General features: G+C 58.8%; 61 protein-coding genes (2 of these 61 cut by a window edge). 25 read left to right on the forward strand and 36 right to left on the reverse strand.

The genetic code is table 11. The annotated features are described in order from the left end of the window. On the forward strand, positions 1–671 hold the 3' portion of the coding sequence (holA, locus tag ACR0LN_RS13315) for a DNA polymerase III subunit delta (RefSeq protein ID WP_480430240.1). The gene continues 358 nt to the left of window position 1, outside the view; the window shows 671 of its 1,029 coding nt (coding positions 359–1,029); its start codon lies off the left edge, out of view; it ends in the stop codon at positions 669–671. Here the strand turns inward: holA and ACR0LN_RS13320 are convergent. After that, the gene (locus tag ACR0LN_RS13320) at positions 668–1,849 is read right to left on the reverse strand and encodes a TIGR03862 family flavoprotein (protein WP_480430241.1); all 1,182 of its coding nucleotides are present in this window, start codon (positions 1,847–1,849) and stop codon (positions 668–670) included. The two genes, holA and ACR0LN_RS13320, sit on opposite strands and share 4 nt — an antisense overlap. Before the next feature lie 48 nt (positions 1,850–1,897). On the opposite strand from ACR0LN_RS13320, the gene ACR0LN_RS13325 reads away from it, so the two are divergent. Continuing rightward, positions 1,898–2,194 carry an HNH endonuclease gene (locus ACR0LN_RS13325; protein ID WP_480430242.1) on the forward strand — a complete coding sequence of 99 codons (297 nt, stop codon included), beginning with the start codon at positions 1,898–1,900 and terminating at the stop codon, positions 2,192–2,194. Here the strand turns inward: ACR0LN_RS13325 and ACR0LN_RS13330 are convergent, their stop codons facing one another. The 3 genes from ACR0LN_RS13330 to ACR0LN_RS13340 are packed head-to-tail and all read right to left on the reverse strand — an operon-like array spanning position 2,195 to position 4,277. Continuing rightward, the gene (locus ACR0LN_RS13330; RefSeq protein WP_480430243.1) at positions 2,195–2,932 is read right to left on the reverse strand and encodes a VOC family protein; all 738 of its coding nucleotides are present in this window, start codon (positions 2,930–2,932) and stop codon (positions 2,195–2,197) included. Beyond that, a complete protein-coding gene (locus tag ACR0LN_RS13335; RefSeq protein ID WP_480430245.1) occupies positions 2,929–3,537 on the reverse strand; it encodes an enoyl-CoA hydratase/isomerase family protein in 609 nt (202 codons plus the stop codon). The genes ACR0LN_RS13330 and ACR0LN_RS13335 overlap by 4 nt, the downstream gene beginning before the upstream one ends. Then, entirely contained in the window at positions 3,534–4,277 is a 744-nt protein-coding gene (locus ACR0LN_RS13340; protein WP_480430366.1) for an SDR family oxidoreductase, read from the reverse strand. The genes ACR0LN_RS13335 and ACR0LN_RS13340 overlap by 4 nt, the downstream gene beginning before the upstream one ends. Before the next feature lie 139 nt (positions 4,278–4,416). Between ACR0LN_RS13340 and ACR0LN_RS13345 the strand changes: the two genes are divergently transcribed. After that, entirely contained in the window at positions 4,417–5,940 is a 1,524-nt protein-coding gene (locus ACR0LN_RS13345; protein ID WP_480430246.1) for a DUF2125 domain-containing protein, read from the forward strand. A gap of 44 nt (positions 5,941–5,984) precedes the next feature. On the opposite strand, the gene ACR0LN_RS13350 is transcribed toward ACR0LN_RS13345, so the two are convergent. Beyond that, positions 5,985–6,911 carry a hypothetical protein gene (locus ACR0LN_RS13350; RefSeq protein WP_480430247.1) on the reverse strand — a complete coding sequence of 309 codons (927 nt, stop codon included), beginning with the start codon at positions 6,909–6,911 and terminating at the stop codon, positions 5,985–5,987. A gap of 239 nt (positions 6,912–7,150) precedes the next feature. Between ACR0LN_RS13350 and ACR0LN_RS13355 the strand changes: the two genes are divergently transcribed. Genes ACR0LN_RS13355 through lpxK form a run of 4 tightly spaced genes read left to right on the forward strand, consistent with a single transcriptional unit; the run spans position 7,151 to position 11,502 of the window. After that, on the forward strand, positions 7,151–8,497 hold the full coding sequence (locus ACR0LN_RS13355) for a TldD/PmbA family protein (protein ID WP_480430248.1): 1,347 nt from the start codon (positions 7,151–7,153) through the stop codon (positions 8,495–8,497). Then, positions 8,484–9,284, forward strand: a complete 801-nt coding sequence (locus ACR0LN_RS13360; protein ID WP_480430249.1) for an inositol monophosphatase family protein — start codon at positions 8,484–8,486, stop codon at positions 9,282–9,284. Before ACR0LN_RS13355 ends, ACR0LN_RS13360 begins: the two co-directional genes overlap by 14 nt. Next, a complete protein-coding gene (locus ACR0LN_RS13365; RefSeq protein WP_480430250.1) occupies positions 9,281–10,504 on the forward strand; it encodes a 3-deoxy-D-manno-octulosonic acid transferase in 1,224 nt (407 codons plus the stop codon). Before ACR0LN_RS13360 ends, ACR0LN_RS13365 begins: the two co-directional genes overlap by 4 nt. Next, positions 10,504–11,502 carry a tetraacyldisaccharide 4'-kinase gene (gene lpxK, locus ACR0LN_RS13370; protein ID WP_480430251.1) on the forward strand — a complete coding sequence of 333 codons (999 nt, stop codon included), beginning with the start codon at positions 10,504–10,506 and terminating at the stop codon, positions 11,500–11,502. The genes ACR0LN_RS13365 and lpxK overlap by 1 nt, the downstream gene beginning before the upstream one ends. Before the next feature lie 36 nt (positions 11,503–11,538). On the opposite strand, the gene ACR0LN_RS13375 is transcribed toward lpxK, so the two are convergent. Both ACR0LN_RS13375 and ACR0LN_RS13380 read right to left on the reverse strand, forming a co-directional pair. Next, entirely contained in the window at positions 11,539–12,201 is a 663-nt protein-coding gene (locus ACR0LN_RS13375; protein WP_480430252.1) for a DsbA family protein, read from the reverse strand. A 14-nt stretch (positions 12,202–12,215) separates the two neighbouring features. Further along, a complete protein-coding gene (locus ACR0LN_RS13380; protein WP_480430253.1) occupies positions 12,216–12,722 on the reverse strand; it encodes a DUF721 domain-containing protein in 507 nt (168 codons plus the stop codon). Positions 12,723–12,803: 81 nt separating this feature from the next. Here ACR0LN_RS13380 and mutY point away from each other — a divergent pair, with 81 nt between their 5' ends. After that, positions 12,804–13,859: an A/G-specific adenine glycosylase gene (gene mutY, locus ACR0LN_RS13385; RefSeq protein ID WP_480430255.1), complete on the forward strand. Its 1,056-nt coding sequence runs from the start codon at positions 12,804–12,806 to the stop codon at positions 13,857–13,859. A gap of 68 nt (positions 13,860–13,927) precedes the next feature. Further along, positions 13,928–15,064, forward strand: coding sequence for an alkane 1-monooxygenase (locus ACR0LN_RS13390; RefSeq protein ID WP_480430256.1), 1,137 nt, complete (start codon positions 13,928–13,930; stop codon positions 15,062–15,064). A 77-nt stretch (positions 15,065–15,141) separates the two neighbouring features. Here ACR0LN_RS13390 and ACR0LN_RS13395 read toward each other — a convergent pair whose 3' ends face one another. From ACR0LN_RS13395 to ACR0LN_RS13410, 4 genes are all read right to left on the reverse strand, one after another. Further along, entirely contained in the window at positions 15,142–16,530 is a 1,389-nt protein-coding gene (locus ACR0LN_RS13395) for an adenylate/guanylate cyclase domain-containing protein (RefSeq protein WP_480430258.1), read from the reverse strand. 145 nt (positions 16,531–16,675) lie between these two features. Beyond that, positions 16,676–17,776 carry a DNA methyltransferase gene (locus ACR0LN_RS13400; RefSeq protein ID WP_480430259.1) on the reverse strand — a complete coding sequence of 367 codons (1,101 nt, stop codon included), beginning with the start codon at positions 17,774–17,776 and terminating at the stop codon, positions 16,676–16,678. A gap of 108 nt (positions 17,777–17,884) precedes the next feature. After that, entirely contained in the window at positions 17,885–18,502 is a 618-nt protein-coding gene (locus ACR0LN_RS13405; RefSeq protein WP_480430260.1) for a ribonuclease HII, read from the reverse strand. Positions 18,503–18,610: 108 nt separating this feature from the next. Continuing rightward, positions 18,611–19,099 (reverse strand): hypothetical protein, encoded by a 489-nt coding sequence (locus ACR0LN_RS13410; protein WP_480430262.1) that lies wholly within the window; start codon positions 19,097–19,099, stop codon positions 18,611–18,613. Between the two features lie 177 nt (positions 19,100–19,276). Between ACR0LN_RS13410 and ACR0LN_RS13415 the strand changes: the two genes are divergently transcribed. The 3 genes from ACR0LN_RS13415 to ACR0LN_RS13425 all read left to right on the forward strand — a co-directional run bounded on the left by ACR0LN_RS13415 (position 19,277) and on the right by ACR0LN_RS13425 (position 21,915). Continuing rightward, a complete protein-coding gene (locus ACR0LN_RS13415) occupies positions 19,277–19,564 on the forward strand; it encodes a hypothetical protein (protein WP_480430264.1) in 288 nt (95 codons plus the stop codon). Then, complete coding sequence (locus ACR0LN_RS13420) at positions 19,536–20,237, forward strand: winged helix-turn-helix domain-containing protein (protein ID WP_480430266.1); 702 nt, start codon at positions 19,536–19,538, stop codon at positions 20,235–20,237. The genes ACR0LN_RS13415 and ACR0LN_RS13420 overlap by 29 nt, the downstream gene beginning before the upstream one ends. A gap of 106 nt (positions 20,238–20,343) precedes the next feature. After that, on the forward strand, positions 20,344–21,915 hold the full coding sequence (locus ACR0LN_RS13425) for a DUF427 domain-containing protein (RefSeq protein WP_480430268.1): 1,572 nt from the start codon (positions 20,344–20,346) through the stop codon (positions 21,913–21,915). Between the two features lie 17 nt (positions 21,916–21,932). Here the strand turns inward: ACR0LN_RS13425 and ACR0LN_RS13430 are convergent, their stop codons facing one another. The 6 genes from ACR0LN_RS13430 to ACR0LN_RS13455 form a co-directional block, all read right to left on the reverse strand. Next, positions 21,933–22,784, reverse strand: a complete 852-nt coding sequence (locus ACR0LN_RS13430; RefSeq protein ID WP_480430269.1) for a DUF1217 domain-containing protein — start codon at positions 22,782–22,784, stop codon at positions 21,933–21,935. Continuing rightward, positions 22,721–23,122 (reverse strand): flagellar biosynthesis repressor FlbT, encoded by a 402-nt coding sequence (flbT, locus tag ACR0LN_RS13435; RefSeq protein ID WP_480430271.1) that lies wholly within the window; start codon positions 23,120–23,122, stop codon positions 22,721–22,723. Before flbT ends, ACR0LN_RS13430 begins: the two co-directional genes overlap by 64 nt. Then, positions 23,122–23,496 (reverse strand): flagellar biosynthesis regulator FlaF, encoded by a 375-nt coding sequence (gene flaF / locus ACR0LN_RS13440; protein WP_420585931.1) that lies wholly within the window; start codon positions 23,494–23,496, stop codon positions 23,122–23,124. Before flaF ends, flbT begins: the two co-directional genes overlap by 1 nt. Before the next feature lie 77 nt (positions 23,497–23,573). Further along, entirely contained in the window at positions 23,574–24,785 is a 1,212-nt protein-coding gene (locus ACR0LN_RS13445) for a flagellin N-terminal helical domain-containing protein (protein WP_480430273.1), read from the reverse strand. Between the two features lie 209 nt (positions 24,786–24,994). After that, positions 24,995–25,354 (reverse strand): flagellar biosynthesis protein FlgN, encoded by a 360-nt coding sequence (locus tag ACR0LN_RS13450; protein ID WP_480430275.1) that lies wholly within the window; start codon positions 25,352–25,354, stop codon positions 24,995–24,997. Beyond that, the gene (locus tag ACR0LN_RS13455) at positions 25,338–25,619 is read right to left on the reverse strand and encodes a rod-binding protein (protein ID WP_480430276.1); all 282 of its coding nucleotides are present in this window, start codon (positions 25,617–25,619) and stop codon (positions 25,338–25,340) included. Before ACR0LN_RS13455 ends, ACR0LN_RS13450 begins: the two co-directional genes overlap by 17 nt. A gap of 111 nt (positions 25,620–25,730) precedes the next feature. On the opposite strand from ACR0LN_RS13455, the gene ACR0LN_RS13460 reads away from it, so the two are divergent. The 3 genes from ACR0LN_RS13460 (at position 25,731) to ACR0LN_RS13470 (ending at position 28,541) form a co-directional block, all read left to right on the forward strand. Next, positions 25,731–26,951 (forward strand): flagellar hook-length control protein FliK, encoded by a 1,221-nt coding sequence (locus ACR0LN_RS13460; protein WP_480430278.1) that lies wholly within the window; start codon positions 25,731–25,733, stop codon positions 26,949–26,951. 2 nt (positions 26,952–26,953) lie between these two features. Then, positions 26,954–27,619, forward strand: coding sequence for a flagellar hook capping FlgD N-terminal domain-containing protein (locus ACR0LN_RS13465; protein WP_480430280.1), 666 nt, complete (start codon positions 26,954–26,956; stop codon positions 27,617–27,619). A 121-nt stretch (positions 27,620–27,740) separates the two neighbouring features. Then, complete coding sequence (locus tag ACR0LN_RS13470) at positions 27,741–28,541, forward strand: phosphotransferase family protein (RefSeq protein ID WP_480430282.1); 801 nt, start codon at positions 27,741–27,743, stop codon at positions 28,539–28,541. A 3-nt stretch (positions 28,542–28,544) separates the two neighbouring features. Here ACR0LN_RS13470 and ACR0LN_RS13475 read toward each other — a convergent pair whose 3' ends face one another. The 5 genes from ACR0LN_RS13475 to ACR0LN_RS13495 all read right to left on the reverse strand — a co-directional run bounded on the left by ACR0LN_RS13475 (position 28,545) and on the right by ACR0LN_RS13495 (position 33,829). Next, a complete protein-coding gene (locus tag ACR0LN_RS13475; RefSeq protein WP_480430283.1) occupies positions 28,545–29,846 on the reverse strand; it encodes an NAD(P)/FAD-dependent oxidoreductase in 1,302 nt (433 codons plus the stop codon). Next, the gene (locus tag ACR0LN_RS13480) at positions 29,843–30,661 is read right to left on the reverse strand and encodes an ABC transporter permease (protein ID WP_480430285.1); all 819 of its coding nucleotides are present in this window, start codon (positions 30,659–30,661) and stop codon (positions 29,843–29,845) included. Before ACR0LN_RS13480 ends, ACR0LN_RS13475 begins: the two co-directional genes overlap by 4 nt. Further along, a complete protein-coding gene (locus ACR0LN_RS13485; protein ID WP_480430286.1) occupies positions 30,658–31,548 on the reverse strand; it encodes an ABC transporter permease subunit in 891 nt (296 codons plus the stop codon). Before ACR0LN_RS13485 ends, ACR0LN_RS13480 begins: the two co-directional genes overlap by 4 nt. Further along, complete coding sequence (locus ACR0LN_RS13490; RefSeq protein WP_480430288.1) at positions 31,548–32,675, reverse strand: ABC transporter ATP-binding protein; 1,128 nt, start codon at positions 32,673–32,675, stop codon at positions 31,548–31,550. The genes ACR0LN_RS13485 and ACR0LN_RS13490 overlap by 1 nt, the downstream gene beginning before the upstream one ends. Positions 32,676–32,743: 68 nt before the next feature. Beyond that, the gene (locus ACR0LN_RS13495; protein ID WP_480430290.1) at positions 32,744–33,829 is read right to left on the reverse strand and encodes a polyamine ABC transporter substrate-binding protein; all 1,086 of its coding nucleotides are present in this window, start codon (positions 33,827–33,829) and stop codon (positions 32,744–32,746) included. Between the two features lie 140 nt (positions 33,830–33,969). On the opposite strand from ACR0LN_RS13495, the gene ACR0LN_RS13500 reads away from it, so the two are divergent. Next, positions 33,970–34,653, forward strand: coding sequence for a GntR family transcriptional regulator (locus ACR0LN_RS13500; protein WP_480430291.1), 684 nt, complete (start codon positions 33,970–33,972; stop codon positions 34,651–34,653). Positions 34,654–34,728: 75 nt separating this feature from the next. Further along, positions 34,729–36,126, forward strand: coding sequence for an aspartate aminotransferase family protein (locus tag ACR0LN_RS13505; RefSeq protein ID WP_480430293.1), 1,398 nt, complete (start codon positions 34,729–34,731; stop codon positions 36,124–36,126). Positions 36,127–36,222: 96 nt separating this feature from the next. On the opposite strand, the gene ACR0LN_RS13510 is transcribed toward ACR0LN_RS13505, so the two are convergent. Together ACR0LN_RS13510 and ACR0LN_RS13515 are read right to left on the reverse strand one after the other, a co-directional pair. After that, positions 36,223–36,486, reverse strand: a complete 264-nt coding sequence (locus ACR0LN_RS13510; protein ID WP_480430295.1) for a hypothetical protein — start codon at positions 36,484–36,486, stop codon at positions 36,223–36,225. A gap of 151 nt (positions 36,487–36,637) precedes the next feature. Then, the gene (locus ACR0LN_RS13515) at positions 36,638–37,936 is read right to left on the reverse strand and encodes a lytic murein transglycosylase (protein WP_480430296.1); all 1,299 of its coding nucleotides are present in this window, start codon (positions 37,934–37,936) and stop codon (positions 36,638–36,640) included. A gap of 111 nt (positions 37,937–38,047) precedes the next feature. Between ACR0LN_RS13515 and ACR0LN_RS13520 the strand changes: the two genes are divergently transcribed. Continuing rightward, the gene (locus tag ACR0LN_RS13520) at positions 38,048–38,434 is read left to right on the forward strand and encodes a DUF1801 domain-containing protein (RefSeq protein ID WP_480430298.1); all 387 of its coding nucleotides are present in this window, start codon (positions 38,048–38,050) and stop codon (positions 38,432–38,434) included. Here the strand turns inward: ACR0LN_RS13520 and rnr are convergent. The 3 genes from rnr to dapE are packed head-to-tail and all read right to left on the reverse strand — an operon-like array spanning position 38,425 to position 42,449. Beyond that, positions 38,425–40,683 (reverse strand): ribonuclease R, encoded by a 2,259-nt coding sequence (rnr, locus tag ACR0LN_RS13525; protein WP_480430299.1) that lies wholly within the window; start codon positions 40,681–40,683, stop codon positions 38,425–38,427. The two genes, ACR0LN_RS13520 and rnr, sit on opposite strands and share 10 nt — an antisense overlap. A gap of 47 nt (positions 40,684–40,730) precedes the next feature. After that, complete coding sequence (locus ACR0LN_RS13530; RefSeq protein WP_480430301.1) at positions 40,731–41,306, reverse strand: TIGR04282 family arsenosugar biosynthesis glycosyltransferase; 576 nt, start codon at positions 41,304–41,306, stop codon at positions 40,731–40,733. 3 nt (positions 41,307–41,309) lie between these two features. After that, positions 41,310–42,449 (reverse strand): succinyl-diaminopimelate desuccinylase, encoded by a 1,140-nt coding sequence (dapE, locus tag ACR0LN_RS13535; RefSeq protein ID WP_480430303.1) that lies wholly within the window; start codon positions 42,447–42,449, stop codon positions 41,310–41,312. A 208-nt stretch (positions 42,450–42,657) separates the two neighbouring features. Here dapE and ACR0LN_RS13540 point away from each other — a divergent pair, with 208 nt between their 5' ends. Then, positions 42,658–43,716: a transporter substrate-binding domain-containing protein gene (locus ACR0LN_RS13540; RefSeq protein ID WP_480430304.1), complete on the forward strand. Its 1,059-nt coding sequence runs from the start codon at positions 42,658–42,660 to the stop codon at positions 43,714–43,716. Here the strand turns inward: ACR0LN_RS13540 and ACR0LN_RS13545 are convergent. Then, positions 43,713–44,057 carry a hypothetical protein gene (locus ACR0LN_RS13545; RefSeq protein WP_170388822.1) on the reverse strand — a complete coding sequence of 115 codons (345 nt, stop codon included), beginning with the start codon at positions 44,055–44,057 and terminating at the stop codon, positions 43,713–43,715. The genes ACR0LN_RS13540 and ACR0LN_RS13545 overlap by 4 nt on opposite strands. Positions 44,058–44,163: 106 nt before the next feature. On the opposite strand from ACR0LN_RS13545, the gene ACR0LN_RS13550 reads away from it, so the two are divergent. Further along, a complete protein-coding gene (locus tag ACR0LN_RS13550) occupies positions 44,164–44,499 on the forward strand; it encodes a cupin domain-containing protein (RefSeq protein WP_480430306.1) in 336 nt (111 codons plus the stop codon). Positions 44,500–44,556: 57 nt separating this feature from the next. On the opposite strand, the gene dapD is transcribed toward ACR0LN_RS13550, so the two are convergent. Beyond that, the gene (gene dapD, locus ACR0LN_RS13555; protein ID WP_480430307.1) at positions 44,557–45,384 is read right to left on the reverse strand and encodes a 2,3,4,5-tetrahydropyridine-2,6-dicarboxylate N-succinyltransferase; all 828 of its coding nucleotides are present in this window, start codon (positions 45,382–45,384) and stop codon (positions 44,557–44,559) included. Positions 45,385–45,491: 107 nt separating this feature from the next. Then, positions 45,492–46,403 carry a threonine/serine dehydratase gene (locus ACR0LN_RS13560; protein ID WP_480430309.1) on the reverse strand — a complete coding sequence of 304 codons (912 nt, stop codon included), beginning with the start codon at positions 46,401–46,403 and terminating at the stop codon, positions 45,492–45,494. Between the two features lie 79 nt (positions 46,404–46,482). Here ACR0LN_RS13560 and ACR0LN_RS13565 point away from each other — a divergent pair, with 79 nt between their 5' ends. Both ACR0LN_RS13565 and ACR0LN_RS13570 read left to right on the forward strand, forming a co-directional pair. Beyond that, a complete protein-coding gene (locus ACR0LN_RS13565) occupies positions 46,483–47,325 on the forward strand; it encodes an LOG family protein (RefSeq protein WP_480430311.1) in 843 nt (280 codons plus the stop codon). 3 nt (positions 47,326–47,328) lie between these two features. After that, complete coding sequence (locus ACR0LN_RS13570) at positions 47,329–48,426, forward strand: cystathionine gamma-lyase (RefSeq protein ID WP_480430312.1); 1,098 nt, start codon at positions 47,329–47,331, stop codon at positions 48,424–48,426. On the opposite strand, the gene ACR0LN_RS13575 is transcribed toward ACR0LN_RS13570, so the two are convergent. Further along, positions 48,427–48,810 (reverse strand): hypothetical protein, encoded by a 384-nt coding sequence (locus ACR0LN_RS13575; protein ID WP_480430314.1) that lies wholly within the window; start codon positions 48,808–48,810, stop codon positions 48,427–48,429. A gap of 145 nt (positions 48,811–48,955) precedes the next feature. On the opposite strand from ACR0LN_RS13575, the gene ACR0LN_RS13580 reads away from it, so the two are divergent. Together ACR0LN_RS13580 and ACR0LN_RS13585 are read left to right on the forward strand one after the other, a co-directional pair. Further along, a complete protein-coding gene (locus tag ACR0LN_RS13580) occupies positions 48,956–49,873 on the forward strand; it encodes a DnaJ C-terminal domain-containing protein (RefSeq protein ID WP_480430316.1) in 918 nt (305 codons plus the stop codon). Further along, the gene (locus ACR0LN_RS13585; RefSeq protein ID WP_480430317.1) at positions 49,870–50,214 is read left to right on the forward strand and encodes a hypothetical protein; all 345 of its coding nucleotides are present in this window, start codon (positions 49,870–49,872) and stop codon (positions 50,212–50,214) included. Before ACR0LN_RS13580 ends, ACR0LN_RS13585 begins: the two co-directional genes overlap by 4 nt. Here ACR0LN_RS13585 and ACR0LN_RS13590 read toward each other — a convergent pair whose 3' ends face one another. The 5 genes from ACR0LN_RS13590 to ACR0LN_RS13610 form a co-directional block, all read right to left on the reverse strand. Further along, positions 50,215–50,841, reverse strand: a complete 627-nt coding sequence (locus ACR0LN_RS13590; protein WP_480430319.1) for a cytochrome P460 family protein — start codon at positions 50,839–50,841, stop codon at positions 50,215–50,217. It lies immediately after the preceding gene. 232 nt (positions 50,842–51,073) lie between these two features. Further along, on the reverse strand, positions 51,074–52,261 hold the full coding sequence (rlmN, locus tag ACR0LN_RS13595) for a dual-specificity RNA methyltransferase RlmN (protein WP_480430321.1): 1,188 nt from the start codon (positions 52,259–52,261) through the stop codon (positions 51,074–51,076). A 79-nt stretch (positions 52,262–52,340) separates the two neighbouring features. After that, the gene (locus tag ACR0LN_RS13600; RefSeq protein WP_480430323.1) at positions 52,341–52,718 is read right to left on the reverse strand and encodes a lysozyme inhibitor LprI family protein; all 378 of its coding nucleotides are present in this window, start codon (positions 52,716–52,718) and stop codon (positions 52,341–52,343) included. 134 nt (positions 52,719–52,852) lie between these two features. Beyond that, entirely contained in the window at positions 52,853–53,020 is a 168-nt protein-coding gene (locus ACR0LN_RS13605; RefSeq protein WP_480430325.1) for a hypothetical protein, read from the reverse strand. A gap of 160 nt (positions 53,021–53,180) precedes the next feature. Next, positions 53,181–53,714, reverse strand: a complete 534-nt coding sequence (locus ACR0LN_RS13610) for an invasion associated locus B family protein (RefSeq protein ID WP_480430326.1) — start codon at positions 53,712–53,714, stop codon at positions 53,181–53,183. Positions 53,715–53,892: 178 nt separating this feature from the next. Here ACR0LN_RS13610 and ACR0LN_RS13615 point away from each other — a divergent pair, with 178 nt between their 5' ends. Next, a protein-coding gene (locus tag ACR0LN_RS13615; RefSeq protein WP_480430328.1) for an asparaginase crosses the window boundary here: on the forward strand, positions 53,893–54,371 show its 5' portion. It continues 520 nt past the right edge of the window; only the first 479 of its 999 coding nucleotides appear in the window; its start codon is at positions 53,893–53,895; the stop codon falls past the right edge of the window.

Consider the following 54,371-nt stretch of genomic DNA (forward strand, 5'->3'; position numbering starts at 1 on the left):
AACCCAGCTCAAAAATCCGCAAGGCGTTCGAGGCGCACCCGGCTGCCTATGCGGTTGGCATCTATGACGATCCGCCTTCGCGTGGCGAGATCGAGCGGATTCTGACTGAGGCCGGTTTGCAGAACATCCCGCGCGACTCGATGTCCGCGCTTGCGGAACTCGCCACCGGGATTAGCCCAGGCGATTTCACGCAATCCATTGAAAAACTGTCCCTTTACAAACGCGGCGACAATTCCGAACTGACCATCGAGGATATCGAAGCCTGCGCGCCGCGCTCGACCGAGGCCGCGCTGGACGATGTTCTGAATGTCGTCGCCGAAGGCCGCGCCGGAGAGATTGGTCCGCTGATCCGTCGCTTGCAGTCACAAGGCACCAACGCGGTCAGCCTGTGTATTGGCGCGACCCGGCATTTCCGAACTTTGTATGCCTGCGCCTCCGATCCCGGCGGGGCGGCACAGGGAATCGGCAAGCTGCGCCCGCCAGTTTACGGCAAGCGTCGCGACCGGATTTTGCGGCAGGCACAAGGATGGGGCGCGCCCAAATTGCAGACCGCGTTGACCGTTCTCACCGATACCGACTTATCACTGCGTTCGGCCGGTCAAACAGCGCCAGCAATGGCACTGGTCGAACGCGCGATGATCCGTCTGGCGATGCTGGCGCGGTCTCGTTAACGCGTACTCAACCAGTTCGCCGCCGCGCGTCCAGCCCACCGCCCCGTCGCCAAGCAGGCCGTCAACAGGTAGCCACCTGTCGGCGCTTCCCAATCCAGCATCTCACCGGCGCAGAACACGCCGGGCATCGCCGTCAGCATCAACTCGTCATTTAGAGCAGCACGCTGAACGCCACCCGCCGTCGAAATCGCTTCGTCCATTGGGCGCAAACTGGCGTACCGGATCGGCAGGTGTTTCAGCGCGCCTGCCCATTGCGCTTGTGGCAACCCGTTGCTTTTGACCATCTCATGAAACAGCGCCACTTTCTGCGGTGGCAAGTGCAGTGACTTCTTCAGCCATTGTGACAAGGTGGTCTTGGGTTTCTTTGCCTCTAGCCGAGACTGCAGCGTCGCTGATTCCAGATCAGGCACCAGATCAACGTGTAGGGATGCGTCTTCTCGCAGGGCTGGCGTCAAAGAATACAGCCCCCCACCTTCCAGCCCGGTTGCCGAAATCGTTGCCTCACCGCGGCTTTGCGACGCTCCGGCCGTCCAGCGCACCGATTTCAAGGCTGCGCCGAAATGCGGCTGCATGTGGGGGCTCCAATCGACGGACAGCGCCGAATTCGCCGGGGCAAAGGGCGCAACCTCGACCCCCTGTTCCCGCAGAGACCCGACCCACTGGCCGTCTGATCCCAATCGAGCCCAGCTTGCTCCGCCCAGTGCCAATATGGTGACGCCCGGCGTGACCCGATGCGTGCCATCCGGTGTGTCGAACAGCAACGCATCACCGTCCCACCCCAACCAACGCCAGCGGGTTTTGATCTGAACACCCGCAGCACCCAGCCGCCCAAGCCAAGCGCGCAACAAGGGTGAGGCTTTCATCACCGTTGGAAACACCCGACCGGTCGAGCCGGTGAACATCTCCTGCCCTAACTTCTGCGCCCAGCCCTGTATCGCGGCGGCATCGAATTCAGCTATCATCGGGCGCAGCCAATCCGCCGCTTCGCCGTAGGCCGGCATGAATGCCTCGAATGGTTCGTCCTTGGTTAGATTCAAACCCGATTTACCCGCCATCAGGAACTTGCGCGCGACCGAGGGCTTGGCCTCAGCCACCAAAACGTCATGACCGGCAGCAGCCAATTCCTCGGCCGCCATCAGGCCCGCAGGACCCGCCCCGATTACAACTGCCAGCGCCATTGCCGCCCTCTTGCCTTCCGCGCCATCGGGCGCAAGTTTGTCCCTGTCATGTCAAACAACGATCCGATCTGCCCACTGTGCGACCGCCCCATCCCGGATGGGGGCGGCAGCCTGCACCATCTGATCCCAAAACTCAAAGGGGGCAAGGGCGGTCCTACGGTATTGCTGCACATCATCTGCCACAAAGAGGTTCACGCCACCCTGACTGAGGGTGAGTTGGCGCGAGAGTTCAACACAGTCGAAGCCCTGCGCGCCCATCCCCGGCTGGAGAAATTCCTGAACTGGGTTCGCAAGCGCCCACCCGGATTTCGATCAAAAGTGCCGGGGACACGCCGTGGGCGCTGATCAATCGGGGCGTACCGGGTCGCCGAACGCATCGCGAGTCGTCTCAGTTAGCCCCTCAAACGCCAGCCCCCGGTAATCCGGTGCGGGCGCAAATTGCGCCCCGGCAAGGTGCTGAAATTCAAGCGTGGTATAGGGGCGTTTCCACAGCCATTCGCGGTTTTCGACCGACCATGGGTCAGGGTTCGGCGGCACGTCATCTGTGAAGGCATAAAAATGCAGATCGAACCCGTACTGCGCCACGTCCTGTACCGAAAGCAGGCGCATACCCTGCGCGCGACAGAACGCGTCTTCGGTGGCAATGTCCCCTGTGCGCAGGGTGATCTGGCCGATACAGGCCTTGGCGAAAGGATCGGCGGGGTCGGCGGCATTCTCGGGGCGATTGCCTTCGAAATCATGCTGCAGCAGCTCAATCACAAAGCCTTCGGGGTCTTTCAGGTGGCACATATAACCGATGTCGAGGAATTGTTTTGGGTTCGAAACCTCAACTCCTTTTTGACGCAGATACGCGGCGGCAAGGTCGACGTCCGGCACGGTGACCCCGATTTTCCAATACCGCTGCCCGCCATCGTGAATATAACCGCCCCCACCCGGCATCAGCAGCAAATCGGCATCCTGCCCGGCATATCCGATCCGCCGGTTTGGCCCGTGTGCGCGGGCGATCATGCCCAAGGTATCCGTGTAAAACCCGGCCAAGCGGTCCGGGTCGGCGACACGTAGCAGCACAGCGGACAAAGTCATCGGCACATCCTTGCAATTCCGGCTGCAATGTCGGGATCGGCGGACAGGCTGTCTGCCACAAGCGCATGCGCCGTTGGAATCAACTGGTCAGGTTCCACCACGCGGTCGATCAGCCCGAATTCATAGGCCTCGGCCGCTGTAACCTTTTGACCGGCCATCAATATCATCTTGGTGCGCGCAGGACCGATCAGGGCAGCCATGCGCACCGGGTCAGAGGGCTGCGGCAGAAAGCCCAGCTTCATCACCGGGTAAAAGACCTTGGCCTGTGGCACCGCGATGCGAAGATCACAGGCCAATACCATACCGTTTGCACCGCCAGCCAGCGTTCCGTTCAACGCGGCCACCGTCAGACATGGCAAGGCGGCGATGGCTCCCGACAACTTCTCCCACAAGTCCGAGGTCGCCAGCCCGGCCCGCGCCTCATCCAGGTCGGCCCCGGCGCTGAACACCTTGCCAGCACCGGTCAGGATCAAGGCGCGGGCGTCGCTCGCGGCCTGTGCGATTTCGATCAGTTCGGTCAGCATCGTGCCGGTTAGCGCGTTGGCCTTTTGCGGGTTGTTGAGCGTGACCGTCCACAACCCATCCACTTTGGTCAGGTCAATCACGTCAGGCCAACCCTTTTGCGGATATCCTCGCGCCGCAACGAGATTTCGGTACCCAGAAACTCATCCGCATCCGCCGAGCACATCCACAACAGCGCCCGCGCGGGCCAATCGGCGGGGATGTGATCGCTCCAGTCCAGTTGGCTGACGGCGTTGATGCCGCTGGCCTTGATGACCCGTTGCATATCCGTGGCCACAGTGCCCGGAGACAGACCCATGGCGCGGATGCCGTGAATCGACTCTTCAAGATGCAGGCATTCAGTCAGCATCTTGGCCCCTGCCTTCGAGGCGCAATAGTGACTCCACGCTTCTATCGGGTTTGAAGCCGCGCCAGACGAAACCGTGATCACCGTGCCCCCACCTGCGGCGCGCATGACCGGCAGCGCCGCGCGCATTCCGTAGAAAACCCCTTTGAGGTTGATGTCGATGGCCGCACTCCATGCCGCGACATCAGCGTTGGACAGGTGAAAGATCGGATCTATGACGCCTGCATTGCCAATCAGCACGTCCAGCCCCCCGAACCGCGCGACGCAATCGGCGACAGCCTGTTCAACCTGCGCAAAATCGCTGACATCGCATTGCAGCGCGATCGCGTTGTCGCCCAAAGCCTCAGCCAGCGCCTCTATCTGATCACGATTGCGTGCAACCAGCGCGACGTTCGCCCCCGCTGCGGCAAATACGCGCCCTGCCTCGGCTCCGATGCCGCGGCTGGCCCCTGTGATAAGTACGGTTTTCCCCTGCATATGAACCCTGTACCTCCGTTGTTTTGAGATTGTGTGAATCTCTACCGCGCGAACGGGGAAAGGGTCCAGCCCTTGCCCCTTGACGCCCGCCGCCGCAAGCACGACGATGCCCGCAAAATTGATCACGAAGGGTTCTATAATGTCCGTTTTCCTTCGCCGCAGCAGCGGCGCAGTTTTGGCCTATGCCATTGTCACCCAGGGCGCATTTGCCGATGTCACCGCGCAGCAGGTCTGGGACGACTGGCAGGCGTATCTGACTCAGATGGGCTATACGGTAACGGCCGAACAAACCACGTCCGGCGATGTGACCACGATCACCGAAATGACCGTTGACGCACCTGTGCCGGATACGGGCGGATCGTTCACGATGAGCATGCCGCAGATGACGCTGACCGAAAACGGCGATGGAACCGTCAGCGTCGGTTTGCCCGAAAGCTTCCCCATGACCCTGTCCGGCGAGGAAGAGGGAGAGGAATTCACTGTCGATATCGAATACTACCACACCGGGCTAGAGATGGTTGTTTCGGGCGACCCCGACGACATGACCTATGATTATTCCGCATCCACGCTTGGCATGAAGTTGGGCGAACTGCAGGTCAATGACGAGACCGTGCCGGATGACATTATGGCCATGGACCTGGCAATGACCGACCTGACCGGCACTTCGCAGATGAAAATCGGCGAGACACGCTCGGTCGACCAGAACATGACCGCCGCCGGGCTGTCCTATGATCTGGCATTCAACGATCCCGAAGGGTCCGATGACGGCAAGATCAACGGAAATCTGGGCCAGCTGAACTTTGAAGGCACCAGCGTGATCCCGGCCGATTTCGACGGTACCGATCCGCAGGCCTTCTTTGAGGGCGGTTTCTCGTTCTCGGGTCTGTTCACCTATGCTTCGGGCCAGACCTCGATTGCGGGGACTAGCGAAGGTCAGGCTTTCTCGATGGGCAGCGAATCCGACGGCGGACGGTTCGGCATCAGCATCGACGAACAACGTCTGGCCTATGATGTTGAACAAAACAGCGCCAAACTGGCGGTGACCACCGCTGAACTGCCATTCCCGATTGAGATTGCGATGGCCAATGCCGGGATAAAATTCGAATTCCCGATTCAGGAATCCGAGGAAATTCAGCCTTTTGGCTTTGCCATGAACCTGACGGATTTCACCATGTCGGACGTTCTGTGGAGCATCTTCGACCCGGCCGGCGCACTGCCGCGTGATCCTGCAACAATTGCGCTGGATGCCACCGGGACTGCCAAGATCCTGACGAATTTCTTCGACCCCGCCTCAATCGAAGCACTCGAGACATCGGGCGAAGCGCCCGGTGAGCTGCATTCGCTGAAAATCAATGAACTTCTGGTATCGCTGGTGGGTGCCAAACTGACTGGCAACGGCGATTTCACGTTCGACAACTCGGGCGCGACCGAGATTGACAGCCTACCGACTCCGTCGGGCGTTGCGAACCTGCAGCTGGTGGGCGCCAACGCACTGATCGACAAGCTAATCAGCATGGGTCTGGTGCAAGAAAACCAAGCCATTGGCGCGCGCATGATGATGGGCATGATGGCAGTCCCAGGCGAAGAACCCGACACGCTGAATTCGAAAATCGAATTCACCGAAGACGGGCAAATTCTGGCCAACGGTCAGCGCATCAAATGATGTCGGGCGGGCGGAGCTGGAACAGAGCTTCGCCCTCGACTGATTTAAGGATGCAGGTCCAGCTCTTGTGTTAACGCCCGGGCGATACGTCGACCGACTTTTTTGCCATTGAACAATGCCGGTACCGGGTGCTGATCTGCGATCGGCACCATGTGAAACCGATGGTTTCCGTCATAAAACTTGAAATTGGTTTCACACAGGAAAAAACGCCCTGTATTCGCGCATGGCAATATGTCGTGCGCATAGAGCCCAACGCCGAGCGCCTTTTTTATGCCTTTGGCAATTGACTGTATTTGGTCCAGATTTGGCTGTATGAGTGTACGGTGAAAATGTTGGATCAAGCCCGGGTCGACAGGTGTGTCCCGCGTATGAACGCTGGGTTCTATTCCAGCGCGTATCCAGGAAAACAGCACTTGCTCACCAATAGCTTGTGCCCGAATGCAAACATTCCAGAGCTCACCACCATACTCATACCGGCAATCCACATATTCCGTGTTGTAACGCGCGGGATTCAGCTCGTCCGCCTCGCTGATCAATTGCACTGGAACATGCGCATTCGATATTTGGTTTGAAAAAACGGTATCGAAACGGTCGCCCGCCTCGATTAGTTTGGGCATTGGCACACCTGCAGCCGAGAGAACTTTGTTCTGGCGGATCTTGTGGCCAACGACACGACCATGTTCGACAGAATGAAGGATTTTGTACCCCATCGCAGCCAACTCGACTTCGCGAGCGCGCAACCAATCGACTTTTTGGTGCTGCACGACAAAAAGTTCGTTGTAGTGCAACAAGACATAGCTTTTTGGGTCGCTTGTCGGGCCGCGCTCAATCAACTCGCGGAACGTAAGAACTTCTGCGGAAACCTGCAGCTTCCTCAGGATCATGGTAAAGCGTTTTATGACAGAGGCTGACCCTTTGCCCTTGGCGACGACATGAGGCTCATCAAAGTCAACAACGAAAAACTGAGCCAAACCACACTCTCCTATGTGTCATCATTTGCAGGGGTAAAATTTCAACCCGCAATAAAGACGGACCTGCAAGTTTGTAATTCGCCTCATCTAATGGAAGTTCGGACAGAAATGTAAAGTCTTTGGCTACCCGATATGTGTTTGTCCAATTTTTCAGGGTTTGGCGCAGCATCTGTCGGTCCTGGGGCCTTGCGGGACGGGCAGTCCAAGGCTAGGTCCAATGCATTACAACCGGAGGCCGCATGACCCGCACACCTGAAGAAATCAGCCATTCCCTGCTGGACGCGGCACGCAAAGCCGGGGCCGATACGGCGGATGCTATTGTGATTGAAGGCTCTTCGGTGTCAGTCGAAGTGCGCGGTGAGGCACTGGAACACGCCGAACGATCCGAGGGCACCGATCTTGGATTGCGCGTATTTCTGGGCAAGCGCCAAGCCATCGTGTCCAGCTCGGACAGCCGGCCCGAAACTCTGACCGCGATGGCCGAACGGGCCGTTGCCATGGCTTGCGAAGCCCCCGAAGACCCATTCACCGGGCTGGCCGACGAAAATCAACTGGTCAAGGGCTGGGATCTGTCTGCGCTGGAACTGTTCGACCCATCGCCGGAGCCTGCCGCCGAGGATTTGTTGCGCGACGCGTTGACCGCTGAGTCCGCAGCACTGTCGGTCGAAGGGGTCTCGCAAGTATCCGATGCGGCAGCGGCTTATGGCACACACCGGGTGCATCTGGCAGCGACCAACGGCTTTTCCGGTGGTTATGTGCGCAGTAGCCGGTCAACCTCTTGCGTGGCGATCTCGGGCGAAGGCACGGGAATGGAACGTGACTATGACGGCGACAGCCGCACGTTCCAAATTGACCTGCGCAATCCCGAAGACATTGGCCGCAGCGCGGGTGAGCGTGCCGTGGCCTTGGTTGGCGCGCAAAAACCCGCGACGGGCACCTTTCCGGTCCTGTTTGACGAACGTATCTCATCCTCGCTGATCGGTCATCTGCTGGCGGCCAGCAACGGTGCCGCCATCGCCCGCGGGGCATCGTGGCTTAAGGACTGTTTGGGCGAACAGGTAATGCCAGAACATCTGTCACTGATCGAAGACCCGCACCGTCCGCGCATCGCGGGTTCGCGCCCATTCGATGCCGAGGGGCTGGCAACGCAACGGCGCGCAATCGTCGAAAACGGCGTTCTGACGGGTTGGACGCTGGATCTGTCCAGCGCGCGCAAGCTGGACATGACCTCAACCGGGAATGCCGCACGCGGCGTGTCCGGCCCGCCCTCGCCCAGCAACTGGAACCTGAGCCTGACGCAGGGCGAGCACAGCCGTGAAGACCTGCTGCGCGACATGGGCACCGGGCTTCTGGTAACGTCGATGATTGGATCGACCATCAACCCGAATACAGGCGACTATTCGCGCGGCGCCTCGGGTTTTTGGGTCGAGAACGGGGAAATCACTCACCCTGTCAACGAATGTACCATCGCGGGCAACTTGCGCGATATGCTGAAACGGATCATCCCGGCCAACGATGCGCGACCTTACCTGTCGCGGGTGGTTCCGTCGGTGCTGATCGAAGGAATGACACTTGCCGGCAGCTGACCTGCACCTTCTGATTGACGCCGCGCACGAAGCCGGAAAGATCGCCACCCGCTACTCGGGCGAAACTGCGCAACGCTGGGACAAACCCGACGGCGCGGGACCCGTGACCGAGGCTGATCTGGCCGTCAACGCCATGCTGGAACAGCGCTTGCCAGCCGCCCGCCCCGGCTATGGCTGGCTGAGCGAAGAGACCGAGGATTCCGACGACCGCCTGACAAAAGATCGGGTGTTCATCATCGACCCGATCGACGGAACACGCAGCTTTGCCGAAGGATCGCGCACATGGGCGCATTCCTTTGCCGTTGCGGATCAGGGTGAGGTGGTTGCGGCCGTGGTCTACCTACCACAGCGCGATCTGCTCTATGCTGCCGCCAAGGGGCTAGGGGCGACGTTGAACGGGAAGGCGATCCAAATCTCCAAGGTTTCAGACCTAAAAACCGCCCAGATTCTGGCGGCCAAACCCAATTTGGACCCGCGCCATTGGCGGCAAGGACAGGTTCCCGTGTTCAACCGGGTCTACCGGCCGTCTCTGGCCTACCGGATGGCCGTGGTTGGACAAGGTCGGTTTGACGGAATGCTGACGCTGCGCCCCAGCTGGGAATGGGATATCGCCGCCGGAGACCTGATCATTCGCGAGGCAGGAGGCATCTGTTCCGACCGGCTGGGCCATCCCTTGCGCTTCAACAATGCGCATCCACGTCTGAACGGCGTGATTGCAGCGGGTGCACCCGTTCACCACGCTTTGCACGCGAAACTTGACCCGAACAGCGCTGGTATCAGCCCATGAGCAAACCGCGCTCCCTTAGCTTGGCTGCCTATCGGGTTCTGTCCTGGGGCGTACCAGGTTCGGCCAACCAACCCCACATCCCGCGCCCCGAAGGCGAGGTGATTTGGGTGCACATCAACTCACAGAACCGCCAACGAGCTGTTGTCGATTTCTGCCGCAGACTGCGGCAGGCCCGACCAACGTTGAACGTGCTGCTGACGGCCCCTCCGGAAGCCGATTTGCGGAGCTGGGAACAGGTGGACTATCCCCTGATCAACCTGCCCCAAGATCAGAGCGGCGCAGCACGCGCGTTTCTGGATTACTGGCATCCGGATATTGGTCTGTGGGTCGGTGGTGGGCTGATGCCCAACGTGATCACGCGCGCCGATGAGCACGACATCCCCCTCATTCTGATCGAAGCTCAGATCGACATCAAAGTCTCGCGCGGAGCCAAGTGGCTGCCAGATATCACCCGGTTCACGCTTGACTGTTTCAAGTCCATTCTCACCACGAAAACCGAGACAGCTCGGTCGATCCGGCGCCTTGGTATCTTTTCGGAAAAGGTCTTGGAAGCCCCGCCCTTGCAGGTCAGCGCAAACCCTGGTCCCTGGCCCGAGGATGAGCTGATCGAAACCAACCACGCTTTGGCTGGCCGTCCGGTTTGGCTGGCGGCATATGTGCAGGACACAGAGTTCATATCGGTCCTCAGCGCCCACCGTCAGGCTATGCGAATACTGCCACGGCTGACACTGGTGCTGCACGTGGCAGACATGGCCGAGGCCGAGCCATTGCACCGGCGGTTAGAAGCCATGGATTTACGCTGCACCAACTGGGACAGCGTTGGGCAGATCGAAGACACAACACAGGTCGTTCTGACATCCGAGCCGGAAGACCTTGGCTTGTGGCACCGGGTGTCACCTGCGACATTCATGGGCAACTCGCTTGAACGTGGCGCAGGGGGGCACGATCCACTTATCGCCGTGGCGCTTGGTTCGGCCTTGGTTCATGGTCCGTTTGTACACCAGCACCAGCACATATACGATCAGCTGGATCGGGCTGGGGCAGCGCGCTCTGTCCGGTCAGCGACCGAACTGGGCGACGCCGTGGTCGAGCTGCTGTCGCCTGACCGAGCCGCAGATATGGCGCTGGCCGGGTGGGAAATCGTGTCCGAGGGTGCACCACAGGCGGATCAACTGATCGACATGGTGCAAGACTGTCTGGACCAACGGAGTGCAGATTGATGCGAGCACCTGATTTCTGGAACACCGCACCTGACCAGTTGGATTTGCGCGCACGCCTTCTGGCACCATTGGGACGCGCCTATGCCGCTGCGACTGCGCGGCGGATTGCATCAGACACCGGTTTCAAACCGGGCGTCCCCGTTATCTGCATCGGCAACCTGAATGCGGGCGGCACCGGCAAGACCCCGACCGTGATTTGGATGATCGAGCAACTGCGCGATGCCTGGCATGAAACGCATGTGGTGACACGCGGTCATGGCGGCTCGTTAGAAGGGCCGGTGCGGGTTGACCCAAGCAAGCATACGGCTGCGCAGGTCGGGGACGAACCGCTCTTGCTGGCCGCTTTTGCCGAAGTTTGGGTCGCCAAGGACCGCGCCGCCGGGGCCCGCGCCGCAGCCGAGGCTGGCGCGACGGTGATTGTCTTGGATGACGGGTTTCAGAACCCTTCGGTCGCCAAGGATTTCTCTGTCATCGTTGTGGACGCGGCGCGCGGGTTCGGCAATGGCCTGTGCCTTCCCGCCGGGCCTTTGCGGGAACCCGTCGACATCGGGCTGAAGCGCGCTGATCTGGTGCTGTCTCTGGGTGATGCGGATGCACAGACTCAATTTACCGACCGTTGGGGCCAAAGTCTGACTGTCCCCCATGCCACAGGCGCGGTGCAACCGCTGCAAACCGGCATGGATTGGAGCGACACGCCCGTTTTGGCCTTTGCCGGCATCGGCCACCCCGAGAAATTCTTCGCCACGCTCCGCCAGCAAGGTGCAGCCCTGCTACGGGCCGAAGCGCTGGACGATCACCAGCCGCTGACCCCAGCCCTGATGACACGACTGGAAAACGAAGCCCGCATGCTGGGCGCGCAAATGGTAACAACGGAGAAAGACGCTGTGCGACTGCCCACTGCATTTCGCAGCAAGGTCGTCACTCTGCCTGTGCGTCTGAACATGGATGAGGTCGACAAGGTGCGCCAGATGCTGCTGCAGGTTGCCCCGTCGCCCTGAAGGGCGACCGGCCCGAAAGCCGGTCGCACAAGGCAGTTAGCTGCCCAATTCGTCCTCGATCAGCTTTTTGAAGTCGGCGTAAGACTGGTTGTCGACCTTCTTGCCGTTCACGACGAAGGACGGGGTCGACTGAATGCCATCACGTTCGGCGTTTTCCTGGTACCAAGCCACCAGAGTCTGGGCTTGGGTGCCATCCTGCAGACAGGCTTCTAGCTGATCATTGTCGATACCGGCCAAACGTCCGATTTTGCGCAGCTCGTCCACGATCTCGGCCGGGCCACCGGCTTTGGTCCATTCGGACTGGCCTTCATAGATCAGGTCGGAAATGCCAAAGAACTTCTCGGGCCCACCACAGCGCGCAACCATTGAAGCCCACAGGCCATAACGGTCGAAATACACTTCGCGGTAGATGAACTTGACCTTACCAGTGTCGATGAAGTCTTTTTTCAGCTGCTTATACGCGCCATTGTGGAAATTCGCACAGTGCGGGCACGTATAAGATGCGTATTCGATGATCTCGACCGGCGCGTCCTCAGCGCCCTGCACCATCTCGACAATGGTCGAGGTGTCCAGATCGGCCTCTTGCGCCTCGGCACTGCTGACCAGAGGATATGACGGAGAGGAATTCGACAGCGACAGCCAATAGCCGCCTGCGGCTATGGCGACCGCAGCGCAGATTCCGGTTGCAATACGGCTCATTTCTCAGCCCTTTCTCAGCGTTTCTGCTTGGATAAAACGTTACGGCCCAGACGTTCAAGTGCCGCGCGCAGGTCACCATCGTGAACATCGCGAGCGGTTCTGTCCGCTTCGGCCTCGATTTCCGGGTCTAATTTGGGTTTCGCCGCTTTCGGCTTGTGGTCGAAACTGGCTTGCCCCTCGGCAAATCCGGTTGGAGCGGTCTGGGTGATGCGCACTCGGCTGATGGCGTTATAGCCGTAAACCGCATTCACCTTGCCGCGTAGCTGTTCCTTTTGCATCTCAAGCATCGGGGCCTGTGGACCGGTGGTCAGAACAGTCAACGTCGCGCCGATGCCACCCTTTCCATACCCAACATTCACAGGCCGTGCGATGGCAGCTATGTCCTGCCCTACGATCTCGGCCCAATGGGTCAGCAGCCGCGATACGGCAAAACCCCGGCTTTCACCGGCGCGCCTGATCTGGCCGTTCAGCAATGTCGCGGTGCGTTTGAACCCGCGTGTCGAAGAACGTCTGCGCTGCATCTGGTTTCCAACTCCTGCGCGGCTATTGTAAAGAGCGTGACACCGGGCGCCAGCGAAACCCGACAGGGAGATAGTTAAAAATTGCGTGACAGCATTCAACCAGACCTGAGCGGGGCGTTACTGGCCTGGTACGACCGCCATGCCCGCGAAATGCCCTGGCGTGTCAGCCCGGCGGACCGCGCAGCAGGTGTCATGCCCGATCCCTATCGCGTTTGGCTATCCGAGGTGATGCTGCAACAGACCACCGTGGCCGCCGTGCGCGACTATTTTATGCGCTTTACCACGCGCTGGCCCACAGTTCAGGCGTTAGCCGCTGCGCCGGATGATCAGGTCATGGGAGAATGGGCCGGGTTGGGTTATTACGCCCGCGCCCGCAACCTGCTGAAATGCGCCCGTGTTGTGGCCGAAGACCACGAAGGCGTTTTTCCAGACACCTACGACGCCCTGTTGGAGCTACCCGGTATCGGCCCCTATACCGCCGCCGCCATCTCGGCGATCGCCTTCGATCGGCCCGAGACGGTGCTGGACGGCAATGTCGAGCGAGTCATGGCCCGGCTTTACGACATCCATGCGCCGCTGCCAGGTTCAAAACCCCTGCTGAAAGACAAAGCTGCCGCACTGACGCCGGATGCGCGGCCCGGCGACTATGCGCAGGCGGTGATGGATTTGGGCGCCACGATCTGCACTCCGAAATCTCCGGCCTGTGGCATTTGCCCCCTGCGCGACCCCTGTCAGGCGCGCGCGGCCGGAACACAGGCCGAGCTGCCGCGCAAGACGCCGAAGAAGCCCAAACCCACGCGGTACGGCCACATCTATATCGCCCAACGCCCCGATGGTGCCCTGTATTTGGAACGTCGCCCAGATAAAGGGCTGCTGGGTGGTATGCTGGGTTGGCCGGGGTCCGACTGGACCGAGGCACCGGTTGAATCCCCACCGTTCAAGGCAGATTGGCAAATCCTTCCGGGCGAAGTGCGTCACACCTTTACCCATTTCCACCTGATCCTGCGCATCTGGTCCGCCTCGGTCTCAGCCGATTCGCCGCCCAACAGGCTAATCGCCATCGAGAAACACGATTTCCGCCCCAGCGACCTGCCAACTGTGATGCGCAAGGCCCATGATCTCTGGCGCAACCGGTAACCTACGGTCAGTATTGTGCGGTCGCTGGAACTGACGCTAGGTTGAGCTCGATCGTTCGGAGCCGCCCCATGATTTCATCAGAGACCCTGTCCCGCTGGCAACCGGCCCTGCCATTCTGGATCTCGTTTCTGCTGATCCCGCTTGTCTGGTTCACCGCTTTAGCGGGCGGTTGGTGGGTCCTGTTGGTGCCGTTGTCGACGTGGTGGGCCTTTGCGGTGCTGGACCGCGTCACGGGGTTGGAATTGAACAACGCCGACCCCGATACACCCGATTCCAACCTGCACTGGTATATCCTGTTGACCAAGCTCTGGGTTCCGGTGCAATTCCTGACCCTGTTTGGTCTGATCTGGTACGCCACACATACCGACCACCTGTCGACAGCAGCCAAGGTCGGGCTGTTCTTTGGCATGGGCGTGATCTCGGGCACAATCGGGATCAACTACAGCCACGAGCTGATGCATCAACAAGGGCGTTTGGAACGCTGGCTGGGCGATTTTCTTCTGGCGATGGTGCTGTACTCTCATTTCCGCTCGGAACACCTGCTGATCCATCACCGCTATGTTGGCACCCCCCGAGACCCCGTCACCGCGCGCTATAACGAGGGCTTCCACCGCTTTTACCCACGTGTCCTGAAACAATGCCTGCTCTCTGCCTTTCGGGCCGAGCGTGACAAGCTGGCCCGCAAAGACCGCCCTTGGACTGACCCTGCGAACCCCTTCTGGCGCTATTGGGCTCTGCAAGGCGCTATGTTGGGACTGGCTTTCGCAATAGGTGGCTGGTCCGGTCTCACCCTGTTCCTGATCCAGGCCGGGGTCGCGATCTGGCAGCTTGAACTGGTCAACTATGTCGAGCACTACGGCCTGACCCGGAAACATCTGGGCGAGGGCAAATACGAACACGTCCAGCCCCGCCACTCGTGGAACGCATCACAAAAAGCGTCAAACTGGCTGTTGATCAATCTGCAACGCCACTCGGACCACCACTACAAACCCAACCGCCGCTTTCCGCTGTTGCAGCACCACCACGAAGATACAGCCCCACAACTGCCCTATGGCTATCCTGTTATGACTGTGGCGGCCATGATCCCGCCGCTCTGGCGCCGCGTCATGAACCCACGCGTCCGTGCCTGGCGACGTCAATACTACCCCGAGGTCACGGACTGGGCACCCTACAACACATCGCAGAACCCGCTGCCGCGCGCGTGACCGCAGCGCGCGTCAGCGCGCTGCCCGGCCCAACGATCTGCCTTGCATCTTGATGCATGGCAGATCGGCGGGAGCCTTCACTGCGCCCAAACCCAGACATCCATCGGTTTCTCTACTCCTCGAACCGCTCGATTTTCGTGTGTCTCAAATCCTTCCATCAACTCGGATACACGATGACCTTCTGCACCCATCCGGTCACGGATCGCATCACTTACGACAACTCTTGCCTGAAATTCGCGGGTCATCGCCTCCAGCTTGGCCGCCACATTCACCGCATCTCCAATTACCGCAAATTCCAGCCGGTTGGCCCCGATATCACCCAAAACGACCGAGCCATAGTGGACCCCAATCCCAACATGAATCTCGGGCTCTCCGGCGCGGCGGCGTTCAACATTCCAGCGATCCATCACCGCAACCATATCGCGGGCGCAGGCCACGGCATTACTGGCGTCCTGCGACGTCGGAACCGGAGTGCCAAACGTGGCCATCAAGCCATCGCCCAGATACTTGTCCAGCGTTCCATGATGGCGGAATACTTCAGCTTCCATTCGGGCATGAAAGCCCCGCAGTACCTCAATCACTTCGTAAGGGTCACGCCCTGCGGCATATTTTGTGAACCCGACGATGTCGATGAACAGAACCGCGATGTTTTCTTTGCGCACCTGCTTTAGCGGCTCGTCGTTCTGGCTTAGCTCCTCCACCACGTTCGGCGAGAAATAGCGCGACAGATTTGCCCTCTCCCGCTCCAACCCGGCATTGGTCATCAGCAACCGGTTGAGCCGCCGCATCGACACGCCCAGCGTCACCGCCACCATCACGAACACAACAACCTGCTGAATGCGCAGGTTAGGGAGAAAGCTGTTGGGGTCCATGAGTTCTGCCACGTCCGGATAACCCGCCAACGCCTCGGCCACACGCTCGCTGATGCCCGGGATCGGAGTCGCAACCCACCACGCGATAACCCATCCAGCCGTCCAAATCATCGCAGTCCAAGACCCGATCGCAACCACCGTCCGCCAGGAATAGGCCAGGGTTCCAGCCGCCAGAATGATGAAGAAATATTGAAAGTTATCAAACCGGTATTGCATGGCCAAAGGCCGAACATCGTCACTGAACGGGTTGGGTACGATCATGGCCAAAGTCATGATCAGCAAGTCCACAAAAATCAGCAGCAATTCTGTTCGCGACTGTCCCACTCGACCTGCTCGGCGTATCAACCAACCGTTGGCGCAGATAATTAATAAAACGAAGTGATACCACAGAACTTCCCATTGCGGGTTGAGGAAGATCAGCAACACACCAGTCAACGCCATCGCGATCCAGCGGGCGCGGACGGCAAGTTCCAGCCCTTCGCGTTTGTGACGCTCCAGCGCGGCTTCGGTGTATTTGTTATCCAGATCGTAGCTGTCAGGCCGCGTCACAAAGAACCGGCCAAAGCGGGACTCGCTGACTGAAACATCCGACATTGCACAAGCTCCTTCACTGCAACGCAGGATACAGAAGGCGCAGTTTCAAACCAGATGCCCGACAAAACAAAAGACCCCGCCGTGGTCGGCGGGGCAAGGCGTAGTGCCTAGTGTCAGGCCACAGGCACCGGCGGTGTTCGTAAAATCAGTTCATCTCGGCCCGGATCTGTTGGCGCAGCACGTCGATCGGCACTGTCTTGCCGTCGCGTTTAAAGCACCAATAGGTCCAGCCATTGCAGGACGGCGCGTTTTCCAGATGTGCGCCCACCTGATGGATCGAGCCTTTGACATTGTCGCCCACCAGCGTGCCATCGGCCCGAACTTTGGCCTTGTGACGCTGGTTCATGGAATAGAGTTCCTCGCCCGGGCGCAGCATGCCGCGTTCGACCAACTGACCAAAGGGGACGCGCGGCTCGGCGCGTTTGCTGGCGCTGACCTCCAACGCCTCGCGGTCGAACTTGCGAACCTTGGCGATGCGTTTTTCGGCAACCTTGCGATAGCTTTCCTCGCGCTCGATGCCGATGAATTCGCGGCCCAGCATCTTGGCGACCGCACCAGTCGTACCTGTGCCAAAGAACGGGTCCAAAATCACATCACCCGGATTGGTCGAGCCGATCAGCACACGGTGCAACAGCGATTCCGGCTTTTGCGTCGGATGGGCCTTGTCGCCATTTTCGTCTTTCAGGCGCTCATGCCCGGTGCAGATCGGCAGTACCCAGTCACTGCGCATCTGCACGCCTTCGTTCAACGCTTTTAGCGCTTCGTAGTTGAACGTGTACTTCGCGCCCTCTCGCTTGGACGCCCAGATCATCGTCTCATGCGCATTGGTGAACCGCTTGCCGCGGAAATTCGGCATCGGATTCGACTTGCGCCAGACGACATCATTCAGAATCCAGTATCCCGCGTCCTGCAGCGCCGTGCCCACGCGGAAGATATTGTGGTACGAGCCAATCACCCAGATCGCGCCGTTCGGCTTGAGCAGACGATGCGCGGCCTTCAGCCAGTCACGTGTAAACTGGTCATAGGCGCCAAAGCTGGAAAACTGATCCCAGTGATCGTCAACCGCATCCACCTGGCTGTTATCGGGACGGTGCAACTGACCTTTCAGCTGCAGATTATAGGGCGGATCCGCAAAAATCAGGTCAACGGACGCCTCGGGAAGACTGTTCATCACATCGATGCAGTCCCCGGATAGAATCGTGTTTAAAGGGAGCGCTTTTGCGCCCTTTTTGGTGGTCGTTGTCATTCGTACTGCCTCAAGTATCCACGGCGCTTTTGCGCTCATTTGGTTGAGACAAGGATGAGTCAAAGTCGAATCGCCGTCAATTTCTTTTTTGAATCAGCGACTTACGATTTACTCTTGATACAAGATATTGTGTACTGGTTTGAATGAACGTCTATGGTGTGGGGTCACGCCAAGATTTCGCAGCGCCTCTTTGTGTTGTTTCGACGGATATCCGGCGTTTGTCTCCCAGCCATAGCCCGGATGCTGTTGCGCCAAATCCACCATCAATTGATCGCGCCAGTTTTTGGCAATGATCGAAGCCGCCGCAATCGACACCGAGCGCGCGTCGCCCTTGACCACGGCCTGCGACGGAATTTTCAGACCCCGAGGTATCATATTGCCATCAATCAACAGAAAATCTGGCGCCGGATCCAAGGCCGCCACTGCCCGCGCCATCGCCAGATGCGAGGCGCGCAGGATATTGATCTCGTCTATTTCGGTCACTGAGGCTTCGGCCACCGAAAACTCGGCCCGTTCCCGCAGTGCGCAATCCAATACTTCTCGGCGTCTGGCCGTCAGTTTTTTGGAATCATTCAGTCCTTCGGGAATATCATCCGGGTTCAGGATAACCGCCGCGGCGACCACCGGCCCGGCCAGCGGCCCCCGGCCAACCTCATCCACGCCCGCAATCCGTGTGCAGCCCCGCGCCAGCAGCGCCTGTTCAAGTTCATAATCCGGAGTCGTCATCCCTTGGGCAAACCTCGTTTTGCCTCTCATCGCAAGAAAAAAGAGAGGGCAGCTTACGCCACCCTCTCCTGCGCAGCGCTTCTGTGACGCCGCTCCTGCTCGAAACCTTTACCTTTTACTCACCCGATATCCTTTCTGGCGCATACAACCGGGGTGGTACGCCCGTTTGACCTTTTTGCCGTCCCAGAATTCGACTTTGCACTGATTGGGCAGGCTATTGCTGTGTTTGTAATACTTGCTCAGGCATTTTTGGCTCCAAAGCTTTTGCCTGGGCGAATACCCTCCGAACTTAACCAAGCATCGTTGCGGCAGATCATATCGCGCGACACGCTGCGGCAGCGGGCGGATGTGGTGCGGCCTGTGCTTCGGCTTTTTGTACACATGGTTCTGAGGCGCCTTATATATGTGATTGTAGTTATGCGTCACGGTGTTCTTTTTTCTTTCGTCGCTGAAGTGCTTCACTGCGGCGCCGATCAACGCAATTGCTGCCAGCCCTCCAAGGATATCCTTTGCATCGGCCGCCCGCGCCTGCGACGCCGAAATGCCAGTAATGGCAACAGCCGACGCAACAATAAGGGCGATAAATTTCTTATGCATGGTGCTTGTCCTTCAATAGTCTTGAGGTGACCCTTTACTGGGCTATGAGTTCGATGGCCTGACACTGGCTGCCCCCCGTTCAGACAAGCAATAACGGGTCGGTGTTATCCGATATCAGCGCCCCGAAACCCCTTATGTTATTGAATATCCTGCCGACCCATGCGCAGGATGCGGCCTATGAAACAGATCCTATCTTCTCTGGCCGTTCTGGCCCTGATATCGCTTGGTACCACCGCGTCGGCGGCTGATTGCTATGCCGACTACAAGGCCAAGCAGGATAATCCGCTGCGTCTGCATTATGGCGTCATGCAGGTGTCGTCTTGCGGCAAAGGAAAGGCCAAGAAAGAGGTCGCCCAGCGCCTGAAAGGGTCCGGCTGGACCTTGCTGAACGTCATGTCCGTATTCGGACCGGAAGGGTTGGACAAAAGGAAGGCCAATGCCGGAAAATTCTATCTCCGTTACTGAGGCCCGCCGATCCGGTGTCAGACTGGTCGGGGCAGGCATCGCGGCCATCGTGGTGATTCTGGTGACGGCGGCGATCTTCCTGTTCTGGACCCTGCCCGATGCAAACGCCTTCAACGCGCGGGTCGAGCGGTTGTTCATCGAAAGCGATCTGACGTCGCAGACCGAAATCCGGCTGCTTGAGATCTTGGCCCAATCCGGCACTGCCTTTGCCGACACATTGTCGAGCTACCGGATGGTGATTTTCGTGCTGCTGGTCTTCGCGACCGCCATGCTGGTCACGGCGTTGGTCTTTCTGGTGATGCTTGTCACTTTGAACCGGCGGATGGCACAGATCGAACGCACCGGCATTCAGGTGACCTCGTTGCTGATTAGCCGAGAAGAAAACACCGTTTACCTGAACAACATGGATTTCAAACTGACCCCAGCCGCGATGGAGACCCTGTCAGTGCTGGCCGAATCCCGACTTGATGACGAGGTCCTGTCGGGCGTTCAGATCGAAGCCATGATTTCGGGCAAAGATGCCGCCGACTGTGACGAAGCCGCAGGAGCCACCCGGATAAAACGGCTGCGCGATGCTTTGGGCAATCAGATGGTCAGCGAATTACTGGTCAAAAACATCGCCAAAAAGGGCTATATGCTTTCGATCGAAAAAGACGTGATTCAGATGGTCTGATCCTTTCGCATCGCACAGTGCACGTGCGGTAAAATGCCGGTTACACCCCTTGGAATGTGGCGTTCAAAACCCCATCCTATAAAGACTCGCGTCAGGGAGTCTCATAATGAACGTCCATTCCACACCCAAGACTAAAGGCTATGGAATCTCGGTCGAGCCGCTGACTGGTCGGATCGCGATATACCGGGATGAAATTCTTCTGGCCGAAAGCTCCAATGCCAAGGTCATGTATGAAACGCGGCTGCCCGCGACGATTTATGTGCCGCGCGCGGATGTCTGCGTGGACCTTGGCGAAGAAACCGAATTGCAGACCTTTTGCCCCTTCAAGGGCACGGCCACTTATCACGACGTCATTCTGAATGGCCAGCGTTTGACCAACTCTGTCTGGGCTTATGAAGAAGCGTTGCCAGAAAGTATCGCCATCCAGGGATGTGTCGGCTTTATGCCCAACGCCTACACACATGTCGATCTGGGGGACAACACCCTGCGGGAGCCTGAAGATGGTAATATCAGCGGCCCGCTGATCGATTGGTTAATGCGCGGTGCGTCTGATAATGGCACTCCTGAAGACTTTACCAAAGCGCTGGCCGAAAAAATGTTAGAGCACGGTATTGCGATTCAACGCCTCAGTATTCTGGCGTGGTCCCTGCACCCCCTCATTGCGGGCAAGCACTATATTTGGGAAAAAGGCGAGGACGAAATTTCGACCAATGTACCCACCTATGAAATCCACGACCATCCGGCTTATATCAACAGCCCATTGCGCCACGTCTCGAACGGGCTGGGCGGCGTGCGTCAACGGCTGAACGACGATAACCCTCATAACAGCTTTCCGATTATGGAGGATCTGCGGGCCAAGGGCGCGACTGACTATGTCGCCATGCCTTTGCCGTTCTCGGATGGCCGGACCAATGTTCTGACCCTAACCTGCGATCACCCGGACGGATTCACCACAGAAAACCTTGGGCTGGTCTTCGAATGCTCCGCCGTGATTGCCCGGTATTACGAGGTGTTCATGCAGCGCGAAAACGCGCAGGTTCTACTGGAAACCTATGTGGGCAAACGCTCTGGCGCGCGCGTGTTGGGCGGCGAGATTCGGCGCGGCGATGGCGATGAGATTGACGCCGCGATCATGTTCTGCGACCTGCGAAATTCGACAAGTCTGGAAGAACAGCTTGGGCGCACTGCCTATATCAATCTGCTGAACGATTTTTTTGAAACCGTATCGGGCATCGTGCATGAAAACGGTGGAGAGGTTTTAAAGTTTATCGGCGACGCTGTGCTGGCCGTCTTTCCCGAAGGTGAAAATTCAATCGTCGCAAGAGGCAACGCGCAAAAATCGGCCGTCGAAATCGTTGAGAAGCTCGGCGAGTTGCGTCTTGCCGGAACTGACGCCCATTGCGATTGCTCAATCGGTGTTGCTTACGGGCGTGTCACTTACGGCAACGTCGGCTCCCGTGAACGGCTGGATTTTACTGTTATAGGACAAGCTGCGAATGTTGCTGCCCGCCTTGGGGAATACGGAAAAACAGTGGGGCACCGGATTGTCGTCTCAGCCGATATTCAACCCGCTTGCGCCAATGCCCTGCCGCTTGGAGACGTCAAACTGCACAACGTATCGCGGCCGGTAACGTCCTATGCACTGAGGACATCAGCAGACGCCGTGCTGAACGCCTGAACCTTCAGCCAACGGCGCTATCCACCCAGCAAGATCAGCGCGGTTTGCGCCGGGGATATCGTGTTTTGCAACTGGGCAATTTGGCTGCGCGCCAAATATTGGTCCGTCAATGTGGCAACAGCAGCCTCATCGGTGAATTGCGCCAGATCATCTGATCCGGTCAGGCGTGACAGCCTGTCCTTGAACACTTCAAGCTGCCTGTCGATGTCCAGCTGACCAAAGCTGGACGGCAGACCAAGCGCCGTCTCCATCATGCTGCGCAAGGGCGGTTGGCCCATCAGATCGAACCACTTGGTGTCCCCGCTGCTATCCTGCGCCGCCAGTTCCGACAATTTATGCTGGGTATAGAGCGAAATGCGCATCGCCTCGTCCGCCTGACCCACAGCTATCTCGAACCGGGAGACCACGTTGTCCTGCGCAATATCCTCCATAAACGTGATCAAACCCGTTCTGCGCACTTCGCCGGGACCCAAGCCAAATGCCTCGGAAAACTCGCGATAGCGCTTGTCGGCCAGTCGGTTAGACAGCGCGTCATCAGCGGTGGTGCCGTCGGACAAAATCCTCTGGATGAAGTACCGGTTGTTGATGTCTCCCTCTAACCCAAAGGCCCCCAACGCAACCTGCAACAAACGCCGGTCCGAGACCAAATCTTCGGCTGTTTCCACATTGCCGATATTCTCAAGAAAGTACTGCCTTTCCCGTTCATTGACAGCCGAGGACGAAAAGCTTTCAAGCTGCGCCTCATACGTGCGTTGCAGAAAGCGCCAGCCAACGATGCCACCTGACGGGACGACCGGCTGAAAGGTCATTGCTGATACGCCATCAACCGTTCCTCGCGCGGCAGCAAGGCGCGCAGCGATTTCAGACATTTATAATACTGCTCGGCCAGCAAAGCCTCGGTGGCTTCAGACAACACCCGACGGCTGTCTGCATCAGTGAACACCTGGCTCAATTCCTCTACCCGGCGCAAAAGCTGTTGCCGAGCGTGGTTTGGCTCTATATCGCCTGACAAAACAAGCTGGGCGGCATAACACACCCGCCGCACCGGAGTGTTCACTTCATCCGGATGAATGGCATCACGCAGACGTAGCACGTTCGCGTCCGGCGTCATGATCGAGAACCGGCTGCGGCGATCCCCATTCTCAACGACCACGCCGTTGATCAGCACCCTCTCTTTCGGGGCCAATTTCAGAACCAGCCCCCCCATCAAGTTGCCCCCATCTGCCGCAGGCCACGCAGGACAGCCATGTTAATCTCAAGCAGAGGCTCGACGGTGGCCTTGTTGCCCAACACCTGACTGCTGTGCTGTTCCGTGAACTCTGCCAGGTAGAAGATCCGCGCGCGCAATTCATTGGGCAGAGCGTTGTCGGAATCGGATACGCCGGTTGCCAGAACGGTCCACAAGCGACGGTTTTCGTGCAACGCCTGAACGAACCCGCCATAGTCGGCCTTGCGCCGGGCGGCCGCGGCCTTGAGCCGATGCGTGATCTTGGAAATCGCCTCGTATTCGGTGTCGCGCGGGGTACGGGTCGGGGCGGCGGTCTGCGCATAGGCACGTTGTGCAAGAGTTTGCGGTGTCACTTGAAATCCTTCCAATTGGCCGTCGTTGGTCATTCATGGTCGGGGCGCATTTTAACGCCCCGACCAGGTTCCGGAGATTAACGGAACAGCGACAGGATCGACTGCGGCGCCTGGTTGGCGATCGACAGCGACTGAGTGGCCAGCTGCTGCTGTACCTGCAGGGCCTGCAGACGGGCCGAGGTCTCTTCCATGTCGGCGTCAACCATCGAACCGATGCCGGACTTGAACGAGTCGGTCAGTTTGGACACAAAATCCTGCTGCGTCTCAATACGACCCTGCGCCGAGCCAAAGGCCGCCGCCGCGTCAATCGACGTGTCGATCAGCGATTCAATGGTGCCCAAAGCGGCTGACGCACCTGCACTGGTGGAAACGTCAATCGAAGACAGGGCACCCAGACCACCTGAACCAGCGTTTGTGAACTGACCGCTGACTGTCAGGTCGTTGCCGCCGCCATTGGTAAAGTTGAGGGTGCCGGGCGTACCGCTGTCATAGTCAACGGTCAGACCGGCGACTCCCAGCTCATCAACCTTCGCTTTCAGCGCAACCGCAACGATATCGGCTGTAGTCGTGGACGCCGCGTCATCCGCTGTAACAGTGTAGGACACAGTCTGATCACCTACGGACAGACTGACGCTGTCCCCGGCTGCAAAAGCCGCACCATTCTCGGCGATTTCGATCTGTTCGTTGCCGCCACCATTGTTGAGCGCAATGGCCACGGTATCACCATTGGCGGACGCACCCGCCGAGCTGCCCGAGAAAATGTCATTGGCAGTATAGCCACCGGTCGACAGGTCCTGACCAGCTACGGTGATGGATGAAGGGGTCACGCCACCCAGGTTGTCACGATCCAACGACGCCAGGATCGAGGCAGACCCCGCCGAGCCATCCACAAGGTTGAGCCCGTTGAACTGGGCCGCACCCACAACCGACTCGATCTGATCCCGCAAGGCGGTCACGTCATCGTTGATCTTGGCCCGGTCGACGTTGTCTTCCTGCGCCGAGACGATCTTCTCTTTCATCTGGGTCAACAGATCGGTCACGGTTTCCGACGCGTTTCGCGCCACCGCAACGGTCGATTCACCCAGCGCCAGGCTGTCCTTGATCGCGTTGAAGCCCTTAACGTCGGATTCCATGACTTTGGAGATCGCCCAGACGGCCGAGTTATCCTTCGCGGTCGCGACGTCCTTACCGGTCGAGATCGCGTTCTGGGTCATTTCCAGATTCTTGTTGACCGATTTCAGGGTTTGCAGCGCCACCATTGCGCCATTGTTTGTCAGAATGCTGGACATAGCTTTCTTCCTTTTCCGTTCGGGCCCTTTGCGCCCATGCTTACCCCGCACCACTGGCGGGCTTTGACGTCTTTCTGATCCGTGCGATCCGCCGTCGGGCTGTTCGCGCCACCCGCTGTTTCAGGTGCCCGGCCACCTTTGCCCCTGATCTCCTAACGGAGTGCTAAAGCGCGCCAGCCAGAAGATTCGGATTTGAATCAAACCCGCTGCTATGCCCGTTTTTCCAGCTTTGCATTGCGCCGCACGGTGAACCCGTTGCGTTGCCCATCCGCGCCATAGGTGCTGAATTCCTGCCGAACACGGCGCAATTCGGCCATCCGACTGGCCACAGCGCGAATCCCCTCGGCGGCGCTGTTCAACAATGCCTGGTTCCGCTCGACCTTTTTTTGCAGCCGAATCAACTCGGCGCTCTCAAAGACCTGAAGCTCATTTATCGCACCGATCAGTTTTTCTTTTTCAGGTGCCATGTGATTCAACCGATCCAGATCGCCGTAGACCAGCGCGGTGCGCTCAAGGTCCAGCACTTCTTCTAGGGATCGGATCAGGTCGGTGTCAGTTTTGGTCGACATTGGTTTTCTCCATCATGGACTGAAACAGAATCTCGGACAGGCCAATGCCGCTGGATTCGGCCAGCGCGCGGGCCTGATGCTGCATGAGGAAGGACGAGAATCGGTCTTCTCCAGCGCCTCCACCAAAGGTGTCGCGTGACTCGCCCAATCCCGAGGATTTCAGCATCTCGGCCAAAAACGCGGCCTCCAGCTCAACGGCAGCAGCCTTGAGTTTCTCAGTTGTCGTTGGGGGGTGTGAGGTGGGAAGGCTCGTAGAAATCTTCATCGCTTTCTCCGAAATTTGCATCGAACTTTCTCGATCAAAGGTGAAAGCGGTTAAAATAAATGTAACTTCCTGCGGGCAGATTTCCGGTCAGACAAACGGAGTCGGAGCAAAATGCCCAACCCTCTTTCAATGATGATGTCAGCGCCGAACACCGCCGTGAAACCCAATCCCGCACGGCCAGAGGCGCGTGAACCCAACGGGGCAGCAACCTTTCAAACTGTCATGGAGCAGGAGACAGGCCCACAATCTGGTGAACCGGAAGCGGCTGACCTTCTGGTTCAGGAGCTCGATGCAGAAAGTGTGTTGGAAGGGACCGATACAGAAGGCGAGGTCTTAGACATCACTGTAGCGTCCGAAGATCAACCGCCTATCGAACTACATCTTTCTAAACCACAAACCGCTCAGCACCCCGTGATTGAGGTGCAGGTTGCGAAACCCAATTCAGCGCCCATCGGGATTGTCACAGACGCCGAACCTGTCCAGGGCGGTGACTTGCGCACTACAATCATCGAATCGCAAGGAACAGAAACACAGACCGCAGTTCCTCCGGCTATTCAGACCCTGATCTTGGGGGCTGCGCAATCGAATGTACCAGCCGAAACCACCCGCAAACCGCAAAATGTGGTGCAGGCTTGGACACCTGCGGAACCGCGCCCGAAACAGATCCCTGAGCTTTCGGCCTTCGCTAAGCCGGGCCATGACGCAGCGCAAGAACCGCCCCCGCCTCGCCCGACCACGCAGCAACCAACGCCGCCGGATCGAGCGCCATCCGTCGTACAGATGCAGCTTATGGCCGTTGAGAAAACGGCAGTTGAGGCGGATACTCAGCCGATCCCCGAGATTGAAGACGCGCAGGCCGCCAGAGAAACCTCTGCGGTGCAATCGGCGCGTGACTCAGGGGCGGCTGCGCAAGCATTGACCACCTCGGCCCGCGCGGAAACGGCGCGCGCCATTGCAAGCCAGATGGCGACCGCTATCAATGTGCGCTCGCAGTCCGGTACCATCGAAGTGGCGCTTAACCCCGAAGAATTGGGCCGCGTTTCGATCGTATTGAATGGCCGCGACGATGGCCTGCACCTGACCATCACGGCAGAGCGCCCCGAAACGCTAGACATGATGCGCCGCCATATCTCGGATTTAGAGGCTGAATTTAAGAACTTTGGACTGGGTGACCTGTCGATTGATCTGGGCAACTCCGCAGACACGCAACGAGATGAGTCCGATCGCGCGGAGGACTCTCAGTATTCGGCCCGGAACTCCGAGCAAACCACAGACGCAAGACCGACCCCATCACGGCTGAGCCCCGATGGGAGGATAGACATGAGGCTTTGACCATGATTTCGCCAACGCAATCCACGACTCAGACCAACACGCAATCTCAGGCCACGCCTCAGTCATTGGCGACCTCAGTCGCATCGGATTTTGACACGTTCCTTCTTCTGATGACCACCCAGGCCCAGAATCAGGACCCGTTGGAGCCGATGGATTCCACCGAATACGCCTCGCAACTGGCGCAATTCTCGATGGTCGAGCAGCAAGTACAGGGCAATAATCTTTTGTCGGAATTGGTGCTGTCATTGGGCGGCACAAAACTGGAAGAACTCGCCAGTTGGGTCGGTATGGATGTCCAAACAACTGAGGCGTTTCGTTTTGATGGCGAGCCAGTGGCCTTGTCCGCGCAAGCCGCTCCTTCGTCCGATCGCGCGGTAGTTGTGATCCGGGACGGCGACGGCAAGGTGATCGACAGGGTCAAAATCTTGCCAACTGAAACCGGATTTGACTGGGCCGGCACGGCAAGCGACGGCAGCCTGCTACCGACAGGCAACTACTCAGCCACTTTGGAAAGTTATGATGGTGAGGAACTGCTGTCGGTCCAGCCGGTCGCATCCTACAATAAGGTGGTCGAGGCGCAGGTCGACGGCGACTCTGTCCTGCTGACATTGGAAAGCGGCACGGTCGTTCCGGCCGGGATGGTAACTGCGGTTCGCACCGGAGCTTGATCTGCAGGTCGCGACAGGCCAAACCAGTGCAACCTGCGATTCGCTTTTTGTACCGGTGAACCCTCTGCCTCAACCGACCTGCCCCCCATTGGATCTTGTTGACGACCTGCGCAGTCAAAATTTGATTGCGACGGATGCTCAGTTTCAAAAACTGTATGGCGGACGCACAAATCAAGTCTGGAAAGTGCTTGAGGAAAACGGTGGAAAGGTTCTGAAACTTTATCGTTCCGGGTTGCGCAATCCGTTGTTCCGCAACGACCCCATGCTGGAGGCGAATTGCTTAAAAGACCTGGCACATACAGGTTTTGTGCCGCGGCTGCGCGCGACGGGTCGGCACGCGGACGGTCACTGGGTATTCTATGATCATGCGCCGGGCTCGCCCTGGCGCGAGGGGTCGGCTCAGGTGGCAAGACTGCTGTATCAGCTTCATACTCTGGATCTGTCCATTGATGCACCCAAAGGATGCAACGGCAGTGAGGATCTGATCCAGCACGGGCAGGACATTCTTGCAGGCTGTACGTCGATGGCGCGGCACCGTCTGGACCGCATGCGTCCTGACGAACAAGTCCCACCAACTGCCCGCACCTGCCTGATTCACGGCGACCCGGTTGCCGGGAATGTTCTGGTCGCGCAATCAGGATTGACCCTCATCGACTGGCAATGTCCGGCGCAGGGTGACCCGTGCGAAGACCTAGCCCTGTTTCTGTCGCCTGCCATGCAGCATTTGTACCGGGGGGAAGTGTTGACCCAAGCGGAAGAAACACAGTTTCTGGCCGCTTATGGCGACTCGGGTATTGTGGAGCGGTTCCAATCCCTGCGCAGTTTGTACGCGTGGCGAATGGCGGCCTATTGCCTGTGGCGTGCCGAAAACGGAGCGCCGGACTATGGGGTGGGGTTCGAATTGGAGTTCGCAACGCTGTAGCCGTCACATATCCAACAGGGCCATCACCGCATAAGCAGGGGGCATCAACACGCGCCGCCAACGCCCAAGTGGAAACCGCCCCGGGGGACGCGAAATCGGAGCAGGAAGCCCAGTATCTTGCCCCAGCACCATTCGCGCCAGCGCCCGCCCGCAATAAGTCCCCATCGCCACTCCGTTTCCATGATAGGCAAAACCGGCGAACAGGTCCGGGTGATCCGCAACTGGCCCGGCATAGGGAGTTAGATTCCGCGACAGACAAACCATGCCGGACCACATATTGGTGACGTCAACCTCTGACCATTCAGGAAACATCTGCCGGAAATTCTGCGCTGCTTTTTGACGAATGGAGGTCTCGGCCCGTGGTGACGACAGCAGACCACCACGCATCCCGAATAGAAACCGCCGGTCCGGCATCAGCCGGAAATAGTGCAGCAGGTTGCGCGTGTCATAGGCCATCTGATCGGTGGTCCAACCCTGCGCCTGCATCTCGGATTCGGACAGGGGACGGGTCACCAAAACCGTGGATTGCGCGGGCATGTAGCGTCCCGACATCCAGGGCGGCAGGTCCTCGCTGGAATAGCCATTGGAGCAGATCAGCACCTTCTGTGCACTCACTCGACCCGAGAGCGTGTGAACATCATAACCGGTCGTGGTTCTTTCAAGCGTCCGAACCGGGCTGTTCTGGAATAATTTCACTCCCTGCACCTTGGCCACGTGCGCCAATCCGAACAGGTATTTTCGGGGGTTCAGGGCAAATCCGACCGGGTTGGTATATCCGCCGTAAAAGCCGCTGCCAAAGCCAAGCCCCGGCAGCTCGCTGGGCTCGTGCAGGGTGCCCGTGGCCTCGGCTTCGCGGCGTAGTTTCTCCATCGCTCGGGCGGTGTGGGCCAATTGGGTCTCGCCTTTGGAATGCACGTCCGCGTCGATGTTATGAGCTCCAAGCATATCAGAAACGAGGTGAACCGCGTCCTTTTCAGCCTGCGCATAATCACGCGCGGCGGCTTCGCCGAACTGGCGCACCATCGCGACGTGGCTGAGTTTCGATCCACCCAAGCAACAGAACCCGCCATTGCGACCCGAAGCCCCCCATCCGGGTGTTTCCGCCTCTAGCACAGCGACCGAGACGCCAGCTTCGGCGAGATGCAGAGCAGCAGAAACTCCGGTGAAGCCACCACCGACGATGGCGACATCGACGCTCAGACCAGCTTGCAGTACCGCCCAGTCCGGGCTGGGAATCGTCTCATCCCACCAGCAGTTGGTCCGTGGGCCGGAACCATAGGTATAGGCGGGGAACAGCCGTTTCATCCGGTCCGTGCCGCAGCCATTTCATCCTGCTTTTGACGCATCATCGCGCGTTTCGTGACCAATGAGGCGGTGATGACGCCCACTGTCACAATCGCGATCATGATCGTGGACAGCGCGTTAATTTCGGGACTTACCCCCAAACGTACGGCTGAGAATATCCGCATCGGCAAAGTCGTCGCTGACGGTCCTGATGTAAACGAGGCGATCACCAGATCATCCAGCGACAGGGTGAAAGCCAACAACCAACCTGAAATCACCGCAGGCGCAATAATCGGCAAAGTTACCAAACGAAACGCCTGCGCCGGAGAGCATCCGAGATCCAGCGCGGCCTCTTCCAGCGACTGATCAAAGGTCACTAGGCGCGAAGAAACCACAACCGAAACGAAGCACATCGAAAAGGTTGTATGAGCCAGAACGATGGTCAGGATGCCCCGGTCCAATCCGATACCGATGAACAGCAACAACAGCGACAGGCCGGTGATGACTTCGGGCATGACCAGCGGCGCATAGATCATGCCAGAGAACAGGGTGCGACCAAAGAAACGCCCACCCCGCACCAGCACATAGGCCGCAGCCGTTCCCAAGACGGTTGCGATTGTCGACGAGAAAACGGCGACGCGCAAAGTCACCCAGGCCGAATCCAGAAGCTGCTGATTCTGGAAAAGCTCACCATACCATTTGGTCGAGAACCCTGCCCAGACGGTGACCAGTTTGCTTTCGTTGAAGCTGAAGATGATCAGAATGATCATCGGGATGTACAGAAACGCGAACCCCAGCGTCAGCGAAACGGTGTTGAACCAGCTTAGCTTGTTCATTGTTCAGCCTCCGCCTGTTTTTGCTGGTTGCGCTGGAACAGCACGATCGGAATCACCAGGATCAGCAATAGAACCACCGCCACGGCACTGGCCACCGGCCAGTCGCGGTTCGAGAAGAACTCTTCCCACAGCACCTTGCCGATCATCAGCGTACCCGAGCCGCCCAACAGCGAGGGGATCACGAACTCACCAATCACCGGGATCATGACAAGGAAACACCCGGCGATAATACCCGGGCGCGATAGCGGGATCGTCACCAGCCAGAAGGCTTGCAGGCGGGAACAGCCCAAATCTTCGGCAGCTTCGATCAGCGAGCCATCCATCCGTTCCAGCGACGAATAGATCGGCAGGATCATGAAAGGCAAATAAGTATAGACGATGCCGATATAGACCGCGGTTTGCGTGTTCAGAATCGTCAGCGGGGTTGAGATGATACCCGTCCAAAGCAGAAGCTGGTTCAAATAACCCTCGTTCGACAAAATACCCATCCATGCATAGACGCGGATCAGGAATGAGGTCCAGAACGGCAGGATCACCAGCATCATCAGCGTGGGCCGCCATTCAACGGGCGCGCGTGCCATGCCGTAGGCGATCGGGTAGCCCACCAGCAATGTCAGAAAGGTCGAGATCACCGCGATCTTGACGCTGGACAGGTACGCCTTCCAGTACAGATCATCCTCGGTCAGCCAGACAAAGTTTTCAAAATCCAATTGGCTGAGGAATTCTCTGATCCCGGCCCAACCCTGTGATAAGTCCAGTGTCGGAGTATAGGGCGGGATGGCAAGCTCGGTGTCCGACAGCGAAATTTTCAGGACGATGAAAAACGGCACCAGAAACAGTGCCAGCAGCCAGACATAGGGAACGGCTATCAGAACCGCGCGGCGCATCAGTTCGCCAACAAAACCGCAGCCGTCGCTGTCCAGGACAGCCAGACCGGGTCTTCCCAAGTAAATGACCGGCGCGAGATACGGCGGGTGTTGGCCGTCTGCGCCTTGATAATCGTACCATTGGGTAGCTCGACGTGATAGGTGGACAGGTTGCCCAGATAGGCGATGTCATGCACCTTGCCCTGTACCGCGTTGATTGCATCTGCCGGGCGATCTGCCGAGATTGTCACTTTCTCGGGCCGGATTGCCAGATGGCACGCCTGCCCTTGCGAAAATCCGGTGGCAGAGGTTGCGGTTAACGGCGCCTGCCCTTCAGCCCAGTCGATTTGATAGGTATCTTCGCCATTGGTCGAGGCGCGGCCTTCAATGATATTCACATCGCCGATGAAATCCGCGACATAAACCGAGTTCGGATTTTCATAGATACGATCCGGCGTGGCGACCTGCATCAGCTTGCCCTGATCCATCACGGCGACGCGGCTGGCGACGGTCATTGCCTCTTCCTGATCGTGGGTCACGATCACGAAAGTGGTGCCGGTCTTCTCCTGAATGTCCATCAGCTCGAACTGCGTGTCCTGCCGCAGTTTCTTGTCTAGCGCGCCCAGCGGTTCATCCAGCAACAGCAGTTTCGGCGCCTTAGCCAGGGACCGCGCCAGCGCCACACGCTGCCTTTGCCCGCCAGAGATCTGATGCGGCTTGCGACGGGCGAATTGTTCCAGCCGGGTCAGGCGCAGCATCTCTTCAACGCGGTCTTCCAAATCGTGCTTGGGCATGTTGTCCCGACGAAGACCAAAGGCGATGTTTTCCCAAATGCTAAGATGCGGAAACAGCGCGTAAGACTGGAACATCATATTCACCGCCCGCTTGTTCGGCGGGATCGGGTCGATATCCTGACCGCCAAGGATGATGTGCCCTTCGGTCGGTGTCTCAAACCCGGCCAACATCCGCATCATGGTGGTCTTGCCGCAGCCGGACGGCCCCAGCAGGGCAAAGAATTCTTTTTCGAAGATATCCAGTGACAGATTGTCGATGGCCGTGAAAGCCCCGAACCGTTTGGTGACATTCTGGAATTGGATCAAAGGTTTCGCCTGCGGGTCATCCCACGGCGCAAAGACATCAGAGTTCAAAACCGCCCCCGTTCATCGGTCTGGAAAAGAGTGCAGGGCAGCCCATACCGCCCTGCACAGACAACCGGTCAGGTGCCCGATTTGATCTTGGTCCACATGCGCGTCACGACACGCTGCGTTTTCGACGGGTATGGCGTCGTAATGTAGAGGTTCTGCATCGTTGAATCATCAGGATAGATGGCAGGGTCACCGATCACATCTTCCTCGAGAAACTCCTGTGACGCCTTGTTGCCGTTGGCGTAATACACATAGTTCGACGCGGCAGCCATGTTGTTGGCATCCAGAATGAAGTCGAGGAATTTATGCGCGCCTTCCGGGTTCGGGGCATCTGCCGGGATCGCCATCTGGTCGAACCACATCAGCGAGCCTTCGGCAAAGGGGTGGTATTCGATATTCACGCCATTGTCAGCCTCAGCCGCACGATCCCGCGCTTGCAGAATGTCACCTGACCAACCGACTGCCACGCAGATATCACCGTTCGCCAGTGCGTTGATGTATTCCGAACTGTGGAACTTCTGGATATGCGGACGAACGCTGACCAGAACCTCTTCGGCTTTCTTGATAACATCCGGGTCGTGGCTGTCAGGGTCTTCGCCGATATACTGCAATGTCATCGGAATCATTTCGGCAGGCGCGTCCAGGAAATGCACACCACACGAGGCAAGCTTTTCCATGTTCTCTGGCTTCAGCACCAGATCCATGCTGTTCAACGCAACGTCATCACCCAAGGCTTCTTTGACCTTGTCTACGTTTACGCCAATGCCCGTCGTACCCCACATATAGTTTATCGAATAGGCGTTGTTGGGGTCATATCCTGCGGTACGCTCTTGAATCACGTCCCAAAGATTGCCCGCGTTTGACAGCTTTGCGGCGTCCAACTCTTGAAATGCGCCAGCCTGAATTTGTCGTTGAAGGAAAGTTCCTGACGGCACGACCACATCATATCCCGAACCACCGGCCAGCATCTTGGTCTCCAGAACCTCATTGCTGTCGAACACGTCGTAGATCAGCGTCAGACCGGTTTCTTCTTCGAATTTGGCCAGAAGGTCCTCATCAATGTAGTCGGACCAGTTGTAGACACGCACCTCTTCGGCGAAGGCCGCCGAAGTCCCCAAGGCGATGATCGCTGTCATCGTCAGCGTTTTCAGTTTCATTTTCTTCTCCCTGCAAGTGTACGGGTATTTTCCCGTTTTTTTGGATTTGATCAAGTTTTGCGTTTTCCCTCGATCCCGCGTATGGTTTCACGAGGTTAGAAACCTGACAAGCCACCATCATCGGAAATAGGGCAAACCAATTGGATTTGATCAAAAATAAGGCACCCGGCACAAACGAAAAGGCTGAAAAACAGCCTGCGCATGAACAGGTGTATCAAACCCTCAAGGCGCAGATCATGTTCGGTGACTTGGTGCCCGGACAACCCGTTACGATCCAGGGACTGACTGATTCTCTGGGGGTTGGAATGACCCCGGTACGCGAGGCGATCCGCCGTCTGATCTCGGACGGGGCGCTGGTTTTTCAAGGCAACCGCAGGGTCAGCGTACCGCTGCTGTCCAAAGGCGATGTCGAGCAAATGATATTCGCCAGATTATCAATAGAATCAGAGCTTTCCAGACGCGCTACAACCAGCATGAGCAGCGCCGATATAGACCATTTGGAACGTATCGACCAACGGCTGGACCGCACCATCGCGGATGGGGATGTCAGTGGTTATCTGCAATTGAACCATACGTTTCACGAGACACTGTATTCTCATGCGGACGCCCCGATTCTGCGCGATCTCGCGGAAAGGCTCTGGCTCAGATTTGGGCCATCGCTTCGCGTGGTATGTGGTCGATTCGGCACTCAGAGCCTGCCGGATCGACACAAGGATATCATCACCGCCCTACGCGCAGGAGATGCCAAAGGGGCGGCAAAAGCAACTGCGCAGGACATTGAGCAGGGCATGGAACTGATGGCCGAGGCCCTGACCAATGGCTAGGTCCTGTCGATTCGATTGACAGAAAAAAATTTGATCATATTGTGTAGGCCAAACGCTCTTTCAGGAGATTTCCGGATGTCCACCATCACCAACCACATGCCCACCGCCGAATTGCAGGCGCTGGATGCTGCGCACCACATGCACCCATTTTCAGCCAATGGCTCGCTTGGAAAAGAAGGCGCACGCGTCATTACCCGTGCCAAAGGCGTCTATCTGACCGACAGCGAAGGCGAAGAGATTCTGGACGCCATGGCTGGTTTGTGGTGTGTGAACATCGGCTATGGCCGCGATGAACTGGCCGAGGTTGCGGCGCGTCAGATGCGCGAACTGCCCTATTACAACACCTTCTTCAAAACGACGCACGTCCCGGCCATCGCACTGGCCGCCAAGATCGCCGAACTGGCACCGGGCGATCTGAACCATGTCTTCTTTGCCGCTGGTGGGTCCGAAGCCAACGACACCAATATCCGACTGGTGCGCACCTATTGGGCCGAAAAAGGCCAACCGGACAAGAATATCATCATCAGCCGCAAGAATGCTTACCATGGATCTTCTGTCGGCTCGGCCTCGCTGGGCGGCATGGCGGGCATGCACGCGCAGGGCGGCATTCCAATCCCGAACATCCACCACATCAACCAGCCAAATTGGTGGGCCGAGGGCGGTGACATGTCGCCCGAGGAATTCGGCCTCGCCCGTGCGCGTGAGCTGGAAGAGGCCATTGAGGAACTGGGCGAAGATCGCGTCGCGGCCTTTATCGCAGAACCCGTTCAAGGCGCGGGCGGCGTGATCGTCGCGCCAGACAGCTACTGGCCCGAAATTCAACGCATCTGCGACAAATACGATATCCTGTTGATCGCGGATGAGGTGATCTGTGGTTTTGGCCGCACCGGCAATTGGTTCGGGTCCGAAACCGTTGGTATCAAGCCGCATATCATGACCATCGCCAAGGGTCTGAGCTCGGGCTATGCACCCATCGGTGGGTCCATCGTTAATGACGAAATCGCCGAGGTTATTGGCGGTACCGAGTTCAACCACGGCTACACCTATTCCGGCCATCCGGTCGCCGCCGCCGTTGCGCTGGAGAACCTACGAATTCTCGAAGAGGAAAAGATCGTCGATCACGTCCGAGACGTGGCCGCGCCTTATCTGAAAGAGAAGTGGGAAGCGCTGGCCGATCACCCACTGGTAGGTGAGGCCAAGATCGTCGGCATGATGGCCTCAATCGCGCTGACCCCGGACAAAGCCAGCCGAGCCAAATTCGCGTCCGAGCCCGGAACCGTCGGCTATATCTGCCGCGACCGCTGCTTTGCCAACAACCTGATCATGCGCCATGTGGGCGACCGGATGATCATCTCCCCCCCACTGATCCTGACAACAGCAGAGATCGACGAGATGTTCGTGCGGATCTACAAGTCACTGGACGAGGCGCAGGCCGAGATCATAGCGCAGGGGCTGATGAAGGCGGCTTCCTAAAGGAACCTGCATTACGAGAAAGGGCGGCTTGCACGAGCCGCCCTTATTTTTGGAAATCCGACCGCGCAGTTTCGGTCTTGACCCAATTGACTGTTGTTACCTTTCACCCGGGTTAAAGTAGCCCCGGCTCCAGCAATCTTCGTACTCTCCCAACACTCTGGACAACCCTAGAAGCGAAGCAAAAAAGCGCGCGTACACATCTCGGGACATGAGCGGCTCGTTTTCGTCTAGCAACTGCACAAGTCTGGCAACGTCCGAGGCAAAGACTTCGTAAATTTCTTTGTCCGTGGATGTGGGGTCCAACGTCCAGATGTTGCGCGTGTCGTAGTACTTCGCTGGCTGTGGTTCGTCATCGGTCATAGAGCGGCCTCATCACTTTGAAGCACACTTGGGACCCATGATCCCGTGAACAATAGCGGTGGCAGGCAGTCACACGATATTGGCAACAACGACCATGTGTTTCCGACTAAGGCGCCTGAAGGGCGTTAATTTTCCCTGTTCCCCGACGATTTCACCTCAGCCGCTCCAGCAGCGTCAAACTGGCGTAGCCATCCGGCAGCAACCCTTGCGCCAGTTGATACTCCCGCACTGCGTTGGTGGTGTTTGGCCCGGCGCGCCCATCCACACCCTGAGTATCAAACCCGGCCTCGGTCAGCCGGGCTTGCAGTTCCTTTTTCTCGGTGAAGCTCAACACCCGATCCCCCCGCGGCCAGTCGGCTTGAAACGGGGCGCGGTCGGCAAGGCGGTCAGACAGGTGGCCGATGCCGATGACATAGGCATCAGCGCCGTTATATTTCTCGATTACGCCAAAATTGTCGAAAATCATCAGCGCCACGCCCTGCCCACCTGCGGGCAGCAGGATGGCCGCCAACCCATGATCCGGCACGGGCTTGCCGTCACGCCCGACCACACCGCGCGCGGCCCAGGCCGAGGGCAACAGGGTATGGTCCCGCTTTGCGCTTGCATAGTCGAACCCCTCGGGCAGGCGCACTTCGACCCCCCAGGGTTGGCCTTTGGTCCAGCCGTGGCGCGCCAGATAGGCGGCGGCGGAGGCCAGCGCGTCCGTCGGATCATCCGACCAGATATCGCGCCGACCGTCGCCGTCGAAATCCACCGCGTGATCCAGATACGAGGTTGGCATGAACTGCGTATGCCCCATCGCACCAGCCCAACTGCCGACCATGTTGCGGGGGCTGACATCGCCCGCTTGAATGATTTGCAACGCTGCGATCAGCTGGGTTTCAAAGAACTGCGCCCGCCGAGCGTCAAAGGCCAGCGTCGCCAGCGAACGGATCGTGTGGTCGCTGCCCCGGAACGTCCCGAACGCGGTCTCAAGCCCCCAGATCGCGGTGACGACCTCTTTTTCGACGCCAAATTGCGCCTCGATCCGGGTCAGGGTCGCATGATGGCGTTCCAGCCCCGCACGACCATTGGCAATCCGTGTATCCGAGACCGCAGAATCCAGATACTCCCAGATTGGCTTCGTAAACTCGGCCTGATTACGATCGCGTTCGACGATCTTCTTGTTATAGGTCAGGCCCGTCAGTGCCCGATCCAGCGTTGCGGGGGAAATGCCCTGTTCGAGCGCACGCTCGCGAAACGCCCCCAACCACGCCTGAAATCGCGCGTTTCCTTCGGTTGACACCCGATACTCCTTGGCTGTGGGCCGCACGACCGGTCGGAGGGATACCACCATATCGGCCGAGGCCAGCTGAAAGGTCTGCGACCCGTCCGCCGTGTTAAGGGATTCCGCCTGCACAATGGATGCCCATAATGCAGCGGCTATGATGCCACTTGTGCATTTACGCATTCCGAAAATCCTGATTACTGCTCGGGGTCAGGATAGCGCAAAACGTGAAATTCACAAAGGGCCCAGACCAAAACTTCTGACGTAAGCGGCCAAAAGGGATAAGCTGCTGGCATGACACCTTTTGCCGATCCCAAAGTGGCCGCTGCGTATGATGCATTGCCAAAGGAGGCCCGTTCCGGCGCACTGATCCTGCGCGATCTGATCTTCGATACCGCCGCGTCTTTACCGGCCGCGCAGCCTCTGCAAGAGGCGCTGCGCTGGGGGCAGCCCGCCTATCTGTCGCCAAAGGGTTCGACAATCCGGGTCGGCGCACATAAATCGGCCTGTTTTGCGATATTCGTGCATTGCCAAAGCCGGTTGATGGGCGATTTCACCTCGGCTTTTCCGGGTGAGGATCAGCTGGATGGCAACCGAGCCGTTCTGTTCGACGACCCCGCGCAGATCGATCCCACACGCCACGGCTGGCTGATTGCACGGGCGCTGACCTATCACCTCTGACGGCGTTTGCGTTCAACCTTGCGTTTGACCTTGTCTTTCTTGCGCTTGGTGCTGACCGCCTTGCGCCGGGTCGGACGGCCTTTCGGGCCACGACCGCGCGGCAGGGCCTGATCGTCTATCGACAGCAATTCCAGCTCCAGCCCGCCGGTGACGGGTGTGGCCTCGGTCAGGCGCACAGTGACGCGCTGGCCGATGGCAATGATCAGCCCGGTGTCCGAGCCCATCAGGGTTCCGGCCTCGCGGTCAAAATGGAAGAACTCGCGGCCCAATGATCGCACGGGCACCAGCCCATCTGCGCCGGTCTCATCCATTTTGACGAATGCACCAAACCGGGCGATGCCGCTGATCCGGCCCGAGAATTCATTGCCGACGCGCTCGCTCAGATAGGCCGCCAGATAGCGGTCGGTCGTATCGCGCTCGGCCATCATCGAGCGGCGTTCAGTGTCCGAGATATGGGTGGCCGTTTCTTCGAGACGGGCGATTTCATCCTCGGTCAGCCCGTCCTTACCCCAACCATGTGACGAAATTAGCGCGCGATGCACGATCAGATCGGCGTAGCGCCGGATCGGCGAAGTGAAATGCGCGTAGTTCCGCAGCGCCAGCCCGAAATGGCCAAAATTCTCGGGGTTGTAATACGCCTGTGCCATCGACCGCAGGGTTGTGAGGTTGATCAGTTCCGCATCCTCAGTCCCGGCGGCGGCGTTCAGCAGCGCGTTCAGATGACGGGTTTGTAAAACCTGCCCTTTGGCGAGGTTCAGTCCCGCCGCCTGCGCCGTTTCCCGCAAGCTTTCCAGCTTCTCGGGCGCCGGTTCCTCGTGCACGCGGAACAGCAGCGGGCGGCGCTTGGCGATCAGTGTCTCGGCGGCAGCGACATTGGCGAGGATCATGAATTCCTCGATCAGCTTATGCGCGTCCAGCCGTTCGCGGAAGGCTACGCTGGTCACTTCGCCCGCATCGCTGAGCACGATCTTGCGTTCCGGCAGGTCCAGTTCCAACGGCTGCCGCACCGCGCGCGCCTTTTTTAGAGCGGCATAAGCGGCATAGAGCGGTTTCAGCACTGGTTCCAATAACGGCCCGGTGCGGTCGTTGGGATTGCCATCGATAGCTTCCTGCACTTCGGCGTAATGCAGCGAGGCAGCCGAGCGCATCAGGCCGCGCACGAACCGGTGACCAATCTTGTTGCCGTCCGCGTCGATTTGCATCCGCACGGCGATACACGCGCGCGGAACGCCTTCGTGCAGAGAGCACAAGTCGCCCGACAGACGATCCGGCAGCATCGGCACCACACGGTCGGGGAAATAGCTGGAATTGCCACGTTTGCGCGCCTCTCGGTCCAGCGCGGTGCCGGGCTGCACATAGGCGGCGACATCGGCAATAGCGACCCAGATCACATGCCCGCCGGGGTTATTGGGGTCGTCATCAGAATGGGCGTAACACGCATCGTCATGATCTCGCGCATCCGAGGGGTCGATGGTCAGCAGTGGCATATCCCGCAGGTCTTCGCGCCCCTTCAGGCCCTCGGGTTTGGCCTTGTCGGCTTCGGCGATCACCTTGTCCGGGAAGTCGTCCGGGATGCCATGTTGGTGGATGGCAATCAGGGACACGGCCTTGGGCGCCGACGGGTCACCCAGCCGCTCGACAATACGCGCGCGGGGCAGACCCATGCGGTTCTTGGGTCCGGCTTGCTCGGCCTCGACCAACTCGCCATCCTTCGCACCCAGAACGGCCCCGTCGTGGACCAGCCATTCCGTCTGACCGGTCTTGTCGATGGGCACGATCCGCCCGCCCTCGGCGCTTTTGCGGAAGATGCCGACGATCTTGCGCGGGTTGGTGCCGATGCGTCGGATCAGTCGGGCCTCGTAATTGTGGTCTTCCTCATGCACCACAGTCAGGCGGGCCAGAATGCGGTCGCCCTCGCCCAGTGCCGGGTCGCTGGCGCGGGTGACGATCAGCACGATGGGTTCCACGCCCTCACCGTGCCATTCCAAAGGCCGTGCAAACAGGTCGCCATCCTCGTTCGGAGCCTTCACCTGCAACACACTGACTGGCGGCAGGCGATCCGGGTCGCGATAGCTGCGCTTGCGCTTTTCCAGATGCCCTTCGGCCTCAAGTTCCTTGAGGATGCGTTTCAGGTCGATCCGATCCGCGCCCTTGATACCAAAGGCCTTGGCGATATCGCGTTTCGAGGTCAGGGTGGGGTTCGCCGAGATCCAGTCAAGGACCTCCTGCTTGGTGGGGATGCGAGTCATAATTCCGGCCTAGCACGGCGGTGCGACGGCGTCATGACTAAAAAGGATCAGCGTTTCAGATCAGCTACTGTGTCGACATCGCGCAACTGATCCAATAGCGCCACGCGCGTGCCGGGAACCGAAGCCAGCGTATCGGCCAGTGCGTGTTCGGTCGACCAGCGAACGTTGCGGAACAAGCGCGGCGGCAACGCACCAAAGCGCTGCGCGCCAACCAGCCAGTACCCCCCGTCCGGTGCGGGGCCGAACACCATCTGGGCGTGACCCAGTGCCTTGAAAGCCTGCGCGATATGTCCCCGTGTGATGCCCGGAATATCCGCGCCGATCAGACAGACCGGCCCGATTGGCATGCCCCGCAGCATCCGCCCCATCCGGTCGCCAAGGTCCCCCCGCCCTTGCGCCGCGCGGGGCAGGTCAGCGGGCCAGATGCGACTAGTCAAACCTTCCCTGTCGGGGGCGACCGCCAGCACGATTTGCCAACGCGGGTCCCTCAGTCGTCGGATCAGTGACCGGGTCTGGTGCCGAAACCACCAGGCCGCTCCAACCAGGCCAATATCCCGCCCCAAGCGCGTTTTCACCCGGCCCGGGCGCGGTTCTTTCACCATGATGACCAGAGTGCGCTGCATGGATCAGGCGAAATAGTCCCGCAGGATACGTGAATAGATCGCTTTGAGTTGGTCAATCTGGGCCACCTCAACACACTCATCCACCTGATGCATTGTGCGACCAACCAGACCGAATTCGACCACCGGGCAGTGGTTCTTGACGAACCGCGCATCCGAAGTACCGCCGGTGGTCGACATCTCGGGCCGAATTCCGGTTTCCGCCTCAACCGCTTGCGCCACCAGATCGGACAGAGGGCCGGGCGGGGTCAGGAAGCTTTCGCCCGAGATTTTGATTTTAGTGTCGACCTCAACATCATATGCCTTGACCACTGCTGCGGCTTCGGCTTTCAGCCAGTCGCTCAGGCTCGCACCGGAATGCAGATCGTTGAATCTGATGTTCACTGCCCCGGTACACTGTGCCGGGATCACGTTGGTCGCCTGATTGCCCGTGTCGATATTGACGACCGCCAGTGTCGAAGCGTCAAAGTGATCCGTGCCCTGATCCAACTCGTGGCTGGCCAATTGATGCATCAGATGCGCCATGGCGGGCAGTGGGTTCTTGGCCCGATTCGGATAGGCCGAATGCCCCTGCACGCCCGTCACCGTGAACCATGCTGTCATCGAGCCGCGCCGCCCGATTTTCATCATCTCGCCCATCGTGTTTGGGCAGGTCGGCTCACCCACCAGACAGACCGACATCTTTTCATCCGCCTCGGCCATGTAATCCAGCAACGCGGTTGTGCCGTCCACGGCGTCGCCCTCCTCATCGCCGGTGATCGTCAGAATGACGGCCCCATCAGGCGGTGTGTCGCACACGAAATCCATAGCGGCAGCGGCAAAAGCCGCAACGCCGGATTTCATATCGGTGGTCCCACGCCCGTACATCACGCCATCGAGGATTTCCGCACCAAACGGAGGCTTGGTCCAAGCGGCCTCATCCCCGACCGGCACCACATCGGTATGACCGTTGAACCCAAAGCTGCGCGCATGGCCTTTGTCGCCCCACCGCGCGAAAAGGTTGCTAATGCCGCCACGGTCGACACGAGTGCATTCGAACCCCGCATCCGAGAGCCTTTTTTCCAGCAACACCAGAGCGCCACCTTCCTCGGGTGTGACCGATGGGCAACGGATCAGGTCTGCCGTCAGTTCTACCGGATCAGTCATTCTTGGGCCCCTTTGGTTCATTCGCGCACTGGATCGCGCACAGATTCAACGAATTGGACCAATTGCCAACCCCTGCCACCGCGAATCTTCGGGCTTTTTTGCTCTGGCATCAGCCTGACACCCCAATAAAACACGCGCCTTTCCCCTGCGATCACCTTGCCGCGCCGATCAAAATTGCGTTAGAGCCGCGCGAAACAGGTACTTGACGATGATACGCGCGCTATTCGCACTGATCTGCCTGACGTTCACGGTTCTTGCACAGCAAAGCCAGGCGCAGGCACTGAATGTCACCACGGTGACCCGCCCTCCGTTTTCCTATGTTGAAGACGGGGTTCAGACCGGGTTTTCCATGGACTTGCTTGCGGCGCTGGCGCAATCGTTGAGCTGGGACTATTCGGTCGATCGCGTCGAAGGGTTTGGTGACATGCTGGGCGCAGTGCAGGACGGGTCAGCCGATCTGGCCATCGCCAATATCTCGATCACTGCCGCGCGCGAGACGCAGATGGATTTCAGCCAGCCCATCTTTGAGGCCGGCCTGCAAATCATGGTCCCGTCCGATGCCGCGCGTCGACCATCGCTGCTGCAAGCATTGCTGTCGCGCGAGCTGTTTATCGCCATTGGTCTGGCCTTTGCCATCCTGCTGGGTGGCGGCATGCTGATGTGGGGATTTGAACGCCGCTCACAGCCCTATTTCGACCGCAAGCTGAACGAAGCCTGGTTTCCGTCCTTCTGGTGGGCGCTCAATCTGGTGGTGAATGGCGGGTTCGAGGAACGAATGCCGCGCACTCTGTTTGGCCGCCTGTTGGGCGTGGTACTGGTTGTCTCATCCCTGTTCATCGTCTCGGTTTTTACCGCCAGGATCACTTCGGTCATGACGGTGGATGCGATTACTGGCAACGTAAACTCAGTCAACGACCTGTATGGCAAGCAAGTTGGCACGATTTCAGGCTCAACCGCCGCGAACTTCCTGAACCGGCGCGAGATTGAATTCACCGGCTATCCGGGGCTGCAAGAGATGCTGACCGCATTCGAAAACAAGGACCTGAACGCCGTGGTTTTTGACGCACCGATCCTGTCCTACTATGCGGTGCATCAAGGGCGCCGGATCGCCACCATGACCGGCGGCGTGTTCCTGCGCGAAAGCTATGGCATCGCCTTCCCAACCGGATCGCCTCTGGTCGAAGATGTCAATCAGGCGCTGCTGGCCCTGCGCGAGGACGGCACCTATGACGAGATTTACCGCAAGTGGTTCGGGGTGCGGAACTAAGCCGGTTCCTCATCTCCAAAAAACGGCGTCATCTGTGCGACGATGACCGCGTTTTCGTCCAAAGCCCGCTGCATCAGCGCCCGTTCGTCCGGGTCGATGTCATGGCCCTGCGCCTCACGCTCGGCCAGAGTGCCATAGCCAGTGACATCCAGCGGAGCCGTATCGGCCTGCTTTAGGATCGCCACGGTTTCGCGCACGGCCTCGGCCTCATCCACACCGCTGGCAAAACACATCAGCGCCGCCCCGGTTGCGCCTTCGGGCAGGCCATCGCCATCCTTACGGCCGATCTGCACAAGCAGGGTATAGACTTGCTGACGAGAGGGTTTCTTTTGCTTTTCCATGCAGGGGGCCATAGCGGCGCGACCGCGCCCGGTCAAGCGATTGGGAATTGCGGATCCCATGCGACGCCACCATAGTGCCGGCACACTGACTACAAAGGACGCCTTCATGCCCTACCCTGATTTCATTACTGATTTTCCGCAACTCGACATACCTTTCCCAGACGACGTGGTGCAATGCGCAGTGATCCGATCAGAGTCTGGTCTGGTCGCGTTTTTCACCTTCCTTAAGGATTTCGAACTGCCTGCGCATTCGCACAAGGCACAATGGGGCACCGTGATCGAGGGCGAGGTCAGACTGACCATTGGCGAGGAAACCAAGACCTATCGCCCAGGCGACAGCTATACGATCCCCTCTGGCGTCGTTCATGGCGGCACGATCAAGGCCGGTTCCCGGGTCATTGACGTGTTTGAAGAGTCTGACCGTTATCCGATCAAGGAATAATGCAACAAAAAAGGGCTGCAGCAATGCTACAGCCCTCATTCAATTCTGCTTCCGGGATTAGTCGCGCAGCAGCTCGTTGATCCCGGTTTTCGAGCGGGTTTTTTCATCCACCCGTTTCACGATGACGGCACAATACAGGCTGACATTGTTCTTGGACGGCATCGAACCGGCAACAACCACCGAATAGGGCGGTACTTCGCCGTACATGACCTCACCGGTTTCGCGGTCGACGATTTTGGTCGACTTGCCGATGAACACGCCCATGCCCAGAACCGAGCCTTCGCGTACGATGCAGCCCTCGACCACCTCGGAACGCGCACCGATAAAGCAGTTATCCTCGATTATGGTCGGTCCGGCCTGCATCGGCTCCAACACCCCGCCAATGCCAACGCCGCCCGACAGGTGAACGTTCTTACCAATCTGCGCGCAGGACCCAACAGTGGCCCATGTATCAACCATGGTGCCTTCGTCGACATAAGCGCCCAGGTTCACGAAAGACGGCATCAGCACTACGCCCGGTGCGATATAAGCCGATTTGCGGACCACGCAGTTCGGGACGGCGCGGAAACCGGCGGCTTGCCAATGGTTCTCACCCCAGCCCGCGAACTTGCTGTCCACTTTGTCCCACCAACCACCGGCCTGAGGGCCACCGTTCTGGATTTCCATATCCTTGATGCGGAACCCCAGCAGAACCGCCTTCTTGGCCCACTGGTTCACATGCCAGTCGCCACTGTCGAGCTTTTCGGCCACACGCAGCGAACCACTGTCCAGCGCGTTCAGCGTATCTTCAATCGCTTCGCGGGTCTCGCCGGTGGTGGCGGGGGTGATGGTGTCGCGCGCCTCCCAGGCGGATTCGATGGCGGCTTCCAGTTGCGCGTTGGACATTTGCGGCTCCCTGCAGAATCTGTTCACGTTGGTGTTGCCTATACGCAAGCAAGGGACTGGCCGCAATGCGACGCAGAACGCGCCCTTTGCGGCTGATTGCTGCGGTTTCAGCCGTTCAACGGGTCAGGCGCGATATTTCCGCCGCAGACCAGCACCGCGACGCGTTCCCCCGGCGCAGGCTGATACGCCCCCGAGGTCAAAGCCGCCAGGGCCGTCGCGCCAGCCGGTTCCACCAGAATTCGATGCGCCCGCCACAGACGTTGCTGTGTCTCGGCGATGGCGTCATCGGACACCAAAACCGCGGTCATCCCCTGCGCCAACCCAAAACAGATCGACCCGATCCGCCGCGCGCCCAGCGCGTTAGCCGCAATGCCCGAGACGGTGACATCCACCGGCTCACCCGCCTGCAAGGCCGCGTTCAACGCGCAGGAGGTTTCGGGTTCAACCGCCACGATCTTGCGCGTGCCCTGAAACCAGCCCAGCGCCCCGGCGATCAGGCCGCCGCCACCGACGGCAACTAGGATAGTGTCAGCTTGCAACCCCTGCGCCTCCCATTCGGCAAAGCAGGTGCCCTGCCCGGCCACGGTGGCAGGCGCATCATAGGCGTGGATCTGCATCGCGCCGGTTGCCTTTTCATGGTCCTGCGCCCCGGTCAGCGCGTTGGCATATTCACCTGACACCACACTCAGATCAGCACCCGTCTGTTCGATCAGGGCGATCTTGGACGGCCCCGCGATTTCTGGCACGAAGATTTTTGCCGGATACCCCAGCGCCCGTGCCGCGTAAGCCGCCGCAGCGCCATGATTGCCGCCGGACGCCGCCACGACACCCGCTTCGGGCACGTCCATGCTGAGCAATGTATTGAACGCCCCGCGCGCCTTGAAACTGCCGGTGTGTTGCAGATGCTCCAGCTTCATCTCGACCGGATAGCCCAGCACGTGGCTTTCCATCACCGGCGTCACCTGCGCATACCCGGCGATGCGGTCGGCGGCTGCTGAAATCTCACTCTTCCAATTCATTGTTGTTCTTCCGTGACTGGCGCTCTGCCCGCGAACCCTATAGCTGTTTGAGGAACACGCAAGCAGGGAACCATCATCCATGAGAGAAGACCGCCTCAGCCCTTTCCGCGACGCACAGACCGACCGCTCGACCGCGAGCGAGGTGCCGGACACACCGCAAACACGCTCACCCGCCTATCGCCTTGCCTTTGCCGATGACGATTTCCTGTGCCGAGATGAGCTGCGTCCAGTGCGCCTGCAACTGGAACTGCTGAAGCCCGAGATGATCATGACCGAGCGCGAGATCACCTCGACCATCGTCATGTTCGGCGGAGCGCGCATTCCTGAGCCGTCGCAGAAGCACACTGCACGAACGCAGACCTTGGCCAACTTGTCGGAGTACTATGACGAGGCGCGCGAGTTCGCCCGGCTGATGACCGAGAAATCGAATGAAACCGGCTGCCGTGAGAACGTCATCGTCACCGGCGGTGGCCCCGGCGTGATGGAGGCCGGGAACCGCGGCGCGCAGGACGCGGGCGGCTGTTCCATCGGATTGAACATCGTGCTTCCACACGAACAGGCGCCGAATGAATACGTGACGCCGGACCTCAGCTTCAACTTCCACTATTTTGCCATCCGTAAGATGCACTTTCTGATGCGCGCCCGCGCCATCACCATCTTCCCCGGCGGTTTTGGCACCATGGATGAGCTGTTCGAATCCCTCACCCTGATCCAGACCGGCCGGATGGAGCGTGTGCCCTTCCTGCTGTTCGGTCGCGCGTTCTGGGAAAAGGTCATCAACTGGGAGGCGCTGGCCGATGCGGGCACCATCTCGGACGAAGACCTCGACCTGTTCCGCTTTGTCGACACCGCGCAAGAGGCGGTCGATATCATCGAGAACTGGGAACCCGCCCCACCCCGCGACGAAATCCCGGGGCGCTGAGGGATGGCGCCGAAGACCGGAGAGATGCTGCATCTGCGCGGCAATACCCTGAACGCGGGCGAGCCAGTGGCGCTGCCGTTGACCCAAAGCAGCATGTTCCATCTTCCCGGCGCACCCGATGGCCTGCCCACTTATGGCCGGGTCGACAACCCCACATGGCAGCATCTGGAACACGTTCTGGCCCATCTGGAAGATGCGCCCTGCCTGACCTTCCCGTCGGGCATGGGGGCGATCTCGGCCGCGTTGTTTGCGACCGTGAAAGCCGGGTCGCGCCTATTGATCCCATCGGACGGTTACTACGTCACGCGGGTATTGGCCGACCGCTTTTTGTCCGGGCTGGGCGTTTCAGTCACCGAGCGTCCGACAACCACCTTTGCCGAGGGCGGATTTGACGGGTTCGATGTGGTCTTTGTCGAAAGCCCATCGAACCCCGGGCTGGACATGATGGACCTGCCCGCCATCGCCCAAGCCGTGCGTGCCGTCGGAGGGATAACGATTGCCGACAATACGACCATGACGCCTTTGGGTCAGCGGCCTCTGGATATGGGCATCGACATGGTGGTGGCATCGGATACCAAGGCCATGGGCGGACATTCGGACCTGCTGATGGGTCATGTTGCCAGTCGCAATGCGCAGATCATGGAGCGTGTCGAGGAATGGCGACGCGTGTCCGGCGCGATCCCCGGCCCCCATGAGGCTTGGTTGCTGCATCGCGGGCTGGAAACGCTGGACGTGCGTTTTGACCGCATGTGCAGCTCGGCTCAGGCGTTGGCCGAACGGATGGCCGACCATACGGCGGTGAAACTCATCCGCTATCCCGGCCTGCCCACAGATCCGTCGCACGCGCTGGCCAAGGCGCAGACCACACGGTTCGGGTTCCTTCTGTCGATCACGCTAGAGAGCGAAGAGAAAGCCGAGACCTTCATCAATGCCTGCCCGCTGCTGCGCCCCGCCACCTCCTTCGGCGGTGTCCACAGTTCAGCCGAGCGCCGCGCGCGGTGGGGCGACGATGTCGACCCCGCCTTCATTCGCCTGTCGGTCGGATGCGAACCCGTGGAAGAACTCTGGCAAGCCATCGACGCCAGCCTGAATGCGCTGTGATTACTTCTTAGGCTCGCGCAACTCGGGGAATACATAGATCGGCAAAACGATGCTGCCGATCAACGCGCCCAGCCAGACCAACAGCGTCGCAGCCAACAAGTTGGAAATCCCGCCCACAGTCAGCCCATTGGTGACCAAATCGGTGATCAGCAGGCCCACGAAGGTCACGATCAAGGCAATCCCGCCCTTTATTGCGGGCGCTCTTTTTTCACCCAGCTTCAGGATCAATGGCTCAGCGATCCACTGCACCAGTGTAAAGACGATCACCACCACAATGAACGAGATCGGCCGGATCGCAAATTCCGGCAGCAAAATCGCAGCCAGCAACAACCCTATGGCATTCCCGGCCAGCAGGGCCAGAATGGATTTGAGTCTGCGCGTCATGGGGGTCTCCGTCAAAACAATTCGAAACATGCATATGTTAACAGACCTATTGGGATTTGCGAGCGGTTTCAAAACCCTCTTCCTTTTGGGTCGTTGAAAACGCATGATAAAACCAACCTGTTCAGTCCGACCCGCGAGAGGTGAGATGAGCGACGATCCCTATTCCGCCCTTGGTGTCGCCAAAGACGCCAGCGACGCCGAGATCAAAAAGGCCTATCGGCGTATCGCCAAGGAATGCCACCCTGATCTGAAACCCGGTGACGCCGAGGCCGAAGCCAAATTCAAGGCCGCAGCCGCAGCCTATGACCTGCTGAAAGACCCCGAAAAGCGTGGGCAATACGACCGGGGTGAGATCGACGCCTCGGGTCAGGAACGCCCTCAGCAGCAGTATTACCGCGAATACTCCGAGGCCGCAGGAAACCCCTATCGCGGCCGTCAGGCAGACCCGGACGACATGTCGGATATATTTGCCGAGTTCATGCGGGGCCGTGGCGGATACGGTCAGCGCACCCATGAATTCCACGCGCCGGGGCATAATCGCGCCTACAACCTGCAGATCAGCTTTCTGGATGCGGTGTTCGGCGCCAGCCAGAAACTGACTCTGCCCGATGGCGATCGGATCGAAGTGAAAATCCCCGCCGGTATCACCGACGGTCAGACCATCCGTCTGCGCGGCAAAGGTGATCCGGGCTTTGGTGACGGGCCACCGGGCGACGCGCTGGTCACAGTCTCGGTCGCGAAACACCCGGTCTTTGACCGTCAGGGCGACGACATCCACATTACCCTGCCGATCACCATCGATGAGGCCATTCTGGGCGGCAAGGTGCCCGCCCCCACCATCGACGGTGGCGTCAATGTCAGCGTTCCGGCAGGCACCAGCAGCGGCAAGACCCTGCGTCTGCGGGGCAAAGGGGTAAAGAAACGCGGCTCAACCGAGCGCGGGGATCAGCTGATCGAGCTGACCGTGACGATGCCAGACCAGATCGACGAAGACCTGAAGCAATTCATGGAAACATGGCGCGAGAACCACAGCTATGATCCGCGGAAAGGAATGCCGTCATGACCCGCACCCTGACCGAAGAGCAGCTGATCGCAACCGTCACCCGCCTGACCTCGACCAGGTTAACAGAATATCTGGCCGCCGAGATCGTTATTCCCGAACAAACCGAACAGGGCCTCGTCTATCAAAGCCTCGACGTGGCGCGCCTGGAACTGGCCTGTGAGTTGCACGATCAGTACGAGATGGAGCCCGATGCACTGTCGATGATGATCTCTCTGATCGACCAGATGCACGGGTTACGCGCAGAACTACGCGAAGTTCTAAATGCCGTGGACGCACAACCCGAACCGATCCGCCAGACTCTGATCGAAGTGATCGGCACCGCGCGACTCAAGAGAGGGTAGTCAATTGTTGGCGATGTATTCCTCGGGCACGAAGAAGGTATAGTCCCGATCCGCGACTGCTTCGTGGCACTCGTGGCAATAGGCGACCGCCGACGCACGAAACCCCGTCGTATCGCCAAACAGAGACCCGTCCGGCAACACCATGATGTACCGCCAGTCGGCCGTTTCCGGGCTGGCACCTTCGGGCAATTTTTCCATCACGAACAAGGCTCCGGGATGGATGTTGCCTTCGTCGGTGACGGTGACGCTGTCCTTGGCCAGAACCGAGCCCACGGGCAGCTTTTCACCCTCTTGCATGGTGCCGTAGTTATGCGCCATGCGATTGGCATAGCTGTTTACGAACCGCTGACCGTGAGTGGCCGAGATATAGGGTGCATCATTGAACAATGGCCAATTCTGATAGTTCATCAACAAATCCAGCTTTGCGGCGTCGTAGCCTCGCGCCATGCGCCGCTGCAAAGAATTGTAGATCTGCAACGCTTCTTCCTTCGACAGATCCGCCGGGTTTTCGATGGCGATATGCGCGTCTTCGCCGGTAGATTGGGCAACGGCGTCTGCGGCAAAAACACCGCAAATCAACAGTGCTGCCGGAACAATCAAAAAAGCACGTGTGAATTGTAAAATCATAAAAATGGCCCACCTGGTTCATAAGGTTCGCCTGAACGCCGCACGTCATACTTGGAAAATGATAGCGGCCCTGAACAAACGCGCCACAGCCGACCGACGGTTTTCACCGCTTTGTGCGCAAGAGTGAGATGCGCGTTCCAGCCCCAGCATGCGAAATATAACAAATTTCGAATGCAAAAAACAGCGGCCCGGAAATTAAATTATTGACGTCGAACCGGACACAATCTGCTTGTCAGCCTTGCAGCCCGGCCTCGGCCTCAATCTGCTTGCGGGATTTGCGCGCGCGTTCGGTCGCCGATTTCAACTGACCGCAGGCTGCCATGATGTCCTCGCCGCGTGTTTTGCGGATCGGTGAAGCATAGCCGGCCTGATAGATGATATTGGCAAAAGCCCGGATACGGTTGTTCGAGCTGCGCTTATACGGCGCGCCGGGCCATTCGTTGAACGGGATCAGGTTGATCTTGGCAGGGATGTTGTGACGCTTGATGTGGTCGATCAGGCGATGCGCATCCTCGTCGCTGTCATTGACACCATCCAGCATCACGTACTCGAACGTGATCCGCTCCGAGTTCGACGCTTTGGGGTAGCTGGCCAGAGCCTGCAACAGCTCTTCGATGTTCCAGCGCTTGTTGATTGGCACCAGCACATCGCGGGTTTCGTCAGTGGTCGCATGGAAGGAAATCGCCAGTAAGCAGCCGATTTCCTCGGCCGTGCGCGCGATTTCAGGCACCACGCCCGAGGTCGACAGAGTGATCCGGCGGCGCGACAGGGAAATTCCTTCGGGGTCCATGGCGATCTTCATCGCGTCGCGGACGTTGTCGAAATTATAAAGCGGTTCACCCATGCCCATCAGAACGATGTTGGACAGCAAGCGGGTTTCGTCCTTGGGCGCACCTGGGACCGGCCATTCTTCAAGATCATCGCGCGCCATCATCACCTGCCCGACAATCTCGGCTGCCGTCAGGTTGCGCACCAGCTTCTGCGTGCCCGTGTGACAGAAAGAACAGGTCAGGGTGCAGCCCACTTGAGACGAGATACACAGCGTGCCGCGATCCTCTTCGGGGATATATACCACCTCAACCTCATGGCCACCCGCGATGCGACACAGGTATTTACGGGTGCCGTCCTCGGAAACCTGACGGGTCACAACCTCGGGGATTTCGATCACGAAATTCTCGGCCAATTGCGCGCGGTAGGCCTTCGCCAGATTGGTCATCTCACCAAAGTCGCGCGCGCCCCATTGGTAAATCCACTGCCAGATTTGCCCAGTGCGCATTTTAGCCTGCTTTTCAGGCGTGCCGTTTTCGATCAGCACTGCCCGCAGCTGGTCCCGTGTCAGGCCGACAAGGTTAATCTTCCCCTCGGGCAATTTGCGGGGGATGGTCATGACGTCTTGAGTGATCGGCGCTTTGGGCGACATGTGGCTATCTCAACGGATTCTGGCTTGGGATGCGCCTCTATATAGGATCGCGCGCAAAGATCAAAAGAAATCGTCGCGCTTAATTTGCATAGCGCAGCAATTCGTCCACGCGCGCACGCCCCAGATCGACACGGCAGGCGGTGATGGCGATGCCGGTTCCTGATCCTCCACCGTACGAGGCGCCAATGGCCTCGCATTGTGCGTCCCGGTATCCGGTCCATGCGTCTTGTGAGGCTTCCAACGCGGGTTGGGCGACGACGCGTTCCGTTACATCATCCAACTCTTTGGCAGCCTGCATGGCGAAACCATAACTGGCCTCCAGGGCCAGATTGACCCTCTCTTCCATTTCTCCGACACATGATCCGATCTCGACCTGTGAACTCGCATCTGAACATTCCAATGTCGGATCGGCGAACGCAGGTGATGAAACCAGTAAAACCATTAGCACGTGGCGCATTGTCTGCTCCTACAAAAGACGCTTCCTATGCGCCCAACGTAGCACGTGTTTGACCAGCGTCCCGTTTTGGTTCGGCCACAGGGCAACCCGCTGCGACCGAACCCTTTTCACCAGTCTTGAAAAAAACGGACGTTTCAAACGCCCGGAGGCAGGATGTTACAATCTGCAGCATCCAAAGTTTTGACGGGATCTTCCGGACCACACTGCTCGCCAGAGACAGGATATGTATCGCTGCCCTTTTCGCATGCACTCAGCAATGCGGCAGCCATAATCATCAACACGGCAAGAGATTTGTTCAGCATTTGCAAGCTCCTTCCCAGCTCTGAACTGATTAGTTCAGAAATGTCAGTGACTCGCTTTGATGCCGATCAAATTTGCGGACAGACGTGGCGTAAAGACCTTTGGTATTTCGAAACAAAAACCCCGCCAAAAGACGGGGTTTAGCATGCCTGCGGATTCGGATCAGTTGGTGCAGCGCGTCTCGGCGTCTTCGATCGCTGCGGTGAAGCCCAGCAGCGAGAAAGTATCCTTGGTCTGCGTGCCACGCTCAGAGCGCGCAGTCAGCACAGCCTCGGTCCCGCGTTTCATGGCCGCGACCACTTTCAAGTCCTCGCCTTCGGTTGCGGGCCAGGCCCATTCGCCTTCAGTGATCAGTTCGAACTCGGTTCCGTCAATCTCAAGGTTGACGGTAGAGCCAGCGGCAAAGGGATAACCGCCGGTAAAGGTCACCTGACCTTTGACTTCGGCATTGGGTCGATAGAACACAAACAGCAGGATGTCGCTGCGGCGCACCGAAACCACCCGACCGCCGCGCGTGTTGACGGTTTCCTTAGGGGCAGACACGCTCCAGCATTCGGTGGGATCATCCTCGACGAATACGCTCCAATCGGTCTTAGCCGCCACGCGGTTGGTGCTTGTCGCCTGCTGAGCGGTTGCAGTTGTGGCCATCCCCGCCACGCACAGGCCCGCAATCACACGGACGAGTTTCGATCCCATTTGTCCAGCCTCCTAGCTCGACCTAAAACCTCATACCCATCGGAAATGCCTGCGGACCTTGCCGGTTCGTCTGTAAGTTGCGTATTCCGATGATTGTCGACATACACACACTAACGCAGGTTTCGCCACAGGCGAAAGGGCGATTGGCAGAATTTTGCGCATATTAAGGAGGGGCCAGATGACGCAGCCGGTACCAATGACAGAACTGTGGCGAGGTCCCCTGTTGGAAAGCCTGCATCTGGGCCACGCAGTGATCTGTGATGACAGCGGCCAGATCGTGCAAAGCTGGGGTGATCCGCATGCGGTGATCTATCCGCGATCCTCGGCCAAGATGATTCAGGGGCTGCCGCTGATTACTTCCGGTGCCGCCGCAAAATATGGACTCAATAGCGAACATCTGGCGCTGGCCTGCGCCTCACATAACGGCGCGCATATCCATACGGACCGGGTGTCGGCGTGGTTGGACCATCTGGGCCTGAGCGAGCATGATCTGCGTTGCGGCCCGCAAGAACCCGACGACATGGCGGCGCGGGACGGTTTGATCCTAGCCGACGACACGCCTTGTCAGATTCACAACAATTGCTCGGGCAAGCATTGCGGGTTCCTGACCGTGGCGCAGCATATGGGCGCAGGCCCGGAATATCTGGAAATCGACCA

Source organism: Ruegeria sp. AA6 (assembly GCF_056542865.1).

Excerpts from the sequence above, each read along its gene's own strand:
- ACR0LN_RS13320 (WP_480430241.1), bottom strand. The coding sequence starts at position 1,849 with ATGGCGCTGGCAGTTGTAATCGGGGCGGGTCCTGCGGGCCTGATGGCG.
- ACR0LN_RS13325 (WP_480430242.1), top strand. The coding sequence starts at position 1,898 with ATGTCAAACAACGATCCGATCTGCCCACTGTGCGACCGCCCCATCCCG.
- ACR0LN_RS13330 (WP_480430243.1), bottom strand. The coding sequence starts at position 2,932 with ATGACTTTGTCCGCTGTGCTGCTACGTGTCGCCGACCCGGACCGCTTG.
- ACR0LN_RS13340 (WP_480430366.1), bottom strand. The coding sequence starts at position 4,277 with ATGCAGGGGAAAACCGTACTTATCACAGGGGCCAGCCGCGGCATCGGA.
- ACR0LN_RS13345 (WP_480430246.1), top strand. The coding sequence starts at position 4,417 with ATGTCCGTTTTCCTTCGCCGCAGCAGCGGCGCAGTTTTGGCCTATGCC.
- ACR0LN_RS13355 (WP_480430248.1), top strand. The coding sequence starts at position 7,151 with ATGACCCGCACACCTGAAGAAATCAGCCATTCCCTGCTGGACGCGGCA.
- ACR0LN_RS13365 (WP_480430250.1), top strand. The coding sequence starts at position 9,281 with ATGAGCAAACCGCGCTCCCTTAGCTTGGCTGCCTATCGGGTTCTGTCC.
- lpxK (WP_480430251.1), top strand. The coding sequence starts at position 10,504 with ATGCGAGCACCTGATTTCTGGAACACCGCACCTGACCAGTTGGATTTG.
- ACR0LN_RS13375 (WP_480430252.1), bottom strand. The coding sequence starts at position 12,201 with ATGAGCCGTATTGCAACCGGAATCTGCGCTGCGGTCGCCATAGCCGCA.
- ACR0LN_RS13380 (WP_480430253.1), bottom strand. The coding sequence starts at position 12,722 with ATGCAGCGCAGACGTTCTTCGACACGCGGGTTCAAACGCACCGCGACA.
- ACR0LN_RS13390 (WP_480430256.1), top strand. The coding sequence starts at position 13,928 with ATGATTTCATCAGAGACCCTGTCCCGCTGGCAACCGGCCCTGCCATTC.
- ACR0LN_RS13395 (WP_480430258.1), bottom strand. The coding sequence starts at position 16,530 with ATGTCGGATGTTTCAGTCAGCGAGTCCCGCTTTGGCCGGTTCTTTGTG.
- ACR0LN_RS13400 (WP_480430259.1), bottom strand. The coding sequence starts at position 17,776 with ATGACAACGACCACCAAAAAGGGCGCAAAAGCGCTCCCTTTAAACACG.
- ACR0LN_RS13405 (WP_480430260.1), bottom strand. The coding sequence starts at position 18,502 with ATGACGACTCCGGATTATGAACTTGAACAGGCGCTGCTGGCGCGGGGC.
- ACR0LN_RS13410 (WP_480430262.1), bottom strand. The coding sequence starts at position 19,099 with ATGCATAAGAAATTTATCGCCCTTATTGTTGCGTCGGCTGTTGCCATT.
- ACR0LN_RS13415 (WP_480430264.1), top strand. The coding sequence starts at position 19,277 with ATGAAACAGATCCTATCTTCTCTGGCCGTTCTGGCCCTGATATCGCTT.
- ACR0LN_RS13420 (WP_480430266.1), top strand. The coding sequence starts at position 19,536 with ATGCCGGAAAATTCTATCTCCGTTACTGAGGCCCGCCGATCCGGTGTC.
- ACR0LN_RS13425 (WP_480430268.1), top strand. The coding sequence starts at position 20,344 with ATGAACGTCCATTCCACACCCAAGACTAAAGGCTATGGAATCTCGGTC.
- ACR0LN_RS13430 (WP_480430269.1), bottom strand. The coding sequence starts at position 22,784 with ATGTCTGAAATCGCTGCGCGCCTTGCTGCCGCGCGAGGAACGGTTGAT.
- flbT (WP_480430271.1), bottom strand. The coding sequence starts at position 23,122 with ATGGGGGGGCTGGTTCTGAAATTGGCCCCGAAAGAGAGGGTGCTGATC.
- ACR0LN_RS13445 (WP_480430273.1), bottom strand. The coding sequence starts at position 24,785 with ATGTCCAGCATTCTGACAAACAATGGCGCAATGGTGGCGCTGCAAACC.
- ACR0LN_RS13450 (WP_480430275.1), bottom strand. The coding sequence starts at position 25,354 with ATGTCGACCAAAACTGACACCGACCTGATCCGATCCCTAGAAGAAGTG.
- ACR0LN_RS13455 (WP_480430276.1), bottom strand. The coding sequence starts at position 25,619 with ATGAAGATTTCTACGAGCCTTCCCACCTCACACCCCCCAACGACAACT.
- ACR0LN_RS13460 (WP_480430278.1), top strand. The coding sequence starts at position 25,731 with ATGCCCAACCCTCTTTCAATGATGATGTCAGCGCCGAACACCGCCGTG.
- ACR0LN_RS13465 (WP_480430280.1), top strand. The coding sequence starts at position 26,954 with ATGATTTCGCCAACGCAATCCACGACTCAGACCAACACGCAATCTCAG.
- ACR0LN_RS13475 (WP_480430283.1), bottom strand. The coding sequence starts at position 29,846 with ATGAAACGGCTGTTCCCCGCCTATACCTATGGTTCCGGCCCACGGACC.
- ACR0LN_RS13480 (WP_480430285.1), bottom strand. The coding sequence starts at position 30,661 with ATGAACAAGCTAAGCTGGTTCAACACCGTTTCGCTGACGCTGGGGTTC.
- ACR0LN_RS13485 (WP_480430286.1), bottom strand. The coding sequence starts at position 31,548 with ATGCGCCGCGCGGTTCTGATAGCCGTTCCCTATGTCTGGCTGCTGGCA.
- ACR0LN_RS13495 (WP_480430290.1), bottom strand. The coding sequence starts at position 33,829 with ATGAAACTGAAAACGCTGACGATGACAGCGATCATCGCCTTGGGGACT.
- ACR0LN_RS13505 (WP_480430293.1), top strand. The coding sequence starts at position 34,729 with ATGTCCACCATCACCAACCACATGCCCACCGCCGAATTGCAGGCGCTG.
- ACR0LN_RS13510 (WP_480430295.1), bottom strand. The coding sequence starts at position 36,486 with ATGACCGATGACGAACCACAGCCAGCGAAGTACTACGACACGCGCAAC.
- ACR0LN_RS13515 (WP_480430296.1), bottom strand. The coding sequence starts at position 37,936 with ATGCGTAAATGCACAAGTGGCATCATAGCCGCTGCATTATGGGCATCC.
- ACR0LN_RS13520 (WP_480430298.1), top strand. The coding sequence starts at position 38,048 with ATGACACCTTTTGCCGATCCCAAAGTGGCCGCTGCGTATGATGCATTG.
- rnr (WP_480430299.1), bottom strand. The coding sequence starts at position 40,683 with ATGACTCGCATCCCCACCAAGCAGGAGGTCCTTGACTGGATCTCGGCG.
- ACR0LN_RS13530 (WP_480430301.1), bottom strand. The coding sequence starts at position 41,306 with ATGCAGCGCACTCTGGTCATCATGGTGAAAGAACCGCGCCCGGGCCGG.
- dapE (WP_480430303.1), bottom strand. The coding sequence starts at position 42,449 with ATGACTGATCCGGTAGAACTGACGGCAGACCTGATCCGTTGCCCATCG.
- ACR0LN_RS13540 (WP_480430304.1), top strand. The coding sequence starts at position 42,658 with ATGATACGCGCGCTATTCGCACTGATCTGCCTGACGTTCACGGTTCTT.
- ACR0LN_RS13545 (WP_170388822.1), bottom strand. The coding sequence starts at position 44,057 with ATGGAAAAGCAAAAGAAACCCTCTCGTCAGCAAGTCTATACCCTGCTT.
- ACR0LN_RS13550 (WP_480430306.1), top strand. The coding sequence starts at position 44,164 with ATGCCCTACCCTGATTTCATTACTGATTTTCCGCAACTCGACATACCT.
- dapD (WP_480430307.1), bottom strand. The coding sequence starts at position 45,384 with ATGTCCAACGCGCAACTGGAAGCCGCCATCGAATCCGCCTGGGAGGCG.
- ACR0LN_RS13560 (WP_480430309.1), bottom strand. The coding sequence starts at position 46,403 with ATGAATTGGAAGAGTGAGATTTCAGCAGCCGCCGACCGCATCGCCGGG.
- ACR0LN_RS13565 (WP_480430311.1), top strand. The coding sequence starts at position 46,483 with ATGAGAGAAGACCGCCTCAGCCCTTTCCGCGACGCACAGACCGACCGC.
- ACR0LN_RS13570 (WP_480430312.1), top strand. The coding sequence starts at position 47,329 with ATGGCGCCGAAGACCGGAGAGATGCTGCATCTGCGCGGCAATACCCTG.
- ACR0LN_RS13575 (WP_480430314.1), bottom strand. The coding sequence starts at position 48,810 with ATGACGCGCAGACTCAAATCCATTCTGGCCCTGCTGGCCGGGAATGCC.
- ACR0LN_RS13580 (WP_480430316.1), top strand. The coding sequence starts at position 48,956 with ATGAGCGACGATCCCTATTCCGCCCTTGGTGTCGCCAAAGACGCCAGC.
- ACR0LN_RS13585 (WP_480430317.1), top strand. The coding sequence starts at position 49,870 with ATGACCCGCACCCTGACCGAAGAGCAGCTGATCGCAACCGTCACCCGC.
- ACR0LN_RS13590 (WP_480430319.1), bottom strand. The coding sequence starts at position 50,841 with ATGATTTTACAATTCACACGTGCTTTTTTGATTGTTCCGGCAGCACTG.
- rlmN (WP_480430321.1), bottom strand. The coding sequence starts at position 52,261 with ATGTCGCCCAAAGCGCCGATCACTCAAGACGTCATGACCATCCCCCGC.
- ACR0LN_RS13600 (WP_480430323.1), bottom strand. The coding sequence starts at position 52,718 with ATGCGCCACGTGCTAATGGTTTTACTGGTTTCATCACCTGCGTTCGCC.
- ACR0LN_RS13605 (WP_480430325.1), bottom strand. The coding sequence starts at position 53,020 with ATGCTGAACAAATCTCTTGCCGTGTTGATGATTATGGCTGCCGCATTG.
- ACR0LN_RS13610 (WP_480430326.1), bottom strand. The coding sequence starts at position 53,714 with ATGGGATCGAAACTCGTCCGTGTGATTGCGGGCCTGTGCGTGGCGGGG.